The sequence below is a fragment of the Nostoc sp. genome (assembly GCF_036917675.1).
GTDB lineage: Bacteria > Cyanobacteriota > Cyanobacteriia > Cyanobacteriales > Nostocaceae > Nostoc.
On sequence record NZ_JBALCT010000064.1, the window covers coordinates 115,343 to 173,013 of the forward strand.

A 57,671-nucleotide genomic window follows, 5' to 3' on the forward strand; every position below is an offset into this window, starting at 1 on the left:
TTTTTCTTTTTCTTAATAAAATTATCTCTGTCTTGCACTTCTGCAAGAATAGATTTATTACTTAATTGCTTGCCTGCACTACGAATTGTTCTACTTGTAGCTTTTGCTTCCTCCAAGGAGATTTGCTCAGTTTCTAAGTCAATCGCATGAGCTTGAGACAGTAGCACTTCCTTACCTGAATCTTGACGGTATACAAAAACAGTTGATATATCTCTGGGGTCATATCGTAGCAACACACTTTCTCCTGCATAAGCTGCCAGGTAATCTCCCCGATACATAATATTTTCAAAGCTTACATATCCGCCTTTGTAAATACTGCGGCGCGTCTTTTTCATCAAACAGATATCTAATTGCCGCTCCTCAATTAAATTTGGTAGCGCAGGTAATCCTGCTTCCCAGCGTTGAAACCGTGTTTGATCTCCACTGCGAGCATCTATTCGCTGATTGTAGTTATCAACGATGTAACGCACTATTAATAGATGTAATTCCCGCAGAGTAATACAAGCTTCTTCCTCTGCTCCTTCTGGACGCACTTGTACATTTGAACCTAGATAACCGTAAAATCCCGACAAAAAATCTGTGTTGATAGTCCCAAATCCACGTTCTTCAATACCACCTTCCGGTGGACGATCGCGTAAATGGCACTCAAAACCAAGTTGAAAAGCAATTTGCTTCAAATGCTCGGAGCGAAAATCCTTCCCGCCATCAGTAAATAGGTTTTCTGGAACCCCGTAAGTTCCCCACTCGCAATGAAGTTTATATTCCGAACTATATTGCTTGCGTAACATCGCATGACGCATAGCTAAAGCGACTACCAAAGAACTAGGTGCATCAAAACCTAAATGAATGCCCATAATACAGCGCGAATAGCTATCTGTAATTTTTGTGAACCAAGGACGTGCCAAAGTTTTACCGTACTGGTCAACTAGCATCACATCCAATTTTGTATGGTCGCATTGCCAAACATGGTTACTATGATGTACATCGAGCGTCTGGCCATCACGAGTTTGATGGGAAACTCTCGATCCACGCCAACCAATATTTCTTACCTTTTGCTTCTGCTCTTTACGTTCAATAATTGGGTTAAGAACCCGATAAACCGTCATGTGGCAGGGATATTTCTCTAAACCTAGCTGTCCGGCTCTAACCTGAACTCGAATTGCGACTTGAGCCGGTGTAATTTTTCTACCGTCTTTGTTACCTTCTTTATAAGTTTTGACAATAAACTCTTGCCAACCACTATCAATCCGATAGCCACCTTTGTCAGAACGTTCGGCTTCAGTAACGCCTGATAATCCCTGTTCTTGATATTTGTTGACGAGTCGCTGTACTGTCCGAACCGTCTTGCCAAGTTTTTCTGCGGCTTGCTTTAATTTAATCCCGTAGGTTTTGCGATCGCATGGCTCAATTAAACTTTGTAATACCTCCATCTTCAGCTTGGCTTCATCTGAGAGTTGGGTAATAATCGTGTTCGTTGGTTCTGCGTCCTCATCCTCCAAAATTTCGTCAAGCTCATCCGAACTACCAAAAGCTATAGATGTGTTACCGTCATCGGAGTTTAGCGTTTCACCCATAAGACAACTCCATTGCTTGAAATTCTGTAAATATCTAAAGCTGCTTCTAATAAAAAGCTGCATCTCACACCCTCAACTTCGGTATTGGGAATGGCACTTAGCTGCCCCAAAGCTCCTCCGAAAAAACTCGTCTCCAAGTGCTGTTCTTGCAACTATAGAGAATGAGGCTTTAGTAGGAGCATGACATAATTAGTATGTGTGTATTATTGCTCAATAAATATAATACTACTTTGTTCCAAAAAACGACATTTAATTTTTTATTAAGCAATTATTTATAGAAAACGACAATTATTTTGTTATGAATTAATCAAAATTTGGAAATTGCTAATTTTGAAAAAACGACAATTAAAATGTTATGAATATAGACAACGACATTTAATTTGTTAAATGCTTTTCAAAGTTAAATGGAAGTAAAAAAAGCTATAATCATTGTGCAGTAAGGATTATAGCCTTCAGATTTTCGGTGACATTAATTTGTTAAGACGACATTTAATTAGTTAACCGACATTTTCTACGTGGTCAAATAATTTGTTGCTCTATATGTGTAATCTTCTACAGCTTCACGTAGGGGAATTTTCAAATACCGGATGAGAATACAATTATCCATTACCTCGATTATGCAAGGTTTTTGCTGATTTCAACGGTGTTGATTGAATTCATTAGACCTGTTGCCTGTTCCAATTAGTACTTGTGTACCTCAGCCTAAGATTACCCTTGTAATCAGAGCAAGGGGTTTTTGGCGCAATTGGTAGTGAGTAGCGATCGCACCCTTCGCACTCTATTTAACTTTGAGAGTAAGTCCTGAAATATTAAGAATTTTAAATAAACTGCTCAATGTCCGATCAGTGGCAGGTCTGAATCCCCCACTGATAGCGTAAAGGGTCTTTTGCTCTCATAGTTAGCACAGCAAAGGATCTCAACACATGGCTAAAACTTTGATTTTTTGCCAAGTAAAAATATTAAGAATTTTAAATAAACTAATCAATATCCAGCATTTATCTTGACAAAAGTAAGTTTCATGTGGTCGTTATCGGTGCGGAAATAGGTGGACTGACTGCTGGAGCATTATTAACTCATAGAGGTTAAGTAAGTGGGTCAAATTAAATACCCTGCCTCCGGCTTCCCTCTCCTTAGTAAGGAGAGGGATTGAGGGTGAGGTTTGATCTTATATTTAATTACGTCTACCTACTTACAGGTCTTAATTTTGGATCAAGTCATCTCAGTTACAGTTGTAGAGTTCAAACCTTCTAAGACCATACACAAACTAAGTGTTAGTGAGTAATGTTGCAAGGTAGACCGCTCCCGTCACAAGATAGACCGCTACAGTTGCGATATTTATAACTACAGCTTAAGTATGGTGATACCAACTTCAATATTGCTGATGACACCTTAGGCATTCAAAGGTAAAGACACGCAGTGATGCACTTCTACCGCGTATTGCATCCAAAATTTGTTTATTTTCTTCATTTTGCCAATATTACTGAAGCAACCTTCCAAGGCGCTTGTTTAGAGCAGGCAAACTTAACTCTAACTCAAGCTGTTGCTACTAATTTCACTAGCAGCCAAATGACAGGTGCTTGCATTGAGGCATGGAATATTGAAAGTACAACTCAGTTAAATAATGTTGATTGTCGCTTTGTTTATCTTCTAGAACACCCCAAGCCTAAAACCGATGACAGGGAACGCCGTCCCAGTAGTGGTAACTTTCAACCAGGAGAATTTACTAAACTATTTGAAGAGGTTTTAAATACTGTTGATTTTATTTTCCGTAATGGCATTGATTGGAAGGCTTTTGTTAATGCCTTTCAAAATGTGCAAAATCAAAATGAAGACACAGAATTAGCCCTACAGAGTATTGAAAATAAAGGCGATGGCGTTGTTGTCGTTAAGGTCGGTGTACATGATGGTGCTGATAAAGAAAAGATTCATAGCGATTTCACACAAAGTTATCAACTGGCATTGCAAGCTGTAGAAGAAAAATATAAAGCACAATTACAAGCTAAAGATGAGCAAATAGTTATCTATCGCCAACAAAGTGGAGAGATGGCAGAGATTGTAAGATTATTAGCGAATAAACCTATTAATGTTCAAGTTGATAATAAAGTAGAGAATAAAAATATGACTAACAGTAATGATGCCAGCCGTAAATTTGAAAATAGCGGAACTTTAAATAATAGCGGCACAATTAATTTAGGTGAAATCAGTGGTACGGTAACAAATACGATCAACGAGTTACCAGCGTCTTCTGAACCTGAGAAGCCGGGAATTAAGGAATTGTTGACCCAATTGCAAGCAGCGATTGAAGCTGATACAAACTTACCTCAAGAAGATAAAGCTGAGGCATTAGAGCAGGTGAAAGCTTTGGCAGAAACAGCGAAAAGTCCCCAAGATGGGGCGATGCAAAAGGTGGCGAAAACGGCTATAAAGATTTTAAAAGGGACGATCGCTAGTTTACCCAGTGCTACAAAGTTGGTTGAACAGTGCAGCAATCTATTGCCGTTGATTTCAACTTTTTTGGGTTTAGGGTAAGGTAGCGTGTCAACTTAAGAGGTTGTACACATAAGTCAAAAAATCCTCTACCCACATTTTTCTCAGAGTGAAATTGTCACGCAGACAGGCAATCCCGCCCAGAACTGAAGTTCAGGGCTGATAGCTGAAGTCCACTCAAGTGGACTAAATGATCAATTCAGTCCACTTGAGTGGACTTCAGCTATGAGACTCGGAATTCATTCCGAGGCCGGATAAAAACGCAGTGCGAGATTTATTAATAAAGATATGGCTGCGGCAAAAGTTGTGTGTACACCGTAGCTTCAAAAGGGGGATTTAGAGGGATCTAGAACTTTTGATACTAACAAGAGGACTTTTCAAACATCCTCTAAAACCCGGCGAATGGAATAGAGCCTCCGGCACGCTGACGCGAACGCGACTATACAAACAAAGCCCAGCGACCTGGGCTAAGAGAATATTAAGGGTTTTTTTAACCCGCGCAGGCGGGTTTTGCCTGTGTAGAAGCGGTTTCTAACCGCCCTTTTATCTACGATGCCTGGGTTGGGCTATTCGGCGTCGCACCCTTGGCACCCCGTTCAACTCAGAGATTAAGATAAAATTAGAAGTAAAAATATTAAGAATATTAAAGAACCTAATCAATGTCCAGCATTTCTCTTGACAAAAGTAACTCTAATGTTGTCGTTATCGGTGCAGGAATAGGTGGACTGACTGCTGGAGCATTATTAGCTCATAGAGGTTACAGCGTCTTAATTTTAGATCAAGCCCTCGTACCAGGCGGCTGTGCTTCGACGTTTAAACGGCAGGGATTTACCTTTGATGTGGGAGCAACTCAGGTGGCGGGGTTGGAACCAGGGGGAATTCACCACCGCATTTTCTCAGAATTGTCAATAGATTTACCGGAAGCAACGCCTTGTGATCCTGCTTGTGCGGTATATTTACCTGGGGAAAGTACACCGATTAATATATGGCGCGACCAAGAGAAATGGCAAGAGGAACGACAAAAACAGTTTCCTGGTAGCGAACCGTTTTGGCAATTGATGGCAACTTTATTTAATGCCAGTTGGGAATTTCAAGGACGCGATCCGGTGCTACCACCACGTAATTTATGGGATTTGTGGCAGTTAACGCAAGCGGTGCGTCCCAGTACATTAATTACCGTACCCTTCACCTTGTTGACGGTAGGAGATGCTTTACGGTTATGTGGACTGGGAAATGACCAACGACTGAGGACTTTTTTAGATTTGCAACTAAAGCTATACTCCCAGGTGGATGCAGAACAGACAGCATTACTTTATGCCGCAACAGCGTTAAGTGTATCCCAACTGCCCCAAGGATTATTTCACCTCCAGGGAAGTATGCAAGTATTAAGCGATCGCCTGGTACAATCTTTAGAGAGAGATGGCGGCAAATTGTTGATGCGCCACACTGTAGAAGAAATAAAAGTAGAAGATGGTAAAGCTACTGCTGTAGTCATTAGAAATCAGAAAACTGGCGAAGTCTGGACAGAACGAGCCGACCACATAGTTAGCAACGTCACCGTGCAAAACTTAGTGCAGTTATTGGGAGAACAAGCGCCATCTGGTTATAAAAACCGCGTGGAAAAACTGCCCCAAGCATCGGGTGCGTTTGTAGTTTATTTGGGTGTAGATGCCAGCGCGATTCCGCTAGGATGTCCACCCCACTTACAATTTTTGTATGATGCTGATGGCCCCATTGGCGAGAATAATTCCCTATTTGTTTCCGTCAGTCATCCTGGAGACGGCCGCGCACCGGAAGGGAAAGCGACAATTATTGCTTCTTCATTTGTCGATCCTGCACAGTGGTGGCAGACTGAAGATTATCAAGGACTAAAAGAAAAGTTTACCCAAGAAGCGATCGCTCGTCTTGCCCAATACTTCTATCTCAAAGCAGAAACGATTATTCATCAAGAAGCCGCAACACCCCGGACTTTTGCTCATTTCACAGCCCGCGATCGCGGTATAGTTGGTGGCATAGGTCAAAGGATTCCTACCTTTGGCCCCTTTGGGTTCGCCAATCGTACACCAATCCAGCATCTGTGGTTAGTTGGTGACTCCACCCATCCCGGCGAAGGTACTGCTGGAGTGAGTTATTCGGCGCTAACGGTAGTCAGGCAAATTGAGGCGCAAAACTTATAGTATTTCCTAATATCATAGCCCCCTCTCGAAGAGCGGGGAGGGGGGTTGGGGGTGGGGTTCTTGTACTTCAGTCAACCGAGAACCGCTATATCAACTACCAATAATTGAAAACTCTTCCTTGATTGGCTGGCAAGTCATACTAGTAACCGATGGCAAACAGGACGGAAAACTGATGAAATAAGGTTAGTATTGCTAATCTGGAGTAATGACAGACAGCGTTTTAATTCTTGGTGGACGGGGGCGGATTGGTAGCAGTGTTGCTCACGATCTAGCTACGCATACGCAGGCACAAATTACGATTACTGGACGTTCTGCGGAGTTTGGGAAGGCTGTTAGCTTGTCTTCGGGAGGACAAGTGCAGTTTTTGGTATTGGACTTGGCAGAAGTTGACAAGTTGCGAGATGCGATCGCAAACTCTAACTTAGTTATCCACTGTGCTGGACCATTTCACTATCGAGATACTAATGTTCTCGAAACCTGTATTTCTCAAGGCGTTAATTATGTAGATGTTAGCGACCATCGTTCCTATACCAGCAAAGCTCTCAATTATCATCAACAAGCTGCTACTGCTGGTGTGACGGCAATTATTAATACTGGGATTTTTCCTGGTATTTCTAATAGCATGGTACGTCAAGGTGTTGAACAATTTGATCAACCAGAAAAGATCCATTTAAGTTATTTGGTTTCGGGTTCTGGTGGTGCTGGTATTACAGTGATGCGGACAACTTTCCTTGGATTGCAATATCCTTTTGAGACTTGGATAGATGGAAAATGGGAGCTAGTCAAGCCTTATAGTGAAAGAGAAGTAGTTGAATTTCCACCTCCCTATGGACGCAAAGGAGTTTACTGGTTTGATATGCCAGAAACCTTTACATTGCCCAAAGCTTTCCCATCAGTAAAAACTGTAATTACTAAGTTTGGCTCGGTTCCAGATTTTTACAATCACCTAACTTGGATTGCGGCACACGTTTTTCCCAAATGGTTAATGCAGCGTCGTTACATGATTGAATTTCTCTCTCATGTCAGCCATTCAATGACAGATGTCACTAATAATTTTAGTGGAATTGGGGTAGCAGTTCGCTCAGAAGTTACAGGGCAAAAAAATGGTGAAACAGCCGTTTATTGTTCAACTGTAGTACATGAAAATACAGCCGTGGCTTCTGGTTGCGGCACAGGTAGTATTGCCCAATTGTTGCTAGAAGGTAAACTCAAGAAACCAGGTGTTTTTGCTGTGGAAGAAGCACTACCAACAAATTTATTTGAAGAGGTAATGCAAAGCCGAGGAATTAAAATTAATCGCAGTTGGTTATAAGAGGATTTCCAACAAATAAATTATCCAATCTTGTCGGGTGTGCAACATGAGCGCCTTTGCCTATGTGTAAGCACGACAATCTGACTATTACAAAAATGTAGGTAAAACTAAATTCTAAAAGGTTCAGATAGCATTAACTGAACTATAGGTAAAAATTAATATACCCTGCGGTAGAAGGAAGAACTGTACCTAAACACTTAGGATGCCTGTGAGCCTTGAATATTGAATGTATTTATACATGACCAAGGCTCATACCAAAAAACTAGGAGATTTTTTCCATGCAAAAAATTCTATTAACTTTAAAGCAAGCGTTACGTTCAAGCTTTTTGGTTCTTGGCTTGATGATTTCCATCAGCTTGTCAGGCTCCTTCATTTTCGTTCAGCCAGCTAGTTATGCAACTACTCTTGAAGAATTAAAGCTAATACCTCCAGAGTATAAACCAAATTCTGAAGAAAAAGTTAATCGTGCTAACGAATATGACCCAGGTGTTGGCGTTCAAGAAGAAAACCGAGAAGAAGCTTATGAGCAAGCAGTAAAAGATTCAAAAAACCTTAATACTATAGAGAAGACTTACGAAAGGAATTTGAAAGCTGAGAGAGAACAAAATCCCCCAGAAAGTTTTGGTGAAAAAGCGAAAGAAGTTATTGAAAAGGTGACAGGTAAATAGGGAATATAGACCTAACCCCCAACCCCTTTCCTAAAAAGAAAGGGGAATAAGAGTCGAAGCCTCTCTACGGTTTGGAGTGAGGTTCAGAAAACTAAATTGTAGGGTGTGTTATGCCAAAGGCCAACGCATCTTAACTTGTTGATGGTGCATTAGGCTAAAGCGATAACACACCCTACAAAAATTGCTTTTACTCAAATTCATCTATTGTGGCGCGAGGGGTAATCTTTCTTTGATTAGCAAGATTGTGTTCATACCACTTCATTAATGGAGTTGAACTAATGCCATGTATAATCACAGAAGCCACAATAGTAGTGTAAGTTATCCAAGCAATTTGTTCGGCTACTTCACCTTTTAAGCCATGACCAAATGCATAGGCAAGATAATATAGAGAACCAACACCGCGAATACCAAACCATCCAAATAACAACCGAGTTCCTGGGTGCAAGGTTCGGCGATGTGATTCTAGAGGACGTTTACCTATTGTGCTAATCCAAACTCCTACAGGTCTGATTATCAAGAATAACAAAATTATCACTATCAAAGATTGCCCAGCATAATTGAGCATTGGCTTTAATAACAATATTGAACCTAATAGTAAAATTGTCCCAACTTCCAGCAGCTTTTCAATTTGCTCAACAAATTCTAATTGTGCTAGCGGTTTTTTAGGATTTCTGTAACTGCGTTGCATAACTAACCCAGCAACAAATACTGCCAGAAATCCATATCCATTCACCATTTCCGTTAAAGAATAAGTTAGTAGAATTGTGCTGATAGCAATAAAATCTTCCATTAATTTATCGGCAGCACGGCGTTTTTGAATTTTTTGTTCAATCCAAACTATAGATTTGGCAACAACAATTCCCATAACAATGCCAACTGCGATCGCCCAAATTAAATCAACCGTAATCCACTGTTTAAACCAGTTGCCCCAGTTGTCATCTTCTAAGGCATGAATGCCAAAATAAACGAAGGGAAAAGCTAAAGCATCATTTAACCCACCTTCAGAAGTTAAACCAAATCTCAACTCATCTTGGTCATTTGTATCGGTCAGTTGTACTTCTGATGCTAATACTGGATCGGTAGGTGCGAGAATTGCTCCTAATAAAATCGCTTCTCCCCAATTCATCCCTAAAAACAATTTACCCACAGCAGCCAGAGCAAAAATTGAAATTGGCATCAGGAATACAATCAATCGCGCTGTAATATCCCAAACCCCCAACTTTAAAGGACGAACAATTCTTAAGCCGCAGCTAAATACAGAAATAATTACTACAAGTTCTGTTATTTTCTCCAGCAGTTCGGCGTTGAAAACTTCATCTTGACGTAATTGAACAAGTTTTAAGCCGTAAGGGCCTAGAAATATACCAACTAGTAGATAGATAAGGGCAAAAGAAAGAGGTAGGCGAGCAATCCAACCTGACCCTAATGTGACCATCAGCAAAAGTAGACCAATCACAAATAGGTCAATAATATAGGTATCTACCATATAGCGATTTATATAAAAATTAGGCGTTGCTTTGTAAGCTTAGTTGCAATAGCTTTTTATTATAAATAACCTATGGGCAGATTTTTTGGAATTGGGGATTGGAGATTCGCTATCAAATTCGAGAAGAATGGAATAGATAAATTTGGCGTTGGCTTTGTCTGCACTTCGGCATACTTCGACACTTCGACAAGCTCAGTGCATCGCTGCGCTCAGTACAAGAGGCTCTGTTACCACCGTAGGCATCGCCCTTTGATTATTCGCATCTCGATTCAAACATAGCCCCTAAAACAATGAGGTGTCGCACGGGAATATCACTTATGCACGCCTGTATGCTGATACTAATGGTCTATCTTCCCTAATTTCTCACTCAGATATCGCCCAGTTTAGTACAAATATACTATAATCTAGATAGCGTCCACAAAGCCTAGCCAAATGCATAACGGCTGTGTGAAAACCTTCTGGAAGATGGATTCAAGGGTTAGTTCGATGATGAAGCATTACATTCTCAACCTCAATCCGACTGCCAAGCATGAATGGGATCGGTGTATTTTACGTGATCCTCTGACTGCTAAACGCCCAGACATTGCCAAATTAATTGCGGAAGCGGTTGGTGCTGATACAGGCAGTTATTTGGTGAGCGTGAATATCGAAGTTCAAGTTTTGCAGCAAGCCGCAGTACCTCAAGCAGAACAACTCTCGCTTTCATTTCCAGAGGTGAGTGTGCCGTCACAACCACAACTGCGGGAAGTAGCTTGAGCTATAGTGCAGAGTTTAGTAGAGAATAATTAGCCTGTATAAGCAGGCTTACTTCGTGTAGCCGCAGACTTCAGTCTGACGGCTAACGAAATCATGGGTAGATGAAGCTTCAACAATATTATCCTCAATTTCCGAAAAATTAGGGGATGAAAATTGATTTAGTCAATTACTAAAGAAATATCTCTTTACTTCAACCGAATCAGGAAGATTAAGTAATGCCTACGGTATGGTTAATTATGAAAAACTCCACCCACTCTTGGGATGGAGTTTTTGGGCATTCAGAATTTTGAACCTCGCATGACTAAAAGTCACGCGATTCCTGCTTCATAGATCCCTGCCTAAATTGCTCCAGGTTTTATGGGTTCTCCACAGGCGAATTGATGAGTCTCCGACGCACCGGCGGCGACTTATCAAAAAGCGTTACAACTTTGTCCCACACTCAGCGCAGAAGTTGTGAATAGGAGCATTTTTTGCACTACAGTGGCTACAATATACTGCTTCTACTGCGGCTTTTGGCGCTTGCTTCTGCAAACCGACCATTTGAGCGTTGCTCTTGCCAGGGATTACCATTGGATAGCAGTTTTCGTCTCTGGTGACGTGGACATTCACGATTACCGGGCCGTTATGTGACAGCATTTCGGCGATCGCATCTTTCAATTCACTGCGATCGCTGATTACCATACCCTTAATACCATAGGCTTTTGCCAATAACTCTACGTCTGGCATCCCTACTTCCATGTTTGAGCATGAGTAACGCTCACCATAGAAGGCTTGCTGCCACTGGCGCACCATCCCTTGCCAGCCGTTATTAATAATTAGTGTCTTGACATTTATCCCATACTGTGCTAGTGTGCCAAGCTCCTGTAAACACATTTGGAAACTAGCATCACCGCTAATACAGATAACTTCTTCATCAGGAAACGCCACTTTCGCGCCCATTGCCGCAGGTAAGCCAAAACCCATCGTTCCCAAACCTGCACTAGAAATCCAGCGTCTTGGGCCATTCTTCAGGAATTGTGCTGCCCACATTTGATGTTGTCCGACATCTGTGGTGTAGAAAGCGTGGGGTGCTTGGCGACTGACTTCTACAATCACTTCTTGGGGTGAAATGCTGTCGGCATGGTGCGGCACTATTAGAGGATATTCTTCGCGCCAACGGTTAACTAAATTTAACCACTCTTGGTTTTGATTCGGTGTAGCCTTGACTCCTGTTTCTTGGCATCGACGCAACAAGTCTACTAACACGTTCCGCACATCGCCGACGATAGGCACTTCGGGAATGCGGTTTTTGCCGACTTCTGCCGGATCGATGTCGATGTGAATTACTTTGGCGCGGGAGGCGAATTCGTCTAATTTACCTGTAACGCGATCGTCAAATCTCGCACCGACGCAAATCAGCAAGTCACAATCACTAACGGCGAAGTTAGCGTAAGCAGTGCCGTGCATCCCTAACATTCCCAAAGCTAGGGGATGATGTTCGTCAAATGCCCCGATCCCCATTAAGGTTGTGGTGACAGGGATATTGAATAATTCAGCTAATTCTTTTACTTCTTCATGGGCACCAGCTGCGATCGCGCCACCACCGACATACAATAGCGGACGGCGACTTTCAGTAATCAACTGAATCGCGGCATTAATTTGCCGAGGATTTCCCTTGACTGTGGGACGATAACCGCGTAACTTCACTGAACCTGGTTTCACAGGTACATAGTCAAATTCTTCTAAAGCTACATCTTTGGGGACATCAATCAAAACTGGCCCCGGACGCCCAGTGCTAGCGATGTGAAAGGCTTCGGCGACAATTCGCGCCATATCTTTGGGATCACGCACTACATAGGAGTGCTTGACGATTGGTAAGGTAATTCCGTAAATATCAGTTTCCTGAAACGCATCTGTACCAATCGACGGACGTGCTACCTGTCCTGTAACCACAACCATCGGGATCGAGTCCATGTAAGCTGTGGCGATGCCTGTCACCAAGTTAGTTGCTCCTGGGCCAGAAGTGCCAAAGCATACTCCTACTTTCCCTGTGGCACGGGCGTAACCATCAGCAGCGTGGGCTGCACCTTGCTCGTGTCTCACGAGAATGTGCTTCATAGCGCCAGTTGCTTGCACCTTATACAGGTCGTCGTAAATTGGGAGAATTGCCCCACCAGGATAACCGAAAATATAATCAACGCCGTGGCGATGAAGGCTGTCAAGCAGAGCAAAACCTCCAGATGCACGTTTGGGCACGACTGAGGGGCTAGAAGTACGAGACTGTTTGTGATTCTCGATTTGTGGCAGACTAATTTGGGAAGGCGATTCTCCTGCGGAGACACTTTGTGAACGCACGGTCAAACCTCAGACTATAGCTAAAATTAATGCTGAATTCTGTAGTTAATATTTCATTTTAATTGAAAAGCTCAATCAAAATCTGATAATTTTATATATCAAATATAAAGTTAGATTATTAGCCTACATTAATTAAATAACGTCTTGCAAGACATTGCGGGTATTTTTCCAAGCCCAAACCCCGACAACTGCAACCACAAGGCTCATTCCTACAAGTACAAATCGCAAGCCCAGAGCATCAGTTAATGGCCCAGTAATCGCCAGAGGTAAGGCCAGAGCGATGTTGACGGCATGATTTTGAAAGCCAAATACTTTACCGTGCATGGTAGGTGGTGTTTGCTGTTGAATCAAAGTTTGCATGGGCACACCAATTAAAGCAGCACCTACACCCAAAAATGCACATAGTGCTAGCGCCAGCAATAAGTTGTGTGTAAAAGTGAACACCCCTAAAACTAGTGCAATCATCAAAAATCCAACTAAAGGTAGGGGCTTGTGATGAAATTTCTCACCCCAGTGACCTAAAATCGCCGCACCAAATACCATACCCACCCCTGCTGCTGCCAAGAAAAAGCCAAACTGTTTTTCTTTTAGACCAAACTCCTCGGCTAATCGAATCGTCAGCACTGTTAAGGCTGCAAACACACAATATAAAGTTGTCAGTTGCAGCATGGCGTTCAAGATCAAAGGGTTTTTCTTGAGATAGCGTAGGCTCTCGGTGAATTCAGCCCAAGGGTTATTTGATGCCCGATTTTCCTTCGGTTTTTTGGGTTCTTTAAACTTAATCGGCTGGATGATCGCAGCCGATAATATGTATAATCCACCAACCACAAGCTCTTGACCGTATTCTTCTCCCATCAAGCTTTTCGCCAAACTCAAAATCGGCTCTCCGATCGCAAAGCCAACAATTAAAGCTCCCATCATCGTACTGGTAAACAGTGCATTGGCTGCCAACAAATTCTCTCGCTTCACCAATAAGGGAATGGCTGCTTGTTCGGCTGGTGCAAAAAACTGCGTCACCGTGGAAATAGCAAAAGTCAGGATTAACAGAATCACGAACTCTCGTGGTAACAAGGGAAGACACAGCGTCAATATTCCCCGCACGACATCTGAGCCGACCAGAATCAGCTTTTTTGGGAAGCGGTCAACAAAGATCCCGCCAGCAGAGCCGAACAAAATTGCTGGTATTGTAAAGGACAGCATCAAAGTTGAGTACATTGAGTTTTGTGCCAACCCAGGAAGCGGTGGGTAATTCTCCAAGAGAGCAATCAGCAAAACGAAGAAAACCTTATCTGCTAACTGGGACAACAGTTGCCCAATCCACAGGAGCATAAAACCACGGTTTTTTAGCAGTGCGCTAAACCCATTATTAACAGCAGCAGGTTCAGTTGGAAACATTAAATACTTTCTTTGGGTAGATGGGCATTGGGCATGGGGCATTGGGCATTGGGCATTGGGGAGAATAACAGACGCGAGGAACATCGCGTCTCTACTCCTAATTCCTCACTCCTAACTCCTCACTCCTGTTTACTTACTCCATTGTCCGGATTAATTTGCTTCATAGCGCTTTAACAGCATAAGCAAAAACTCATCTGCTGTCAGACGACCTTTGGGTGGAGAAATTCCAATGGATGAATCTACCCAGCAGCCTTGTACAGTTTGGGGGGATTTCCACATTGACAAATGATCAACTGCTGGCTGGGCATAAAAATTATTTTGCCCACTACCTAGCAAACAGGAACTCCAATGGGTGAAATAATCATGGCTCATCCGATGAATCGGAAAATTACCCTGTAGTGGTACTCCCCATCCATCTATAGCAATAAACGCTTTGACATGACCACCTAAGAGCTGCCACAGATATGCTGCTCCTATTGCCCCAACTACTCCAGCACTAAAGCTAATGAATATAAGTGGTGATTTTAGCTGATCTCCCAAGCGATACCTGCGGTGAGCTACGCTAACGCGCAAAAACTCCAAGATGTGAAATGCTGATAAAACCAAAACATCTTTACCCGGATAAATCAGTATATTTGCGGTGGTAGGGGCGATCGCGCTATTAGAAACCATATCTAATAATCTTGATCTAAAGCTTTCAGTTAAATCTGGCTCATGGATTCCAGGGCAAATAATTATACTCATCTGTCTATTCTGAAAATTGGGCATTGGAAGATTTTCTCATAACGCTGTTCCTGACCGCCCAGGTCGCAGTGAAGCTTACGTATTTACTGTAGACCTTTTGAATATATTAATGCTTAATTGAATAGCTCCCGTAGCGTTTTCAATTTATCAGAATTTGGTTAAGGAGAAAATATTCTATGTTTAAACTACTTAGATACATTAGTATTTTTCTCATTACTGCCTGTTTGCTATTTGCTTGTCATGCTTCGGCACCGACTGAATTCAAACGCTCTCCCTTGAAAGTGGCATTTGGATCTTTTGTTGGCGAGTATCCAGGCATCATTGCTCAAGAAAAAGGATTCTTCAAAGCCCAAGGGGTAGATGTGGAACTAATTTCTAAACGATACACCCAATTGGAAAGAGCAAATTTCAGTGCGGGTAAGTATGATGGTATTACATCTTCCTTGGGAAGTTTTATAATCTTGAGTGCCACAAATTCTGATATACAAAGCGTGCTTGTTATAGATGAATCAACAGGAGCAGATGTGGTAGTAGCCCAATCACAAATAAAAACCGTCGCTGACTTGAAAGGGAAAAAACTGGGCGCAAATCTAGGCGGTTTTAGCGAAGTTTTCGTGACTGAGATGTTGAAAACTGCCAACTTAACCAGCGATGATGTGAACTTGGTTAAATTAGAGGCTTTAGAAATTCATCAACGCCTGAAAAATAATGTTATTCAAGCCGGACATACTTGGGAACCCTATCTTTCTGAAGCTATTAAATTAGGGGGACATATTCTATTTACCAGCAAACAAACCCCTGGCTTGATTTTAGATATAATAATCTTTCGCGGTGATACAATCCGCGATCGCCCCGAAGACATTCGTGCATTTGTACGAGGATGGCTGCAAGCCTCGACCTACTGGAAAGCAAATGTTCAGGAAGGAAACGCTATCATCAGCAAAGCGTTAAAAATTCCTAGCAATACACTCTCTCTGGAGGGAGTAAACCTAACTGATTTAGGTGAAAATAAAAAATTATTTCAATCTAGCAACCCTAACTACATCTACAAAACTGCCAAGATATATGCAGACTTTTTTATTCGCTCTGGAAACGTAACGCGCATTCCAGAGCTAGAAAGTTTGTTTAATTCTTCCTTCTTGAACCCTGCCTCCTAGTTTAAAGCCATGCAGCACTCTCTTTTGGGCGGCATCCGTACAAAGTTGATCGCTTGGTTTCTCATTGTTGCTTTAATTCCGTTGCTGTTATTGGCATTTATCAACAAACACACAACTGAAAAAGCACTAACTGACGACGCTCGACAAGCCCTATCTGCGGCGGCTAACGAAACCACTAACAGAATAGATGCTTTTATTGATGGAAATCTCAATTCCGTGCGCGTAGAGGCACTTTTACCAGGTTTGGCACGCTACCTCAGCCTAACTCCAAAACAGCGAGATGACAGCCCCGAAATGCAATTGGCGACAGAAACATTAATCAGTCTCAGTCGCAAAGATATGCTCAATATTCTCTCATACGCTTTGCTCGACTTAAACGGTAAAAATGTATTGGATACACATACACTAGACATTATCAAAGATGAATCAGTTGAAGATTATTTTAAAAACCCACTGAAAACTGGGTCATCCTTCGTTTCTAGCATGAAGCGATCGCCGATAATTCCTGACCTTGTTACCCTCTTTTTTAGCAGTCCGGTTCGCAATGCCAAAGGAGATATATTGGGTGTATTGCGTGTTTCATACGATGCTACTGTTGTTCAGCAGTTAGTAACTCGACAAACTGAACGGGCTGGGGCAAAATCCTTTGCTATTCTTTTAGATGAAAATAATATTTATCTGGCACATAGCACTGCACCAAAACTACTTTTTAAATTAATTGTGCCTCTGCCTTTGGATGTTGTAACTCAACTACAACGAGAAGGGCGTTTGCCTAATTATCCTGTTAAAGAATTGGCAACTAATGAGTCAAAACTTAAGCAAGCATTGGATAATAAACAGTTGTATTTAATTGCATCTTTAGAAGGAACAGGTAATCAGGTTAATCTGATTGTGCTCGCTCGTTTAAAATATAAACCTTGGTCTGTGTTGTTCGCACAGCCCCTTGCTGTTGCCCTAGCACCTGTAGAAAAGCAAATTCGTGACGCAATATTTCTATTTGCAATTATCGCTTCAGTAGTGACAATCATCGCTTTTGCCATTGGGCAACTGCTAACAATGCCAATAATTTACCTTACCAATATAGTTTTCCAGTTTACCGCAGGTAACTTAGATATCCGCGCCAAAATTAGCTCAAAAGACGAAATAGGTCAACTGGCGAAATCGTTTAACAACATGGCATTTCAGTTACAAACATCTTTTGAAACTTTGGAAAAACGGGTACAAGAAAGAACAGCAGAGTTAGTAATTGCTAAAGAAAAAGCAGAAGATGCAAATCAGAAACTAGAACAACTGGTAAATCTAGATGGTTTGACTCAGGTAGCTAACCGTCGCTGCTTCGATGGACGACTGCAAGCAGAATGGAAACGCCTTGCACAAGAACAACAACCCCTGTCACTGATTTTATTCGATGTTGATAAATTCAAATCTTACAACGACTACTATGGTCATGTTGAAGGCGATCATTGTCTAATTAGAATAGCGCAAACAGCGCAACAGATGGTTCGTTATCCTACTGATCTAGTGGCGCGTTACGGAGGAGAAGAATTTTCGGTACTCCTCCCCAATACTGACTTAGTAGGAGCGATCAAAGTAGCACAAAGAATTCAGCAAGCAATTCACGATCAGTCCATTCCCCATACACAGTCTGATATTAGGGATATCGTCACAGTTAGTTTGGGTATTACTTCTGTCATACCCACTTGCGACATCAAGCCAGATACACTCATCATTTCAGCCGACAAAGCCATGTACAATGCCAAACAACAGGGGCGCGATCGCTATTGTACTTATTTAGATATATAACGCCGTGTGCGACTTTCTCTCAAACCTAAGCGATCGCTTGATGCAACAACTCTATTCTTTTTGATGATGAAACCGAATTTCTAAGAAATGTCATAAATAATACCTAATAATCACTTAGATCTTGTATCTCTTTTGATTTCCCACCTATCCTATCCCCCTGGATGGGATAATATGTTACTAGTAGGGAAAATGTGCAAGCTATTCCCTAACTTTATATTTCTCTGCACTCTGGTTATATTGAGGAACTAATTGTGGTTGCCACGCCGGAAAAAGTACAACACACCCACGAGCAATTATCAGGTAAAGACCGTGTAGCCGTACTGCTTATGGGCTACGGCGAAGTCGAAAGCTACGAAGATTTCGCCAACTATAACGAACAGGCTTTAAATCTACTGACAGCAAAATTTGCTCCAGTACCAACCTGGATTTATCCCCCCCTAGCAAAGCTTTTGGCGCTATTTGACCGTCATGAGTGGGGACATACACATCACGATTTTATCTCCCCACACAATGCCATCTTTGAACAGCAGCGTGCTGGGATTGAGAAGCATTTACAAGAAAAATGGGGTGATAATGTTCAAGTTTTCAAGGCTTTCAACTTCTGCGCCCCTTTCCTACCTAATCAAGTCTTGGCAGAAATCAAAAACCAAGGCTTCGATAAGCTGCTAATCTATCCATTGCTGGTTGTTGATTCTATCTTCACCAGTGGGATTGCGATCGAGCAAGTTAACAACGCTCTGGTTGAGTTAACTGATGGTGAAGAACACTGGGTTAAAGGACAGCGCTACATTCCTTCTTTTTTCAACGAACCAGCCTACATCGATTTAATGGCTCATCTGGTTGAGGAGAAAATTGCTGATTTAGCCGCAGCTTATCTACCTTCTCAAATCGGCATTGTGTTAATGAACCACGGTTGTCCCCATAAAGCCAAAGGATTTACTTCTGGGATTGCCGAAAGTGAAGGGATGTATGATTTGGTTCGAGATAAGTTAATTAATCGCTATCCCTTAATCTCGGTGGGTTGGCTAAATCACGATACACCTTTAATTGATTGGACACAGCCAAATGCAGAGCAAGCTGCAAGTAACCTGATTCAATTAGGTGCGAAAGTGGTAATTTTTATGCCAATTGGCTTTGCTACAGAAAACCACGAAACTTTATTGGATGTACACCATATCATGCATGCTTTAGAAAAACAGCATCCTGGTACGAACTACGTGCAAATGGCTTGCGTCAATGACCATCCAGAATTTTTGGCGATGGCGGCCCAATGGGCTGATCCTTATATTGCACAGCTGTTGTCAGACCAAACTTTGGCAGTTAATCCCCAACTAGCTGGGCATCATCATCACCACCATCATTAAGTTTTGTAGGGTAGGCAAAGGCTTTACCCACCCTACATTTATGGTGTACTCAGTTGACACTCCCACGCTTCAAAGCGTGGGATTTTTGATTTAAAACTGGGCTTTCTCTTTGCCTTGCTTAGGTCTTATATCTTCATATCGCACCGTTGCAGACGCCTCCTCAAGCTGAAATTTCCGTCTGCTCCACGGTACTGAGATATAATTATTTTTATTTAATCCTGCTGTAGTAACAATCGTTCATCAGTATCCAACGCTGCTAGGGGATTTTCTGTGTCTATCCATGAAACCTGTTCTTCTAGCTTGTCACAACAAGAGCGCACTAAATGTAAACCAGCATCTAATGGAAGTTGAGCAGTTGTCTGTGTAAACTCTTGCAATATTCCAGCTTCTATCGTCTGATAGCGATCGAGGTGTTTGCTCAGTTTTGCTAGAAAATTTGCTCCTTCGCCACCCTCTGCGCTGGCAAATTGCAAAATTGAATCGACGTAAGCCTTAACTTTGGGATTTTTAACTCCCTCTGTAGCTGAGGTATAGAGCAGTTCACCATTTAGATATTCAAAATCTGGTACATACAGGTTAGAGCCAACTAGTTCAAATATCTGCATTTCTTTAGCTGGTCTAACCGTTAGCTTCTCCCGCCTGACTCGATTAGCCGCCTTCTCAAGCAATGCAATTACAGCTAAAGTTATTGATGGATAGTTACTATCTATACATCTAATTTCAACAGTGCCGAGTTTGTTGAGTCTAACTGGATTCCAAGCTGACTTGAGTAAGCTGACTTCTGCTTCTAATATCAGGTTCGGTTCAATTCCGGCTTTTTCCATCGCTTGCAACCAAGCATAGTAACGAGCAAAGTGCTGTTCAACTAAACCCTCTACACTTAATCCATAAGGCATGAGTCCGCCGACAGGCTGTAAATGAGTGTAAACTCCTTCCCAGCCAAAGGTTTCACTACCTCGATAACGAATTGTGTGCGCGGCTAGCCCGATCGCCTGTCCTTCATAATAGGGACACGCCCGCGTTAGGGAAATGAGTGCTGAGTCGCAAGCTGTAGCTAAATTATAGATATTTAGTAGTTCTTCTCGCTCTGCTGATGTCGAGTTGTAGGAGACTGCAACACTAGGGTCAATTACCCCAGGCGGGACTTCTAAATGCAGGTGTGTACCTGTACATTTGGCGGCGTGCAAGAATTTCTCATAGCCGACAGTCCGCGCTTGGATATGGTAATTAGGGTGATCCCGCATAACTGGTGTAATATGCAAAGGGTAGCTAGACAGAGGGTAAAGGCGTAAACCCATCTGTTGCGCCACACAAAGCGCCAATTTGAGATGTTTGAGATAAACTTTTGCTAGTTCTGTACCAGTGTCGGCAGGAGGTGTGTTAATTTCTACCATGCTTTTGACGAACTCTGGCACAAAGTACTTTGGGTCTAAACCTTGTGTTTGCGCCATTAAGTGGCAATCTTTCAAAAACTCATCGGCGCGATCGCTCAGATAACCAGCCTCATCTACCAGAAAAAATTCTTGCTCAAGACCGATACGACGCTTTACTACATTCATCTAAACCTCCGCAAGGGTAATCCCGCCACCATCCCTACACAAACAACAAATTTAGACTCGCTCACAAACTGAATAGAAACCATCCAGTTACCCAGATATTCGTTGCATACTCGCTCTGTTTGAGCCAAGCAGATTGTATTACCGTGTTAGTGGTGGTGGACACACAATCAAATTGTGTTTTCTGCCGATTTAACCAAGACGAGAAAATCATATCACGTCCGCTCTCTGAAACTTACTCAATTCTACTTTCGTAGTTTTGAAGTTCGGTTTCTAGCTTGGAGCATGGGAGCGGTGAGCCATCGCTAGACTTGCACGATTGAGCTATCCGTGCGTAGTTTAAAATATTAATGCTGGCGTTCAAGTCACGGTCAATAGAAAGATTACAATGTGTGCAATCATAGTGACGCTGACTTAAAGGCATCGATTGTTTAGCGCCACAATCAGAGCAAAGTTGACTTGATGGAAACCATCTATCGACCAAACACAGTTTAGACCCATACCACTGGGTTTTATACTCTAGCTGACGCTTAAACTCGTAGAATCCACAATCACTAATTGCACCAGCTAGTTTGTGGTTTTTGAGCATACCCTGCACATTTAAATCTTCGACCCATACCTCGCTGTGGTTCTTGGCAAGGTAGGTAGTTATTTTATGCAGACTATCTGAACGGATATTGCTAATTCTGTAATGACATCTTGCTAACTTGAGTTTGGTCTGATCACGATTCTTTCCTCCTTTAGTTCGACGACATAATTCTTTCTGGAGTTTTGCTAATTTGCATTTACTTTTTCTATAAGCTTTCGAGTTAGGTGCAACAAAACCATTAGAGCAAGTAGCTAGGATATTAATCCCCAGGTCTACTCCTACAGGTTCGCCCAATAGCTGATTATTGATCGGTGTGGTGTCTAACTTAAAAGCAACAAACCATTTGCCAGCCCGTTTACTGATAGTGACATTTTTAGGGGAAGCTCCTGTTAATCGTTCATGACATTTCACCCACCCTAATCTTGGCAGTTTAATTTTATTCCCACTGATTTTAATACTTCCTTCTAGATAAAAACTATCTCGAATATTCTTTTTTTTGAACTTTGGGAAGCCAGTACCTTTGACTTGATGCATTCTCTTGAACGCCTTAATCAAATTTCTCAACGCTTCCTGGGGAGCGCACTTGGAGACTTCATAGTACCAAGGCAAGGCAACTTTTACCGAAGCTACTAGCAATTTATGTAAGTCGATTGCTGTTGGAAATTTAATTTTATCTGTGGGATTAGCCTTATTGTGGTTGAGGAGTTCTTTAAGTACAGCTAGACCCCAATTATAAGCATGACGGCTTGTACCAGCGTGTCTGGCACATAGGGATGATTGTTTATTATTTAGGTCTAACTCTGTTTTAAAGCTTCTCACTAATCGCTCTTAACTCCTCAACTATCTTCTTGTTCTTATGACTTCTGCTCCCATATAACCTAGCGGCAAACACTGTAATAATTTCTAAAACATCTGATGCTAAATCCTCTTCAAAACTAGCATCCTCTGTGCGGTTAATAATTACTACTTCTGTCCCGAATTGTTCACATAAACCCAACGAATAATTAGCCGTAGGTCATTTAACGGGACTTAAACAAAATATTAAGCCCAAATAAAGCCTAAACTGGCTTTGTAAGCAGCAAATACGTCACGATTGAGGGTTAACCAATCGAAAAATCGCTCTTGTCATAACCGTTCTAAAGGCTTCATTGGATTTTAGAATATCTTGCGTTCAGTCAAATGGGATAGAACATCCTGGTGTAAGTGCCAAACTTGTCGTAACTGTTTGCGGGCTAAAAATTGCAACTGGTCGCTAACATTGGGTGAACCTGGTTGAGTTGCATTACCATAACTGGTAAGCGCCATCGCTTTTACAGGTTGAGAAAATTCAATTGCAGCAACATAAGAATCACCAGAAACAGATTTGAAGCGCCCGTTTGATAGTGGAACAAAATTGAGGACGCGGAAAATACCAAGTCCGCCATCACCACCATTTGCAGGCAAATCGACATTACCAGACTGTAGCCGGAAAACATCTCCCCACGCTACATCTAGCCGTCCATAAGTTTTTTCCACCTTAGCTGCAACAGTTAAGAGTGTTGTGACTGCACTTTGAGGATTAGCCAAGCCATCAGGTGTAGTGCGTGGGGAGTCTTCACTCCAGGGTTTGCTAAATACACTATCGAAGTCTATCGCGTCCACCCAAGCAGCGAATAGTACTGCACCTCGGCTATCTGCATTCGCTTGTCGATCCCAAGCTGACAGTACATCAGCAGCTGGACGAGCTAATTCGCCTCCGTACTTCCGGGCTGCTGGAATCAAGTCATCCAAAAGGCGATCTGCCAGTTCCATACGTGTTGAATGTTTATAGGAAATCATTTCAGCAAAAGAGATTTTGTCATCTTCTGCTAGCATCCGCACAGAACGTTGTGATCGGAACTCCATTGGCCCGCGCGGTGCCATATAAGGCGGATAATTATCTGGATTGAGAACCTCCGGAAATGTTGTTGTCCAAGGTGGGTCATTTGTATTTTGTAACCAGCCGCTTTTTGGATCAATTACGCGCGGTAGATCCTGATATGGATGATTTTTCGTCCACAAGGTTTTAGATGTATCACCAGGAATTAAACCTTGCCAGTATTCAAAATTACCTTGTTGACGAATTGGCACTTGACCGTTAAAAAGGTGCATAATGTGCCCTTCTCGGTCTGCATACATCACCGTGAACATCGGTAGTTGTAACCGTTTTAGTACAGCTTGAAACTGGGTAAGGTTTTGGGAGCGTGCCATATCCCACCACTGCTGTAGTACACCTGGTTGGTCAAGACCTACAACACGCAGTGCTACAGTTTTACCGTCTTTCTGTGATATAACAGGTCCGTGGACAGAACTGCGGATTAAAAGTTTTTTTGATCCCAGGGTACCGTCTTTTTGTTTTACTTTCAAAGATACGGTTTTTGTCCCAAAAGCTTTAACTTTACCATCGAAGCGATAACCATTGTCAGCTAGTTTTAGTTCGTAGGTATCCCAGCCATCAAGGGTGTTTACTGTATGAGTCCAACCCAAATTATCATTAAAGGCGATCGCTAAAACGGGAATTCCTACCAGTGTTGCCCCGTAAGCATTAATTCCTGGTGCAGTAATCTGTGCTTCATACCACAGAAATAAATCTGACCAAGGCAGATGTGGGTTAGCCAGCAGCATAGCATGACCATTTTCAGAATGTGAGGGTGCGATCGCCCAACCATTAGACCCTGCTTGTGACTCCTTTTTCGTTACACCTGCGGCTTCTTCTGGATTGACAATAAAAGTGAAATTCATTACCCGCATCAGGTGAGCCAGCACATCCTCGCCTTTAACTGGTAACACAATCTCAACTTCATCAGCAATCAAATCTTTATGTTTTTGAGCATAAGTGTTAATTCCAGTCGCAAAAGCATCAAGATAGCGGCGAAACTTTGGACTTTGAGCCAAATACCAAGAATGCGATCGTTCTGGTACTCCCATAGTTTGTACCCAACGATCTGATTCTAAGTACTTTTCTCCCCAATATTCGGCAGCACGTCCTCTTGCTTGTCCGTAGAGATGCAAAAGCAGGTTGCCATGACTCTGCATCTGCGCCCAACCGAAAGCTTGGAAGGCACCTTGGTTATTTTTGCCATAAATATGCGGTACACCATAAGTATCCCAGAGTATTTCAGTTGTTTTTGGTGAAGAGCTAAGGCTTTGGTTTCCTACTACCAAAACAAATATGAGCGCGAGTAAAAACGGTAAAACTCTCAAGATATAGTGTTTATTGCCAAAAGGCTTTAAACCTATAAAACGAAACAATTGTATTTTGCTAATAAACATTAGAGTTAATGAATGGGGACTGTTGACTAATCCCCAATAATTTAGACTGTCGATTTGTCTAGATAGGCTAAAAAAGAGGTAGCAATGTCTATGACAGGCTGTTCAGTAATAACTTGTAGCCGCTTCAAACAATGCCTAAGTCTGATGAGCAGATTCTTCCATTTTCTTCTTGAGGCTTAGAGGTCTCATATCTGTCCATACTTCCTTAATATATTCAAGGCATTCTTGCTTGAGACCAGTTTTGCCTGCATCTCTCCAGCCAAGAGGGTTTTCTCGGTCAGCAGGCCAAATGGAATACTGTTCTTCATCATTTACTACAACTTTGTAAACTATGGTGTCTTCTATATTTTCTCTGTTCATTGTTATCTCCCGTCAATTTATTGGTTCTAGTTTGTACAACAATTATTAAGCCAATATTTCAGCTATGTCTCAAAAGAAACTCGCAAACTCATTTATAATTGCTAATTTACATTATTTATTTACGTAGTTATTCTATGCTTTACGAGCAACAAAGTAAACAAAATCATCTGATTCAGTTAATTCTAAAATTCCTTGATGATTATAAACATTAACTTCCGTAAAACCCACATTTTCAAGAATATCTTCAACTTCTGACTGAGAATAGCCTTTCACTGGACAAGTAAGGTCTGAACGTTGCCAACCTGTTTCTAGCAACTGAAATATGGCTATTTTTAACCAGCTGGTGTTATTTTTTTGATTGTGACTTCTAGATATAGCTAAAGCGTATTCATCTTCGATGTAACCTTCAACGAGAGTACCTTTCAGGTCATATAACTGATAACCTTTTTCTAGATTCAAATCGAATATAAACAAGCTATTCTCTAGCAAAGCTGTGTACACATTTTCAAAAACTTTTTTCAGTTCTTCAATATTCATAATATGGTTGAAGCCAGCACTTGTGGAAATAACTGCATCAAAAGTAGGCGGTAATTTAAATGAGCGTGCATCATCTACAATAAAGTTACCACTGGGCGCATTCTTCCGAGCATAATCCACCATCTTCTCAGAGCCATCAATTCCAGTTAATTGATAGCCTTTTCTGATTAGCTGTTGTGCCACTTGTCCTGTACCACAACAGAGATCAAGAATATGCGCTTTATTAGGAAGATGTTGTAGTAGCAGTTTTTCTAAAATCGGTAATCTATGATTGCAATATGTTGTCCCTAATGTTTTGTCATAAACCCAAGCCCAAGCATCAAATTCTGAATATCGATTTAATAAAGACATAAAAGCTTTCTCCTTGCTCTAAATCAAGTTAAACAGCTACCAATGTAAGTAATTAAGATTTTGACATTACTTATCTAACAATCATCTGATATGCATCTAATTTAGATAATCTGACTGCTTTATATAAATTTAGCCTAATTAGCTGAAATTAAATTCACTCTTTCACTTGATAAATTAATAAACTAAGTATTTAAAAACCCACCTTCTCTGAGTTCATGGACACTATCCTTAACAGCCTGAATAATAAAATCAATATCTTCCTCTGTATGGGCTTGGGACAAAAAACCATCACTTTTTGGCATGAGAACTCCTCTATCAATCATGTGATTAAATATGAGTCGCAGACCTATGAAGAATGTAGGCTCTTTTAGAAGAGCAGAAGTTTCTGATAAATTCACATTGAAAAATGAGCCAAAATTTGACAATTGCATAGGTAGTTTTTCAACTTCAAAGTAAGCATTCATTCTTACTATAAAATCCGAGGTACGTTGGTTCAACTGTTCCTGTAGGGTTGCTCCTTGCATTTTTAAATACTGTAATAAAGCACGCGCAGCAGCCAAAGAGAGAGAATGTCTACAATAGCTAGTTCCTGACCAAGTAATTGGGACATCAGGAGAAGACATATCACCGTAATTCCACATCCCGCCATCAATTCTATCCATATAAATAGCTTTACCAGCTACAGCTGCTAAGGGCATACCACCACCAACTATTTTTCCGTATGTTGCTATATCGGCTTCAACTCCAAACCATGCTTGCGCCCCACCTGGATGAATTCTAAAGCCAGTATTCATTTCATCAAAGATTAATGGTATCCCTAATGCTTTGGTTAATTGCCGTAGTTGCTGAATAAATGCTTTGGGTTGAAAGCCAAGTCGGTGTTGCTGTACAGGTTCAACGAGAACAGCAGCTAATTCTTGCTCATGGACTTTAATTATCTCTAACGACTGAGGACTACCGTACTCTAGAACCAAAACATCTTCAGCAACATTTTGTGTTACTCCCGGATACTCTGGAACTCCTCTAGGATTACCATCTGTGCCCTCTGCTTTCACCAAAGTTCCATCAAAAATACCATGATAAGAACCCGAAAATAGCACAATTTTGCTACGATTTGTTGCTGCTCGTGCTACTCGCAGTGCTAGCATCATTGCTTCCGTGCCTACACTACAAAAAGTTACCCGTTCCATCCCTGTCAGTTCAGAAATTAACTCAGCAACTTCACCAGCCAGCGCTGCTTGTGGGCCGGTTTGTATGCCATACTCAAGTTGCTCAGAAATAGCTTTTTTGATAAACGGCGGATTGTAACCACATAAATGTATTCCATATCCACCAGTGAGGTCGATATATTCGTTACCATCAACATCCCACATTCTAGAGCCTAGAGAACGTTCGGTAAGAATGGGATAGAACATTTCTTTAAAAAGTAAATTGAACCCCACAGAACCCCTGTTATTTGCAAAAACAGGACGATATTTCTGAGCAAGTTGTTTTGATGTTTTTGTTCGTTCAGTGTAACGTGCTATTAAAGTCTCTAAATGCTTCTGTTGACGAGGATTGAATTGTATTTGTACAACATCATCGTGTATTTTTTCTGAAATTGTATTAGTTTGAAATTCAAGTTGTTGCATATTAGATTTGCTGGTATTCATCAAAGTTTAATTTTGGTGGTAGCGTCAGTTCTGGTAGTGTTACTTAACTTATATCTTGCACTTACCAATCTCCCGCCAAAAAATAAATTTCTTGGCTAATAGCTGAAGTCCAGCTTTTGTGGACTAAAACTCTTGATCAGTCGTCTAAAGACGATTTTAGATATGAGTCGAGGAATAAATTATTAGGCAGATTTTGCAACTGGTGCAAGATATCAATTAACAAGTAGTCTATGCTCTGACTGATTTAGGTATGTATTTAACTGCTTTGCTAAGACTTGGACGTCAGGCTTGGCAAGCATCGTGTAATGATTACCTGGAATTGTATAGATTTCCAGTGGTTCAGAAGATAGCTTGCTCCAGCCCCAGCTAGGGTCATTGGGATAATTAAAACCTTCATTGCTATCGCTGGCTCGCAAGAGAATCATTTGGTTGGAATATACTTGTGCTACATAGTTCCAACTTGCTTGGAGGTTGCTTTGATAAACTTTCAGAAAGAGGCAAAAGTTATGAAAACTAAAATTAGCTGGTATTAAGTTAGCGATTCGCAACTGCTCGAAAACATAATTCAATTGCTCGTCATACTGCATTTGTTGGAAATACTCATACGATACCGAGATAGTTTTCCCCGCCGAACTGGCAAGATCATATGCGAAACTAGCTAAAATTCGAGATTCATCATTCTGTTGAGCAATTATAGGTTGATTGTGAGAATTGGGTGCAACATTATCTAATAAGATTAGTAGAGGCACCTGATCATCTTGCTTTTGCAATTGTTGAGCCATCTCAAAAGCTACAAAGGTTCCCAGTGACCACCCTCCTAAATAGTATGGGCCTTTCGGTTGTACAGTACGCATTGCTGCAATATAGTGAGTAGCCATATCTTCAATACATGTATATGGTTCACATTCTCCAAAAAGACTCGGTGCTTGCAGTCCATAAAAGGGTTGCTCTGAATCTAAACAACGCGCTAATTCTTTGTAGCAAAAAATATTGCCTCCGATAGGATGAATGAAGAATAAAGGTCTTTTAGAGCCTTGGGGTTGAATTGTGACAAGAGACGCTTCAAGTTGTTTTTGGCTCAAATTATTTGTTGAAAAACCGGAAGTAGTGTAACTATTGTTTGTAGAAGTAGGCGCAGGTTGTAAAAGTTCACCTGCTTGCATTTCTACTACACTTTCTTTGACTGCCTGGAGGATATATTCTATATCTTCCTCAGTATGTGCTGTAGATAAATAAAAATTGCGCCCTTCCCAGGCATAAACTCCTTTTTCCAGCAAGTAGTAATAGAATAAATTGCCTATAACAGAATTGTTAGGGAAAGTAAAACGGAAAAGTGAGCCAAAATTAACAACTCGAATCGATACTTGTTCTTGGGAAAAGTAACTATTAAGAGCCTCTACTAAGTTTGCTGTTTTTTGAGTTAGTTCTTCCTGAAGTTTAGACCCATAATTCTTAATGTGATTCAGTGCAGCCCAAGCAGCAGCCATTGCCAGAGGATGTTTAAAAAAAGTACCTGCAAAAAAGGTGCTTTTTGCTTGAGGATAAGACTCATCACCATAGTTCCACATACCACCATCTAATGCATCCATGAAAGCAGCTTTGCCAGCTATCACCCCAATCGGCATACCAGCAGCAACCGCCTTGCCGTAGGTAGTGATATCTGCTTGAATGTCCCACAATCCTTGAATACCAGCTGAGTGCATCCGAAAGCCGGTAATCACTTCATCAAAAATTAATACAATTCCTGTCTCTTGGGTTAGTTGCCTTAACTGACATAGAAACTCTTGAGGTTGCAAATCTGGACGACTGCTTTGTATTGGTTCAACTAGAACCGCTGCTAATTCGTGGGCATGAGCTTGGATAATATCTAATGATTCGGGAGTGTCATAGTTGAGAATGATGACATTTTCAGCCATATACTGTGGAATTCCTGAAGCTTTTGGCACAGAACAGAGCTTTCCATCAGCAGTCATCACTCCCTTGATTAAAACCTCGTCCAAGTTGCCATGATAAGAACCAGCAAATAAAGCGATTTTAGAGCGTCCTGTAGCAGTGCGTGCTAGGCGTATCGCTCCCATTACTGCCTCTGTGCCCGTGTTACATAAAGCCGCTCGTTCTGCACCTGTCAATTCACAGATTAATTTTGCTACTTCACCAGCAAGACGCGATTGTGGGCCATGCAGTATGCCATGTTGAATCTGTTGCTGTAGTGCTTCGATAATAAAAGATGGCGAATGACCAAATAAAAGCGTGCCAAATCCCATAGAGATATCTACATATTCATTGCCATCAACATCCCAAAGTCTGGCTCCCTTTCCACGCTGTCCGTGGATTGGATATATCATCTCTTTAATACCAGGAAAAAACCCTGTAACGGCTCTGCTATTGGCATGATAGGAACGATAATCTTGTGAAAGCCGTTTGGATTCTTGGGTTTTGGTAACAAAACGTGTAATTAATGCATCTAAATGTTTCTGTTGATGGGGAGTCAACAGAGCCATTGACTCTTTTTGAGTAGCTGAGAAAGTGGGAGTAATTTTCTGATTTTTATGCTGATGATCAGGCTCTACTTTAGTTGATGTAGATGTTAAGTCTGTATTCTGGCTACTTGAAATTTGAGCAACTTGATCATTCGGATGAACAGAAGAAGGTAAAGTTTTATTTGATGAACCTTTCTGAGGTAATAAGTCTACCAATTTAGACATTACCTGAAGATGCTGTACAATAATCTGCTCAATATTACTATTTCCAGGTTGTTCCTCTTTCTGATCAACTGCTTGCATAAAAGGATTTGTAACTGATAATGGTGTTACTGTGGGTATTGATTCTTCAGGTAAAACTACCGTTAGTTCTTCTTGAGGTTCATCTTTAGCTATGTAATTTGCTAGGGAATCAATTGTCAGTGAATCTTCAAGAAATATGTGAAAAGGAATTTGCACATCTAACTGTTCTTGAATAGCGCGATTAATTTGTAGTAATAAAAGAGAGTCTACACCTATTTCGGCAAAAGGAGTGTAAATATTAATTTCAGATGATTCTATTCCAATAGAATGACTTAAAATTTCTTTCAGTATTGACAGAATTTTCTTAGATTGAGAAGGTTTATTTATAAATGTTGTTTGTGACACGATAATTTCTTTTTCAGAAGATGAATTATATTCATTATTGATCAAAGGTTCAACCCAGTATCTTTTTCGCTCAAAAGGATATGTGGGCAAGGCAATACGATAAGGTTGTTCATGGGCATAAAATTCTGACCAATCTACCTGAATGCCCTCTAACCAGAGTTGCGAGAGTGTATTGAGCAAGAAGGCTACATCTGATTCTTGATTCTGTGGATGTCTGAGTGAAGAAAGAACTATTTGATCCCCTACCTTTTGCTTATTAACTAAGGTAGTTAATGTTCGTCCTGGGCCTACTTCTAAAATAATTTGCTCTGGCTGTTGCAGGATTTTAGCAATTCCCTCGCTAAAATGCACTGTTTGACGGAGATGTTTTACCCAATATTTCGAGTCTGTTGCTTGTGCTGCGGTTATCCAAGTACCTATGACATTTGAGACAAAAGGAATTTTGGGAGAATTCAGTCTGATTTTGTTGACCTGTTCCTGGAATGGCTCTAGAATCGAGTCCATCATGTGGGAATGAAAAGCATGAGAAGTATGCAGGCGGCGACAATCTACACCTTGCTTGGTAAATCGGTTTTGTAATTCTTCAACCGCTGCTTCTGTTCCAGAAACCACACACAAATTTGGACTATTGATTACAGCTAGGGAAAGTTTTTCATTCAATAGGGGTTTAATTTTTTGTTCTGACATTGGTACAGCTAACATTGTCCCTGACGGAAGTTGCTGTATCAATTTGCCGCGAATCGCTACTAACATTAGTGCGTCTTCTAAGGAGAACACACCAGCAACAGTTGCAGCTACATACTCTCCAATACTGTGACCAATCATCGCGCTAGGATGTATACCCCAAGCCATCCATAACTGAGCTAAAGCATACTCAATTACAAATAGTGCTGGCTGGGTTATATAGGTTTGCTGTAACTGTACAGCAGCAGTTTCTTGTTGTTCTACGTGCGGGTACAGAATGCTAAGTAAATCTATTTCTAAAAGAGGTTTGAGTAATTCACAACAGTAGTCTACTTGTTCTCGGAAGATAGGCTCTGTTTGGTACAACTCTCTACCCATGTCCACATACTGAGTACCTTGTCCGGGAAACATGAATGTTACTTGTCGCGTAGACAGTTCGGTGTAGCGAGTCAAAATTCGTTGCGAATCTTTTGCTTGTAAAACTTTCACTCCATCGTCAAGGTTGTGGCAAACTACTATTCGGCGATGCTCAAAAGCTCTACGACCCATACAGAGCGTGTAAGCAACATCAGCCAAATTTAAGTCTGGATGCTGCTGCAAGTGTTGGACTAAGTTTGCTGTGGCAGTTTCTAAGGCTGTACTGGTTTTAGCAGAGACTACCAACAACTGATAATCTCTCCGCTGTTGTAGAGTTCCCCTGTTCAATAACTCTACAACAGGGGCTTCTTCAAGAATGACATGGGCATTGGTACCACCAATACCAAAAGAACTAACTCCCGCATAGCGGGGAGTACAATCTGACTTCCATTGTGAAAGCGTGGTATTAACGTAGAAGGGGCTGTTCGCAAAGTCAATTTTGGGATTAGGCTGCTGGAAATGGAGACTAGGAGGTATTTGTTGATGTTTAAGCGCTAAAACTGTCTTGATTAAACCTGTGACACCAGCGGCAGTATCTAGATGTCCGACATTAGTTTTCACCGAACCAATTGCACAGGAAGCTTTTTTATCAGTACGAGTGCCAAAAGCTTGTGTCAGTGCGGCAATTTCGATCGGATCTCCTAGAACTGTTCCCGTACCATGAGCTTCTATATAGCTAATCTTTTCTGGCGAGATTCTAGCTACAGCAAGTGCTTCGGCTATGACTTTGGCTTGACCTTCAATACTGGGAGCGGTATAGCCAACTTTTGAAGAACCATCATTATTAATAGCAGAGGCTTTGACAATAGCATGAATGGTATCTCGATCTGCGATCGCATCTTCTAACCGCTTTAGAACTACAATACCCACACCGTTACCACTCACTGTTCCTTGTGCCAAGGCATCAAAAGCACGGCAGTGTCCATCAGGAGACAAAATACTCCCTTCCTGATAAGGATAGCCAGTTTTGTGCGGTACTGTGATGGAAACCCCACCAGCCAAAGCCATATCACTTTCGCCGTTGAGTAAGCTTTGACAAGCGAGATGAACCGCAACTAATGAAGTAGAACAAGAGGTTTGAACATTAATACTCGGCCCCTTCAAATTCAATTTATAAGATATCTGCGTGGGCAAGAAATCTTGACTATTTGCGATCGCAATTTGCTTGCCACCCACTGATTCTATAATCTTGCGATTTGAATAAAGATTTGACAAAAAGTAACTGCTCATGCTCGCACCAGCATAAACACCAATACGACCTAAATACGTTTCACAGTCATAGCCAGCATTTTCCAGAGCATTCCACGCACACTCAAGCAAGAAACGGTGTTGAGGGTCAGTAATTTCCGCTTCTCTGGGCTTAAAATTAAAGAATGAAGCGTCAAACAAATCTATATCATCTAATATACCTCCTGCTTTCACATAATTAGGTTGATTCAACAAACGAGGTTTTACTCCGGAATTTATCAACTCTTCATCAGAAAAAAAAGAAATTGACTCTACACCATCTCGCAGATTTTGCCAAAATTCATCAATATTCTTAGCTCCCGGAAAACAACCTGCTATTCCAACTATGGCTATTTTATCGAGACAATCATATGTATTTGAGTTATTCATTTGGAAACTCCTACTACTTACTTTGTTGCTCGATGTTCTTGTCTAAGTTGCCTGCGTTGTTTTCTAGATTCTCTATGGTGATCACCTAGTTCATAGTTTGGCAAATCAGGCTGTTTGTCTTGTTCTTGACTTAAATATTTAGCAAATTTACTAATAGTTGGAAACTCAAACATATTAAGCATTGATATATCTCTATTTAATACTTTTTGGAGTTTGCTATGAACCTGAACCATTAGTAATGAGTGACCGCCGATATCAAAGAAATTATGATGAATACCTACCTTTTCTACATGCAATAATTCTTGCCATATATTTGTAATAATTTGCTCGATCTCAGATTGAGGAGCCATGTAGGTTTCTTCTAAATCAAGTTGTGCGTGCTCAGGTAAAGCTCTATAGTCCACTTTGCCATTGGGCGTAAGTGGCAAAGCATCTAACTTGATAAAAGCCGCAGGCACCATATACCCAGGCAGTTTTTCTAATAAATAACGGCGTAGTTCACTAATGGAAGGGCTTGGTTGTTGGTTAACGACGAGATAAGCAACTAAACGCTTTTCATTATCTACATCCTCGCGGACTATAACTACAACTTCGTCTACTTCGGGATGTTGATCTAGTACTGCTTCAATTTCTCCTAATTCAATCCGAAAGCCCCTAATTTTAACTTGATTGTCGATACGTCCGAGAAACTCAAGAGTTCCGTCTGGACGGTAGCGAGCTAAGTCGCCCGTTTTGTAAAGGCGTTCTCCTGGTCGATTACTCAATGGGTTGGGGATAAATTTCTGTGCAGTCAATTCCGGTCGATTCAGGTAGCCGCGAGCGAGTCCTAAACCAGCTATATACAATTCACCAACTACACCAATAGGCACTGGTTGCCAGTGTTTATCTAATACATAAAGTTGGGTGTTGGCGATTGGTTTACCGATAGGAATTGACCCTGAATCACGCTGATTATTTGGTACTTGATAAACACAACAACCAACTACGGTTTCTGTGGGGCCATATTCATTAATCAGCATCGTGTCGGGGGCAAAATCTTGCCAAAACACCAACTTTTCAGCTAACAAGTTTTCGCCACCGATAATAAAGGCTCGTGTGCAATTTGCTACTTCTTCAGGTGATAACTGTCCTTTGAGCAACTCCAAGTGAGAGGGTGTAATCTTGACTAGGCTTAAGTTACTACTATGGCGTAAAGCATAAGAAAGTGCTTCAATTCCTTGATTTTCTGGCAAAAGTTCTACTTGACGACCTACGAGTAAGGGTGAAAACAGACTTGTAACTGTCAAGTCAAACCCAAGGGGAGAGTGAACTAATGTTCCTGAGCCTTGCTCAACAGTATACGCCTGGGTACACCAACTCAGGTAATTAACTAGTCCTTGATGAGTAATTAAGGTTCCTTTGGGTTTACCAGTTGAGCCGGAGGTATAAATAACGTAAGCTAGGTTTTCATAAGTTGTCTGAGTGACTAAATTTTCTGTTTTTTCTTCAGCAATAACTGACCAGTCGCTATCAATGCAAAGCAGTTGCACTTTATCTGTAGCTAAACCAGCCGCTAGATGCTGCTGCGTCAGTACTAAAGGTGTATGAGTATCAGCAATGATATAAGCTTGACGTTCTGCCGGATAAGAAGGGTCTAAAGGTACGTAAGCTGCGCCAGCTTTAAGGATACCAAATAAGGCGATGACCATCCACAGCGATCGCTCTAGATAAATTCCCACTAAAACATCTGGCTCTACACCCAATTTTTGCAGATAATGAGCCAATTGATTAGCACGGATATTTAATTCTTGATAAGTAAGTTGCTGGTCTTCAAATACAACAGCAATATTGTCTGGTGTGGAATTGCACTGTTCTTCAAACCAGTGGTGAATGCACTCGTATTGTAGTTCTGTTGTCTGAGTGTTGTTGAAATCGATTAAAATTTGCTGGCGTTCGTGGTCGCTGAGAATATTTAATTGTGATATTGTCGCAGAAGGGTTTTCAATGGCACTGATTAACAATGTTTGCCATTGACTCGCTAGACGTTGAATATCTGCTTGAGAAAAAAGATTGGTATCATAGTGGAATTCTACGTTAACGGTTTGATCAGGGGTGCGATCGCAAGCAAGTTTAACTTTAAATCGGTCAATGCAAGCATATTTTTTATAAATAGTAAATAATATGTCACCAGCATTATACTGGCTTGCAGCTTCTTCAAAGTCAAAACAGAATGGGAAAAATGGCTGTTCTGTATTATCTTGGTTGGTTTCAGCAATTTGTTCCCAGGCGAAACTCTCCTGCCATTCTGTTAATTCATCTGTAGAAGTGCTAAGTTTATTTAAGATATCACTGAAGCGATCGCTTTCTGTTAGTTCGCAGCTAAGAGGTAAATATTTGGACAATAGACCTATTGCTGCTTTTAGTTCTTCATAATTACGACCATTGCAACCTAGACCAATTGTTGGCTTTGATTCGTCGGTAAGCCGCCAAAGTAAAATCAACCAACAAGCTAGAAAGAATACACTTGTTGAAGATTGATTACTTTGAACAATACCTTCTATTTTATTTATTAGCTCACTGGGAATCGACAATTTTAAAAATTGAGGTTTAAATTCTTGCTCTTGAGAAAACTGATCTTCAAAAGATAATTTAAAAGTATCAAAAGTAGAAATCTCTAGTTGTTGCCAATACTTTTTTCTTGCAAGTGTCTCTTCTGCTTCAATTAGTTCATTTTGCCATGCAGAAATATCGGCGTATTGCAACTGTTCATCAGTCAAATCATCACCAAGTAGGGAAGCACTATAGCAATAGCTAATTTCAGCTAGTAAATTATTTAATGATGCTAGATCAGCGCACATTGTAGGTAAATTTACCAGTAAAATATGCTTGTGAGGTGACAGCTTTATCAATGTCGTATGTAATAAAGAGCTTTTTTGCCAGTCAATATTTTGCTGGCTGAACTCTTGCAAAAGATTATCAATATCTGCTTCTGAAAAAGTGATTTCATTCCAAGATAAACAAACATGATTTTCTACAACTTGAATGGGAATTTTTATACTCCTTGTTTTATGGAAACTAGTACGGAGTATTTCATTTCTATCAATAACTTTTTGTACAGATGCTTTTAAAAAATTAACTTTTAAGTTGCCCTCAATGAGAATAGCACAATTAGTCAAGTAAACTGAGCTATTTTGTTGTAATAACCAAAGACGTTTTTGTAGTGGAGAAAGTTGAAATCCCTGTATTTGCTGAGGCATTTTGATTTACTACCTTTAATTATTAATATCTGCAAAGCTTGTCATGTCGCCCATAGCTACTAATAACTGTCTTTCTCCAATAAAGGGATTGCGTGCATGAGCAGTCAACAAGTTATCTAGTAGTAATATATCTCCTTGTTGCCAGGGGAAGGTTACTTCTAACTCTTGATAAATTTCACAAATTTCTGCCATTACTGAATCTTCTATTGTAGTGCCGTCACCATAATAGCAATTCCGTGGCAAATTTTCTTGTGAAAATGATGATAAAAATGACTCTCTTGTTTGAGAATCCAAGCAAGCCGGATGCCAATGTTGAGCCTGATTAAACCAGGATATTTCACCTGTCTGAGGGTGTTTAGCTACTGCCGGACGAACAGAAATAGTTCTTAAACTTCCGTCATATTTCCATTCAAAATTCACAAAGTTTTGTTTACAAATAGCTTCAAATTCTTCCCTATTTTTAGTTTGAAAAACTGTTTCCCAATTTAGCCCTAATCTCTTACCATAATTACGGACATACATAACTTTTTTTTCAATAAATTTTTCCCTAATTTTAGAGTTTATGCGCTGAAAAACTTGGCGACTGTCAACGATTGGAGTTTCTCCTCCCTGCTGTGCTGGTTGACGACAACCAAATAAAATCTTTTTTGGCCACCGATAATTAAAGGAATTTTCGTTGTGCCATAACAACTTTCTATCAGCAGGGTAGAAAACTGGAGTATAAACATTCCCACTCACACTATTACGGGAATGTTCGCCATTTTCATTAAAAAGTTCTGAGCAAATTGCTAAACCAAAACGTTCAAATTCTGATGCCGTAGTAATATTAAAACCTCTCAATAATATAGCACCATTTTGAAAGAGCTTTTCTTCAATCAAATCTCGATTACCTTCAGCCCAATATGCAATATCAATACCATTTACAAGAGGTTTTATTACAATAGGTAGTTTCTGATCATTTACTAAATTACCTATCTCTATTAATTCATTTTCTAGTACATTAACTGCTTTGGCTTTGATAGTTTTTCCCAGTTTTTTCATTTTCCCTCTTCCATTTCAGTGGCGGTATTAATAACTTGGCGTTTAATTATTTTTAATTTACGTTTATATTCTTCTTTTGTATTTTTATTTATAAAAAATTCTTCTTGCTTATCTGCTGCTGTTAGCAATCCAATTAATTCGTTTAATTTAGCTGTTGGCTTGGTTACAACTTGATTTAAAAGTGTTTCAAAATGTTTTAGCATTCGAGCTATGGTAGTGGTGTCAAATAAATCTGTGTTATACTCCAATGCTGCGACTATACCCTGTTCTGTTTCTGCTATTTCCCAAAGTAAATCAAGCTGGGTTGTCTTTTTTTCAACATTTAAGGATTTGATAGTCAGATTTGAAAGGTCGAAAGAGGGAATTTGAGTATTTTCTAAAATTAGCTTTACCTGAAATAGGGGTGAACGAGCCATATGCCGTACTGGATTTAGAGCATCTACGAGTTTATCAAAGGGTAAATCTTGGTGAGCATAGGCATTTAAAGTTACTTCACGGACTCGTTCAAGTAACTCATGAAACGAGGGATTTCCTGACAAATTAGTGCGTAAAACAAGTTGGTTGACAAAAAACCCAATTAATTCTCTAATTTCAGACTGGTTGCGGTTGGCAATATCAGTACCTATAACTATGTCTTCTTGGCCTGTGTACCAGTAAAGTAGTATCTTAAATGCTGCAAGTAGGATCATGAATAGCGTAATACCTTCCCGTTGATACAAAGCTTTCAACTGTTTCGAGAAAGTTTTAGGCAAAACAATACATTGCCTAGCACCGTTAAAAGTTTGTACTGTCGGCCGTGCCATATCTGTAGGCAATTCAAGTACAGGGAGTTGACCGCCTAATTGTTGCTTCCAGTAAGCAAGTTGAGCCTCAAGTTGCTCTCCCTGCAACCATTGGCGCTGCCAAACTGCAAAGTCTGCATACTGAATTGGTAGTTCAGGAAGTGGTGAGGGATAACCGCGAGAAAAGTTTTCATAAAGCGTTGTAATCTCGCGGATTAACACACCTATAGACCAAGCATCAGCAGCAATATGATGCATTGATAACAATAAAATATGCTCTATTTCGCTCAGTTGCAGTAAAGTAACTCGCAGTAAGCAATCTTTAGTTAAATTGAAGGATCTTTGAGTTTCCTGATTAGCCAAATGTAGAACTTCGGACTCTCTTTTGTCTAGAGGTAATTCTTGTAAATTTACTACTTGTAACTTAAATACAGAAGCAGGATAAATGACCTGAAGCGGTTGTCCATCAACTAGAGTAAATGTAGTGCGTAAAGCTCCGTGACGCTTTACAACTTCTTGGAAGCTTTGTTCCAGTGCTGCCACGTTTAGCCAACCAGTTAAGCGCATAAACTGAAAGATGTTAAATGCTGGATTGCCAGGCCCCATCTGGTCGAGAAACCATAACCGCTGCTGGGCAAAAGATAAGGGGAATAAGTTGGACTCTCGACTTTGAGCAACTATTTGCGGTTGTGAAAATACGCTTTCTTTTTTCTTCTGGAGGTGTTGTGCAAGAAGCTTAAGTTTTTGTGAGGAAAGACTGGCAATCCGTTGCGAAAGGTCACTCATATTCGCTAAACCTAAATATACAAGAAAATAAATGTAATTTTGGCGTTAATTAGCCCTCTAATTCCATACCGTTTAAAGTACTTAGTTATCCAACGCTTTTTGTTGAGACTTTGGCTCTTGTATTTTATTTGATTCATATTCTTCAGATGTATGATTTAAATTTTTTAGTACAAACTGCAATAAAGTCTTTTCAATTTTTGTCAGTTCAGGATGATATAAATCAAATGATAAAACTACTCGCTCCGTTTGACTTTTATTCCATGCTTCGTGTTCAAAACTATCGTCAAAAAATAAAGTTTTTCCCTTAATCCAACCTCGCGCTTTGTTACCGACATTAATACCACAATTTTCTGGAACTATAATTCCTAAATGACATGTTAAGGAAGTATTGATATTATCCGTATGTGGCGGTAATACAACTCCAGGTTTCATTACATAAAACTCTACATATCCGAAAGAATATAAAAAAGGTTCTAATTTAGATAAGATATTAACTGTTTTGGGAAAACAAGAAAGACCTACCTGTGTAAAATTACCTTTTTCCCATAATAAATATGCTTTCCAGTCATCCTCTTTGAGAGATGTAAAGAGATTGCTAGCATTAAACCTAGTAACAATATTATATCCCGATGAAACATAAGCTAACCATTCATTTTCTATATCATTGAATCCTTGTTGAAGTTTATTACTGACCACATTTAAAATATCATGATCCTGTGGCTCATACCAGGGTTTATAAGTAATGTCAGGATATAAAAATGCACTCATTTTTTGAGCCGGGTTATAGGTTGATTCCTCTGATAAAGTTATATAAGATTTGAGCGCTTTGATAACCCGCTCAATATTTCCTTTCGGAAAAAACAACTTTAATAACTTCAGAAACAAAATAAAAAAACTTATCTCTAAAGACTGCTTAACCATAATATATTCCTCAAGTCTAACCAAGGTAATTATTGATGTTTACTTCTTTGTCTTATTTCACAAAATTTATGAATAACTCCCACTCCCATTTAAAAAGATATAAAATCAATTTTGTTATTGCTTTTCAGCCTTTAATCACGTTAGTGATGATCATAGGTTTAGCAATATTGCTAAACTATAAGATAGTTTGTAAACTCTTAGATAATACCAAGAGCAAATAAAGCTTTACCTAGCCAGGGAAATTCTAAAACCAATGGAAACAAATGACCTTTAATTGGACTTCTTTCAAAAACTGATTGGAAAACTATTTCTGAGTTCCACTCATTTAGTAAGTAGCTTCCAATAGCAATGCTGACTTCGATATTCTTTACATGATGCCACCAACCAGATGGAATGTATAGAATTTCTCCTGTTTCTAGTATGACTTCTACGGGATTTGTTTTAGCATAAAGTGGAAATTTTTCTAAATCTGGTTTTAAAACATCAATCTTACCATCGTACAAAAACTCTTTTTGATCTGGTGTAAATAAGACTATTTGTTTTCTTCCTTTAATCATTCCTAACCATGCAGAACCATAATAATGGTCTTGGTGAAGACCTATTGATGTACCTTTATGACCAATAAATATATCAGGATAGTCAAAGTCATATTTTCGTAAAAGCTTTTTTGGCAGCCGTTGTAACCAATTTGGGAAGTAAATCGGGTCATTGTAATCCTTCAAAAGCTCAGGATAATCAGAAACAATGCCAAAGTTAGCCATATACAAACGTCTGTTGCTATTACCAGCAGTTATGTAATCAATATAATCAGCAATAGACATTACTCCCTCATTTTTAGTGTTATCTTCTTTCACAGCGTACTCAATTGAGCCAAATTCCGACCGGAAGAAATCTAAAGTCCACTTTTTCATGGCTTTCCAGTCTTTTATCACATCAGTAATAATGACGGGTTTACCAACAGATGCATACTCTCGGACAAACTCATCATATGAAAGGTTGCTACGACGCTCAACCACAGAAATTGGCATCCATGCTAATTTACATTGAGTCTTGCGCCACGTTTTTTTTAGCAAATAGATCAATAATCGTGTAACAACAATTAATATAATTGTTACAACAATCAATTTAATACCATAGAAAGAAATGGGTAATTGCATAATGAGTAATTATTGATGTAGTTTTTTAGCCTTAGTTTTGGCAGTTTAAATCACGCCAATAGCAAATAAAGCCTTGCCTAGCCACGGAAATTCTAAAACCAATGGTAAAAGATGACCTTTAACTAGATTCTGTTCACAAATTGATTGAAAAAACAATTCTGAGTTCCACTCGTTTAGTAAAAGACTTCCGACTGCAATGGTATTTTCAAGATTCTTCACATGATGCCACCAATTTGGTGGAATGTATAAAATCTCTCCAGCTTCTAGTATGACCTCTATTGAATTTGTCTTAGCATATAGTGGAAAGTTTTTTAGATTAGGATTGAAAACATCAACTTTTCCAGAGTACAAAAGTTGTTCTTGATCTGGTGTAAACAAAACTATTTGTTTTCTCCCACTAATCATTCCTAACCATGCAGAACCATTACTTGGATCTTTGTGAAGACCTATCGATGTATCTTTATGACCTATAAATAGTTCAGGGTTATCTAATCCATATTTTTTTAGCAGCTTTCTTGGCAGCCTTTGTAACCAATTTGGAAAATAAATTGGTTCCTTATAGTCCTCTAAAAGCTGAGGATGATTAGAAATAAACCAGTTAGCTAAATAGAAACGTCTGTCGCTATTACCAATATTAATGTAATCAATGTAATCAGCAATAGTCATCAACCCCTCAATTTCATCTTTATCCTCTTTTACAAAACACTCGATTGACCCACACTCCGATTTGAAGAAATCTAAAGTCCATTTGGTTGTGGCTTGCCAATCTTTTATCACATCAGTAATAATAACAGGCTTGCCTACAGATGCATACTCTTTGACAAACTCATCATATAAGAGGTTACTACGACGCTCAACAACATCAATGGGTGTCCATACTAATTTACATTTTTGCTTTTGCCACGTTCTTTTTAGGAGATAAATAATTAAGCGTGTAAAAACAGTTAAGGCAATTGTCAAAAAAATAAACTCACTAGTTTTGTAAAAAGAAAGTGTTAGTGGCATAGTCATCTCATGTGTAATTACTTAGTTTTGCGAAGCAAATATTGCCTGCACCTCGTCCTCTGACAATTTTTCAATATCTGCTAAAGCTTGAGCTAATTCTTCTAAATTTGTCTGTTCAGCTAGTTTTTGGACAATAACTTCAGCTAACTCAGCTATAGTCGGCCCGTTAAAGAAGCCTTTGTAAGAAAGTTCTATTTGGAAAGTTTTGCACAGTTCAGAAACTAATTGAGTAGCAAATAAAGAGTCTCCTCCTAACTCAAAGAAGTTGTCATAAATACCCACTTGATCAATACCCAGAAGTTGTTGCCAAACGTCAGCAAGGGTTCGCTCAATTTCATTACTAGGAGCAATATAAGCATTTCCTAAAATCGGGCGGGGGTGAGTTGGTTTGGATTGACTAAGTTGGGCTAATTTTTCTTCCAAGGACTTAGGAGATTCCTTTGGCTTAATCAGGCTGGGAAAATCTTGTGTTGATACAATTACTTGAGAAACTGTGCTACTACCCAGAATACGTTTAAAAGCCTCTATGCCCTCAAAATCGGCCATTCCTGCTGCCAACTTTTCTCCTGTGATTTCCTGGTGGCGTGCTTCAACAGCAGCGGCCATTCCTACACTGTTCCATCTATCCCAGTTAATAGACTTAATAAATTTCCATGTTCCATATTTAGAAGCACTGTAGTCAGCAAAGGAGTCAAGGAAGGCATTTGCAGCTGTATAATCTGCCATTCCAGATGTGCCAATAAATGAACTTAGTGATGAACAGAGTACAAAGAAATCCAGACTATTTTCATTAAATAGAGTTTCAAGTACTCGTGTTCCTTGCACTTTTGGGGCTAAAGCATTGGCTACAGTTTCTTTTGTTGTGAGTTGCATCATCCCTCCGCCGTAAACTGCGGCTGCATGAATTACTCCATGAATCTCACCAAATCGCTGATTAGCTTTTTGAAGCACTGCTGACATCTGTTCCAGGTTGGTAACATCGGCGCTGGCTACCATTACCTCTGCACCTAATGCCTTCATCGCCTGCAATTTTTGGATCTTTTGGCTGACACTATCCTCCTCATCATGAGTCGATAACCATTCAAACCACTCATCTTGGTCGGGAAAAGCTGAACGCCCCAGTAATATAAGTTTTGCTTGCACGGTCTGCGCTAGATATTCTGCTAGCAGCAGACCAACACCTCCTAACCCACCAGTGATGAGATATACTCCCTGTTTTCTGAGGCTGAGATTTTCGGTAACGGTTTCATGTAATTGAACAGGTTCAAAATCTTGTACCCAGCGATTTCGCCCACGGTAAGCAATAATTTGATCAGATTTAGAGGTCGTAAGTTCCGCTATTAGCGTTTGGATAAGTTCTTCTTGACCACTTTCTACAGGAACTACAACATCAATACTGCGACAGGTTATATTTGAATGCTCTAGCGGCATAACTTTGCAAGTTCCAAGAACCAGTGCCTTTTCTGGACACAGTATTTCTGAACCTGTTACTTCCTGCAAATTGTTGGAGACAATACTAATTTCTAAAGCATCTGTTTGATTATTTTCTGCGATCGCCTGTGCTAAAAACAATAGGCTCGACCAGCCTAAAGCTTCAATTGCTGAGTTGGTATAACTGTTTAGTGTCACACTCCACAGATGAACAATCCTTTTTGGAATCTTACCCAAAGTCCGAAGTTCTTTGAGTAGGGTGTTGTAGTCATTCTCTTTTTCAGGATTAATCGTATATGTGCGCTGAGGATATTCGCTATTTTGCTGAAATTGCTCTCCAACTCTGACGGTAATCACATCTTCATTCTCAAGTAATAGTCGTTTTACTAGTTTTTCACCCAAGCCGCACTCATCCACAAACACTAACCAGCATCCTGGTTTTCCCTCAAGTCCAGGTTGAAAAGGTTGTGGTGGCATGGTACGTTTCCAAGAAGGAATGTAAAACCAGTCAGCAATATCTGACTTTTTAGCCAATAAGTCTTGGTTCTGCTGGCTAGGAGCTTTTTGCTTTGTGACGGTAAATGCTGTCGGTGCTGAGTCAGTTACCGATGCAGCAGCCTGAGCCACCAAAACCTGTTCGCCAAAAGCTTCAGTTTCAGAGACAGCCGCTACCTCAACGAACCCATGAGAACGTAGTGCTTCCTGCCATTGCTTTTGTGATAAAAATGGATTACCACGGCTGCGTCCTTCATCCTCTAAAGGATTCATTAGCAGACCATCGGTGATATCAAAGTCTAATTGTGGTTGAGTTATCTCCCATAATAGCAGAAATCCTCCAGGAGCTAATAGCGATCGCACATGCTCCAGAGTTTTTGTTATATTCCGGGTTACATGCAACACATTGACGGCTACCACCACATCAAAACTGTGACTGTTGAACCCTTGTTCAACTGGCGATTTTTCGATATCTAGAAAACGATATTCAACAAATGGATAAGTGCTAAACTCCTGTCTGGCTTTATTCAAAAACAAACCACCTACATCTGTAAAAGTGTAGTTGGTGCGTTCCGATGGCAACACAGGCAGCAATTCTGTTGTGGCAATACCCCCTCCACCACCAATTTCTAGAATTCTCAGATTTACATCTAGTGGTAATGAGTTGACTACCTGTTCCATGCTGGTTCGCATGATCCCTTTTAAATGGGTATCCAGAGGCAATTCTGAATTAGCAATTTCTGATTTGTTGTCTTTTACCGCATAGTACAACTCTAACGGTTCTTTTTCACCAATTAGTACATCCGGCAGATTCTCGCCACATTCCCGGACGATATTTAGAACATGGGGTGTATCTATGCATTTGATTTTAACTTCTTCTATGAGAGCATGAATCAAGTCTGTAGAACAGGGAACAAGGTTTGTAAATAAATCTTTTTCTTGTTGCAATTGACCTTGTTCTACGAGTACATCTAAAAAGCGATACAACAATTGCCGATAACGAGGAATAATTTTAAATTGCTCACACAGCGCCTCAAAAGAATACTTTTCATTAACATTGCTAAAAGCACCTAAACGCTGGAGGGTGAGGTTTATGTAAGCAGTACACAAACGATCCAAACACTGTTTGTTTAGCAAATAAGTTTGCTCATCCAGTACGGTGATGCTCGCACGAGCCTGTATTTTACAAGCCTCTACGAGAGATTTAGCCAAATCAACTGCCGTTTGTCTTGGCTGTTTTTGTGGTTCAATCCAGTAACGCTGGCGCTCAAATGGATAGGTCGGTAAGGGAATATGATAGCGTTGCTCGTTAGCATAAAAAGTAGACCAGTCTACTTTGACACCAAAAAGCCAGAGCCGCCCCAAGGAGTTGAGTAAAAATGCTACATCCGACTGTTGCTCTTGTGGATGGCGGATTGAAGTTAGTACTAACAGTTTATCCTGGTGATGTTGCTTGACAAAAGTACTTAAAGTCCTTCCTGGCCCAACCTCTAAAAAGATCCGCTCCTGTGTTTTGATTAACTCAGTTATCCCTTCGCTAAAACGCACTGTTTGCCGTAAGTGCTTTACCCAATATTTGGGGTCTGTTGCTTCTGCTACAGTGATCCAAGTGCCACTGACGTTAGACATAAACTCAATCTTCGGGGGATGAAGTTGGAGTTTTTGTAAATGCTCTGTAAATGGCTGGAGAATTGGCTCCATCATGGGAGAATGAAAGGCATGGGAAGTATGCAGCCTCCGACAGGCTACACCTTTGGCTTCTAACTGTTGTTGCAATTGTGCGATCGCTTCAGTGACACCAGAAACTACACAGTAGGAAGGCCCATTGCTTGCGGCTAAAGACAGTTCCCTATTTAGTAATGGTTGTATCTCTTGTTCGGGAAGTTGGATAGAGAGCATTTCCCCACTAGGAAGTTGCTGCATCAGTCGTCCTCGAATTGCGACTAGCATCAGGGCATCTTCCAGCGAGAAAACTCCAGCTAAAGTGGCAGCTACATACTCCCCGATACTGTGACCAATCATTGCCTCTGGGTGTACACCCCATCCCATCCACAATTGAGCTAAGGCGTACTCAATGACAAACAATGCTGGCTGAGCGACAGATGTCTGCTTGAGTTGCTCTGTTACCTTTGCTGCCTCATTTGGATACAGTATATGGCGTAAATCAAGACCTAGATGCGGTTTCAGCAGTTCACAGCAGCGATCAACTGCAAGTGTAAAATTTGGCTCACTCTCGTAGAGTTCTCTACCCATATTCACGGACTGCGTTCCTTGCCCAGAAAACATAAACACTACAGGACGATTGGCAGGCTGTTGATATTGAGTGAAAAATCGTTGTGAATCTAAATTAGAAAGCACCTTTACCGCATCATTAATATCTTGACATACCACCATCCGGCGATGCTCGAAAGCTCGACGACCTACACCAAGGGTATGAGCCACATCAGCTAAGTTGAGATGGGAATGCTGTTTGAGATGATTAGCCAGATTCGCCGTAGCTGTTTTTAGTGCCGATTCCGTTTTTGCAGAAAGAACTAACAGATGATATTTCCTCCCCTGCTCCCCCTGCTCCTGCACAGGGGCTTCTTCTAAAATTACATGGGCATTAGTCCCACCAATCCCAAAAGAACTAACTCCGGCACGGCGAGGAATGCCGTTTGTTGTCCATTTGGCAAGTTTGGTGTTTACATAAAAAGGACTGTTGGCAAAATCAATCTGCGGATTAGGTTCTTGAAAGTGCAAACTAGGTGGTATTTGTTGATGCTTCAGAGCTAGGACGGTTTTGATCAAACCTGTTACTCCAGCAGCAGCATCTAAATGTCCAATGTTAGTTTTCACAGAGCCAATGGCGCAGAAGCCTTTTTTCTCAGTGCTGGCTCGAAAAGCTTGCGTTAACGCCGCGATTTCAATGGGATCTCCTAGTGATGTTCCTGTCCCATGAGCTTCAATATAGGTAATCGTTTCAGGTTCAACCTCGGCAACAACTTGAGCAGTTTGAATCACCTTGGCTTGACCATCTATTCGTGGTGCTGTGTAGCTAACTTTGAAAGAACCATCGTTATTGATAGCGGAACCTTTGATGACAGCATGGATAGTATCTCCATCTGCTAGAGCATCCTCTAATCTTTTCAAAACCACGATGCCTACACCTTCGCCACCGACAGTTCCCTGTGCTTGAGCATCAAAAGCGCGGCAGTGTCCGTCAGGCGAACCAATTCCTCCTTCTTTATAAAGATAGCCAGTTTTTCTAGAAGAACTTATGGAAACCCCACCTGCCAAAGCCATATCACATTCCCCATTTAGTAAGCTTTGAGTGGCTAAATGAACAGCGACTAATGAAGTAGAGCAGGCGGTTTGAACAGTGAAACTTGGACCTTCTAGATTCAGTTTGTAAGAAACACGGGTAGTTAAGTAATCTTTGTCACCTGCGATCGCAAGTTGGTTATTATCTATAGATTTAATAATATCTGCGTTTGAATAAACATTGAGTAAGTATCCACTGAAGCTAGCTCCGGCGTAAACTCCTATAGAACCTTGATAAATTTCTGAGTCATAGCCAGCATCTTCAAGGGCAATATATGCACATTCTAAAAATAAACGGTGTTGCGGATCGGTTATGTCAGCTTCTTTAGGATTAAAGCCAAAAAATGAAGCATCAAAAAGTTCTACATCTTCTAATACAGATCGTGCTTTGACAAACTTCGGGTTATTGAGTGTGGCTGCATCTACCCCAGAAGCTAACAGTTCTTCATCAGTAAAAACAGATACTGACTCTGTACCATTTTGGAGATTTTGCCAAAATTCATCAACATTTTTAGCCCCAGGAAACCTTCCTGCCATACCAATAATCGCTATTTCTGAACCATTCTGATGAGCAGATACTGTCGGAGCATTCATGATTCTTTAAATCCTTTACTATTTCCGATTTATTTCATTACAGGAATGTTGTAATCCTGATAAAGCTTATGATTAGAGGAAATTCTCAAGCTTCGTAGTGCTATTGAAAAACTAGTATTTAGAGCAATTATTAAGAGATTATTCATTAATTCCTAAACTTTTGCTAATTGACTTCATTTTTTGCAGACGTTTTTTTTGATGAGCTTTACCATCTTTCAGCTTCTCAACTTCAATATCAGTTTGATGAAAGGATGTTGTTTGATTTTTGATTGTGTTCAAAGATTCTGCTAAAGAGCTTATGGTTGGATATCTGAACATATCGAGCATTGATAAATCGGTTTGAAATATTTCACGTAATTGGCTATTCACTTTAACTAGAAGTAATGAATGACCGCCGAGTTCAAAGAAGTTATCGTGAATGCCGATCTTCTCAATATTGACAGCCTTTTGCCAAATTGTAGCGATCGCTTGTTCTATCTCAGTTTGTGGCATCACATAAGTAGCTTCTAACTCTGGGCGGAGAGTTTCAGGTGCAGGTAGCGATCGCAAATCAACTTTACCGTTGGGCAACAGAGGTAAGGTTGGCAAGATTACAAAAGTTGAGGGCATCATATATTGCGGTAGCTTTTCCTGTAGAAAGCCACGCAGTTCAGTGATTGTCAGGGTGTGTTCTGGTTGAGGGCTGACATAAGCCACTAGGTGTTTATCACTATGCTCATCTTCCTTAGCTATTACCACCGCTTCGCGTACTTTATTGTGTTGCTGCAATTTCGCTGATATCTCGCCAAGTTCGATGCGGAAGCCCCGAATTTTCACTTGCTGATCGATGCGTCCCAGGAGTTCGATATTCCCGTTGGGTAAGTAGCGAGCTAAGTCGCCGGTGCGATACAGACGCATCCCCGATTTTTCACCAAAAGGGTTGGGAATAAATTTTTCGGCAGTCAGTTCGGGGTGATTGAGATAGCCCCTAGCGATCGCAATACCACCGATATACAACTCACCTGGTACGCCTACAGGTGTAGGGTGCAAATGTTTGTCTAGTAAATATACCTGAGTGTTGGCAATAGGACGACCAATAGGTACACAATAATCGGGTTGGTTCCCTAGATAGGTAACTGGTTCAACTGGTTCAACTGGTTCATAAATTGTGACACCAATAGTTGCCTCAGTTGGGCCATAAGCATTCAGCCAACGGATACGGGGATTCTCGGAGCGATCGCTTACCAATTTCTGCCAAAGTGCGAGTTTCTCTGGTAAAGTTTGCTCAGTCCCGACAATTACCAAGCGCAGCGTCGGCGATAATGCTGCTTTTGTTTGAGCCAAGTCGGACACCCACTCATGCCAGTAGGTTGTTGGTAAATTGAGGACAGTTAGTTTTTCTTGTAGCAAGAATTGCTCAAAGTGGGTAAACAATAGTAATCGGTTGGGTCGGATGACTACAGTTGAACCACTTAACCATGATGGAAACAGTTCTTCAGCTGCCACATCAAAGCTCACAGAAGCGAATTGGAGAACGCGATCTTCTGGTTGTAGTTGATAGATTTTTGCAGCAGCAATACTGTGGTTCACTAAAGCTTGATGCGAAATCAGAACGCCTTTAGGTGTTCCTGTAGAGCCGGAAGTGTAAATCACATAAGCCAAGTTTTCGGCTGTTATACTGCGACTAGGATTTTCCTGACTTTCCTGGGTGTACAGATCCCATTTGTCTAGACACACGACCTTAGCCGCAGATGTCGGGAGTTCCGCAACCAGGTGCTTTTGGGTAAGCAAGACTAAAGGTTTGACATCATTTAATATTAAAGCTAGTCGTTCCTGCGGGTAGGATGGATCTAACGGCACGTATGTGCCACCAGCTTTGAGAATGCCCAGAATTCCAACTACCATTTCTATGGAACGCTCTACGCAGATTCCCACCAAGACCTCTGGTTTTACCCCAAGGGATTGTAAATAATGCCCCAATTGATTTGCGCGGTGGTTTAGCTCTCGATAGGTCAACTGCTCATCTTCAAAGACTATAGCAATGGCGTTGGGCGATCGCTCCACTTGAGCCTCAAATAACTCATGGATGCAATACTCACCAAGATAGTCAACTTCAGTATTATTCCATTCCACCAACAACTGATGCTGTTGAGTTTGTGTCAATATAGGCAATTCTGTAAGGGGTTGCTCTGGGTTAGCGACAACGCTTTCTAGCAAGGTTACATAATATCCGAGCCAACGCTGAATTGTTTGGGTATCAAATAAATGTGTATTATATTCTAGTTCTAGCAGTAGTTCACTGTCTGTCTGAAGAATATTTAAATTAATATCCAGCTTAGTAGCACTGGTAGAATTTTTAGCTACCTCAAACTCTTGTTTTAATGACTTTGACTCCAATGGAGCTTTGTCCAGATTAAACCCTGTGGTAAAAAGAGGGGTGCGGCTAGGATCTCGTGGTAACTTTAAATTTTCAATTAGTTTAATAAAAGGATAAATTTGATACTCGTAAGCATCTAACAATATCTGCTGGATTGAACTCAAATAGTCTGTGAATCCTGGGTTGCCTATAACTTGACTGCGTATGGGCAATAGATTAACACAGTGACCAACAAGATATTCATCTGCGATCGCAGATTGTCCGGCTGAAGCAATCCCAACAACTATATCTTGTTGATTCGCCAATCGTTGTAATAAGGCTATAAATGCTGCTAAAAGAATCGTAAATAAAGTATAACCACGTTTGACACTTAAGTTTTTTAAAGCATTATACAAGGTGGAATCAAGAATTATATTTTCTCGCGCCCCAGTGTACGTAAATATTGGAGGTCTAGGACGGTCGGTTGGTAATTCCAATATAGGCACTGAACTGGCAAATTGACTCAGCCAATAGGCTTCAGCTTTCGCCATCTCTGGACTCTGCTGCATTTGTACTTGCCACAGAGCATACTCACTCCATTTCATGGGTTGTGGAAGTTGGCTAGCAATTCCCTGGCACTCTGCTGAATAAATTGCTGCTAGTTCTCGTAACAAAATACTAATTGACCAACCATCAGCAACAATGTGATGATTCGTCAAAACCACAAGATGATGATCTTCTTCCAACTTTACTATGTGGCAACTCAGTAATGGTCCTTTTTCTAAATGAAAAATTTGTTGAGCTTCTCGTATTAATAACTCCGATAGCTGTGTTTCTCGTTGACTTTTATCCAAAATTGAAAAATCACTCAGAGGAATGTCTATAGTCAAAGTGGAATGAATCAATTGATTATCCCCCTCTGGGCTAAAAGTAGTTCGTAGCGCTTCGTGACGATTGATAATTTCCTGAACAGCCTTACCTACTGCCAATAAATTGCCAGCCCCTCGCAGGTGGATAGACAGAGATTCGTTATAGGCGCGAGAAACCTCATCTCCCATCTGTGCTAAAAACCACAATTCCTTTTGTGCTGCCGTCAGGGGAATTTTGAGCGTTGTTGAAATCGGGGCAGGTGGTAATAATTCCCCTTGTTGCATTTCTACTACGCTTTCCTTGACTGCACTAATTACGTGTTCAATATCTGCATCAGTATGCGCCGTAGATAGGTAAAAAGTACGCCCTTCCCAGACATAAACACCTTTTTCCAGTAAATGATAAAAAATTAACTGACCAAATTTAAGCGGAGATGAACCTATGAAACGAAACAGCGAACCAAAATGGACTACTTGAATTGGAACTTGCTTTTCTTCAAAGAAACTATTAAGAGTCTGGGCTAATTTAGTTGTTTTTTCAGATAACTCCTGCTGTAATTTCGGTCCACTGTTTTTAATATGATTGAGTGCAGCCCAAGCCACAGCCATCACCAAAGGATGTTTGAAGAAAGTACCTGCAAACACTGTGGTTTCCGCTTGAGGATAAGATTCATCTCCATAGTTCCACATCCCACCGTCAAGGATATCCATCAAAGCTGCCTTACCAGCTATAACCCCAATTGGCATCCCAGCAGCAACAGCTTTACCATAAGTAGTCAAATCTGCTTGAATATTCCACAATCCCTGAATTCCACCTGGGTGCATCCGAAAACCGGTAATCACTTCGTCGAAAATTAATACGGTTCCTGTTGCTTGAGTTAATTGTCTAAGTTGGAGGAGAAACTCTTGAGGTTGCAAATCTGGGCGGCTGCTTTGTATCGGTTCCACCAGAACTGCTGCTAGTTCGTGAGCATGAGTTTTCAGAATCTCTAGGGATTCAGGTTTGCCATAGTCGAGTACGATCGCATCATCAGCAATATATGATGGAATACCTATAGCTTTGGGGATAGAACGCCGCGTTTCTTCGCTGGTTGTTACTCCTCTTACCAAAACCCCATCATAAGTACCGTGATAAGAACCAGCAAATAAAGCAATCTTAGAGCGTCCTGTGCTAGCCCGTGCTAGGCGTATTGCTCCCATCACAGCTTCTGTCCCATCGTTACAAAAAGCTGCCCGTTCCGCGCCTGTCAACTCACAAATTAACTCCGCAACCTGACCGGCAAGACGCGATTGTGGCCCGTGCAATATACCTTGCTTTATTTGTTCTTGAATAGCTTTGATGACAAACGAAGGTGAATGACCAAATAAAAGCGCACCAAACCCCATAGAAATGTCTACATACTCTCTACCATCAACATCCCAAAGCCTAGCTCCCTCTCCACGCTGTCCGTGAATGGGATACAACATCTCTTTAATCGAGGGCAGGAACCCTGTTATCGCCCTGCTATTGGCATGATAGGAACGATAAGTTTGAGTAAGTCTTTTAGATTCTGGAGTCAGTTGAACAAAACGTGCAATTAAGGCATCTAGATGTTTTTGTTGACAAGGAGTTAACAGAGTCTTCGATTGTTGCTCAAATTGTTGAGTATTTGCCAAAAGTCGCGGCTGACTTGTTAGGTTTATGGGTTGTTGATTAGACTCAGCCTGAATCGATGATGGACTTGATTGAAAACTAGAATTACTGTCCTGATGCTGAGTTGGGGTAGATGGGATTGCTTTTTGCAAAGGTAATATCTTCTTAGATGAACCTGCTTTTTGCAAAATATCTAGCTGTTTGGACATCAATTGAAGCTGCTGTTCTATTACCTGTTCGAGTACTGTATTTGTTACAGATTTTTCATCTTCTTGCTCTAATTTTTGTGTATCTGAAGTCTTTATGGCAAGTGTTGGCTCCTGGAAAGAAGGCTCTAAAATAAGATATTGTGGAGGTAGCTCTTGAGCTATATGAGTTACCAAGGCATGAATTGTCGATAAATTTTCAAGCAATAAGCGAAAAGGAATATTAATACCTAATTCTTTTTGAATAGCACGGTTTATTTGCGACAAAATTAGAGAGTCAATACCCATTTCTAGAAAAGGAGTATGAATATCTATTGCAGATGATTTTACTCCCAATGACTCACTAACAATGTACTTTAGTGTTGATACTATTTTTTTATATTGAGAGTCTTCATTCATAATATTTTACATTTATTGAGATTGGTACTACCTAAAAAAGGGGAATTAGTGTTATCTAAAACTACATATCTTTTTCTAATAATTCTAATTGCTGAAACATAATAGAAATTTGACTATTTATTATTTTTTTAATAGGATGATCACATTTTTCACTTTTGCTACTCAGGTGAAGGATATTGTTTTGCGGGGATTCAACAAGCAAATTTTGTAATTTATCTCCCAGATGATTTGGCTGACTACTAATTTGTTCATTTTGCAACTTTTGGTTATTATGAGTATCTTTCCCATTCAATCGATTTAACTCATTCGCTTTAGTAGACTCAACCCAGTATTTTTTTCGTTCAAAAGGGTAAGTTGGTAAAGGAAGGCGATGACGTTTTTGATTGGCATAAAATCCTGACCAATCTACTTGTATTCCATACAGCCAGAAATGTCCCAGAGTATTTAATAAGAATGCAACATCAGATTGTTGATCGTGAGGATGACCTGTGGAGCAAAGCACCAACTGTCCCTGGACTTGTTGCCTAGTTAAAGTACTTAAAGTGCGACCGGAACCAACTTCTAAAAAAATCCGATTTGGCTGTTTACACAATTCAGTAATACCATCGGCAAAGCGCACTGATGACCGTAAATGTTTAGCCCAATAACTGTTATCTGTTGCCTCCTCATGAGTAATCCAAGTGCTAGTTACGTTAGATAAAAAAGGAATTTTTGGAGGATTAAGATTGACTTTTGCTAAGAATTTGCTAAATGGCTCAATAATAGAGTCCATCATTTGAGAATGAAAAGCGTGGGAAGTATGCAGAGAACGACAGTCAATCCCTTGCTCGGTTAAGCGCTTTTGCAAATCTTCAATATCTGCACTTGGTCCGGAAACTACACAACGCTCTGGTGCGTTGATTGCCGCTAAGGAAAGTTTGTTACCTAGCATCTGTGTAACTTTTTTCTCTGGTAGCGCTACAGCCAGCATTCTGCCTGAAGGTTGTTGTTGCATCAGTTGTCCACGAGTAGCAACTAGCATTAATGCATCTTCTAGAGAAAATACCCCAGCCAAGCAAGCGGCGACATATTCGCCTATACTGTGACCAATCATTGCACTAGGATGCACTCCCGTAGCTATCCACAATTGTGCTAGAGCATATTCAATCACGAACAGCGCAGGCTGAGTAATATGAGTTTGTGTCAACTGCTGTGTCGCCCATTGAGTCTGTTCTTCGCTGGGATAGAGAATAGCGCGTAAGTCTAACCCTAAAATAGGTTTGAGTTGTTCACAGCAATAATCAACCTGTTCCCGGAAAATTGGCTCAGTTTGGTATAATTCTCGACCCATGCCTACATACTGGGATCCCTGACCGGGAAACATAAAAACAACCTCTGACTCACCTGTTTCTTGATAGTGCGTGAGAACTCGTTGCGGGTCTTTTGTCTCTAAAACTTTGATTGCATCATCAATATCTTGACAAACTACCATCCGACGATAGTCAAAAGCTCGACGACCTACTTTAAGAGTGTAAGCAACATCAGCTAAGTTTAAATCGGGATGTTGTTTGAGGTGATTAGCCAGATTTCCTGTAGCTGCCTCTAATGCTGATTCCGTTTTCGCAGAAAGAACTAACAGATGATATTTCCTCCCCTGCTCCCCCTTCCACTGCCTCTCTACGGGAGCTTCCTCCAGAATTACATGAGCGTTCGTGCCACCAATACCGAAGGAACTAACCCCTGCGCGTCTAGGGTGTCCGTTTGATTTCCATTCTGAAAGCTTGTCGTTAACGTAAAAGGGACTGTTAGCAAAATCAATCTGGGGATTAGGTTCTTGAAAATGCAAGCTGGGGGGGATTTGCTTGTGTTTGAGTGCGAGAACAGTCTTGATTAAACCAGCAACACCAGCTGCTGCATCCAAGTGTCCAATATTTGTTTTGACTGAACCAATGGCGCAGAAATTCTTTTTCTGAGTGCTGGCACGGAAACATTTGGTTAATGCAGCAATTTCAATCGGATCTCCAAGAACTGTTCCGGTGCCATGAGTTTCTATATAACCTAGTGTCTCTGGAGCAACCCCCGATATGGCAAGAGCTTCAGCAATGACTTTTGCTTGCCCATCTACACTGGGCGCGGTATAACCTACTTTTAGAGAGCCATCATTATTAATAGCTGAACTTTTAATAACAGCATGGATATAATCGCCATCAGCGATCGCATCTGCTAATCGTTTTAATACTACAATGCCTACACCGTTGCCAGTAAGAGTTCCTTCTGCTGTGGCATCAAAAGCGCGGCAGTGTCCATCGGGGGAAAGAATACTCCCCTCCTGATAAAGATAACCAGCTTTGTGTGGCATAGTTATCAAAACCCCACCAGCCATAGTAATATCGCTTTCGCCATTGAGTAAGCTTTGGCAGGCAAAATGAACTGCCACTAATGAGGTAGAACAGGCAGTTTGCACATTAACACTTGGCCCCTTCAAATTTAATCTGTAAGAGACAAGTGTGGGCAAAAAGTCTCCTCGATTACCAATTAATGTTCGGAATTTACCTACTGATTCTTCTAGTAGTTCGCGGTTGGGATAAAGGTTAAACAAAAAGTAAGTGTCCATACCCACACCCGCAAAAACCCCAATTTGACCTGGGTATGTTTTCGAGTCGTAGCCAGCATTTTCCAGGGCAGTCCACGCATGTTCGAGGAAGAGGCGGTGTTGCGGGTCTGTGATTTCCGCTTCCTTTGGAGAAAAGTCAAAAAATGAAGCGTCAAACAAATCTATGTCTTCTAATATGCCTTTTGCTTTGACATAATGGGGTTGATTCAACTCATTTATATCTATTCCTGAAGACACTAATTCTTCTTCTGTAAAAAAATAAATTGACTCTACACCATCTCGCAGATTTTGCCAAAAATCATCAATATTTTTGGCTCCAGGAAAACAACCTGACATGCCAATAATGGCTATTTCATCGAGGCAATTAAATGTATCAGAGTTATTCATAGTTATCTCTATATTACTGTATTATTACTCGATGTTTTTGCCTGAGTTGCCTTTGTTGCTGATTCGACTCTCTGCGGGCTTCAACTGAATCAGGGTTTGATTCAAAAGCAGGCTGTTCGTCTTGTTTTTGGCTTAAATGTTTAGCTAAAATACTTATCGTTGGACATTCAAACAGTTCAACCATTGATATATCTCGGTTTAAAGCTTCACGCAGTTTAGTATGAACTTGTACCATCAGCAATGAATGACCACCGATATCGAAGAAATTGTGATGAATACCTACTTTTTGAACTTGCAACACCTGTTGCCAGATATTGGTAATCATTTGCTCAAGTTCGGACTGAGGAGCCACAAAAGTTTCTTCTAGTTGAACTTGAACCTGTTTAGGTAGAGCTTTATAGTCTACTTTGCCATTAGGTAACATAGGCAAGGCTTTCAACACCAAAAAAGCGGAAGGCACCATATATTCAGGTAGCTTTTTCATTAAAAAGCTGCGGAATTCACTGCTAGAAAGAGATGGTTGTTGATTAGCAACTATGTAGGCGATGAGGCGGCGATCGCTTAATATATTCTTTGAGGTTAGGGTAGTTGATAATTGCTTCCTGAGTCGAATAGCAATAAGTTGACGCTTTTTTGAAGAAAAATTTTCAAGACGCTGCTGAATATCAATCATTTGATTCCTCTATATAATTCAGATATGGCATCGTTGCTATTTAATAGCCTTGACCGCAACCATTGAATCTGCCCACCACAAATCTTTTGTATCTTCTGGTAGAGATAACTGCTTAACTACACTAAGAGTCAGGGAAGTAAAATATTTGAATATTAGCCTTTGATGTCTACGACTAAAAGAATCAATTTCATTTGATAAATAAGTAAAAACGCCACCTATTTTCAAATGTTCTATTGCAGTTGGGAAAAAATGCTCTGCATAGGTAATACTTTTAACAATATGCTCCACAAACTCTTCTTCATTGAGGATATTTGTATGAAAAAAAATACCATCATAGATATCTAATTGATCTCCAACCTCTTGCCATTTACCCTTAATTAAGCGAA

General features: G+C 40.6%; 29 protein-coding genes and 3 pseudogenes (2 of these 32 running past the window's edge). 8 read left to right on the forward strand and 24 right to left on the reverse strand.

Going from position 1 to position 57,671, the window contains the following annotated elements:
• Positions 1–1,574, reverse strand: partial view of a Mu transposase C-terminal domain-containing protein gene (locus V7K31_RS24380; RefSeq protein WP_335097436.1) — the 5' portion only. The gene continues 163 nt to the left of window position 1, outside the view; only the first 1,574 of its 1,737 coding nucleotides appear in the window; it begins with the start codon at positions 1,572–1,574; its stop codon lies beyond the left edge, outside the window.
• 1,470 nt (positions 1,575–3,044) lie between these two features.
• Between V7K31_RS24380 and V7K31_RS24385 the strand changes: the two are divergent.
• From V7K31_RS24385 to V7K31_RS24400, 4 genes and pseudogenes are all read left to right on the forward strand, one after another.
• Positions 3,045–4,103, forward strand: a pseudogene (locus tag V7K31_RS24385) (pentapeptide repeat-containing protein); the annotation flags it as partial.
• Between the two features lie 617 nt (positions 4,104–4,720).
• A complete protein-coding gene (gene crtD, locus V7K31_RS24390) occupies positions 4,721–6,238 on the forward strand; it encodes a C-3',4' desaturase CrtD (protein ID WP_335097437.1) in 1,518 nt (505 codons plus the stop codon).
• A 205-nt stretch (positions 6,239–6,443) separates the two neighbouring features.
• Complete coding sequence (locus V7K31_RS24395; RefSeq protein WP_335097438.1) at positions 6,444–7,550, forward strand: saccharopine dehydrogenase family protein; 1,107 nt, start codon at positions 6,444–6,446, stop codon at positions 7,548–7,550.
• A 278-nt stretch (positions 7,551–7,828) separates the two neighbouring features.
• Positions 7,829–8,218, forward strand: coding sequence for a hypothetical protein (locus V7K31_RS24400; RefSeq protein ID WP_335097440.1), 390 nt, complete (start codon positions 7,829–7,831; stop codon positions 8,216–8,218).
• A gap of 187 nt (positions 8,219–8,405) precedes the next feature.
• Here the strand turns inward: V7K31_RS24400 and V7K31_RS24405 are convergent, their stop codons facing one another.
• Complete coding sequence (locus V7K31_RS24405; protein ID WP_335097442.1) at positions 8,406–9,704, reverse strand: cation:proton antiporter; 1,299 nt, start codon at positions 9,702–9,704, stop codon at positions 8,406–8,408.
• Positions 9,705–10,190: 486 nt separating this feature from the next.
• Here V7K31_RS24405 and V7K31_RS24410 point away from each other — a divergent pair, with 486 nt between their 5' ends.
• Positions 10,191–10,460: a hypothetical protein gene (locus tag V7K31_RS24410; protein ID WP_292720957.1), complete on the forward strand. Its 270-nt coding sequence runs from the start codon at positions 10,191–10,193 to the stop codon at positions 10,458–10,460.
• Positions 10,461–10,880: 420 nt separating this feature from the next.
• Here V7K31_RS24410 and ilvB read toward each other — a convergent pair whose 3' ends face one another.
• From ilvB to V7K31_RS24425, 3 genes are all read right to left on the reverse strand, one after another.
• On the reverse strand, positions 10,881–12,794 hold the full coding sequence (gene ilvB, locus V7K31_RS24415; protein ID WP_335097443.1) for a biosynthetic-type acetolactate synthase large subunit: 1,914 nt from the start codon (positions 12,792–12,794) through the stop codon (positions 10,881–10,883).
• Between the two features lie 132 nt (positions 12,795–12,926).
• On the reverse strand, positions 12,927–14,189 hold the full coding sequence (locus tag V7K31_RS24420) for an MFS transporter (RefSeq protein WP_335097771.1): 1,263 nt from the start codon (positions 14,187–14,189) through the stop codon (positions 12,927–12,929).
• Between the two features lie 150 nt (positions 14,190–14,339).
• Complete coding sequence (locus V7K31_RS24425; protein WP_335097444.1) at positions 14,340–14,933, reverse strand: hypothetical protein; 594 nt, start codon at positions 14,931–14,933, stop codon at positions 14,340–14,342.
• A 176-nt stretch (positions 14,934–15,109) separates the two neighbouring features.
• Between V7K31_RS24425 and V7K31_RS24430 the strand changes: the two genes are divergently transcribed.
• The 3 genes from V7K31_RS24430 (at position 15,110) to V7K31_RS24440 (ending at position 19,257) form a co-directional block, all read left to right on the forward strand.
• Positions 15,110–16,090 (forward strand): ABC transporter substrate-binding protein, encoded by a 981-nt coding sequence (locus V7K31_RS24430; protein ID WP_335097446.1) that lies wholly within the window; start codon positions 15,110–15,112, stop codon positions 16,088–16,090.
• Positions 16,091–16,099: 9 nt separating this feature from the next.
• On the forward strand, positions 16,100–17,893 hold the full coding sequence (locus V7K31_RS24435) for a diguanylate cyclase domain-containing protein (RefSeq protein ID WP_335097447.1): 1,794 nt from the start codon (positions 16,100–16,102) through the stop codon (positions 17,891–17,893).
• A 251-nt stretch (positions 17,894–18,144) separates the two neighbouring features.
• Positions 18,145–19,257 carry a ferrochelatase gene (locus V7K31_RS24440; RefSeq protein ID WP_335097450.1) on the forward strand — a complete coding sequence of 371 codons (1,113 nt, stop codon included), beginning with the start codon at positions 18,145–18,147 and terminating at the stop codon, positions 19,255–19,257.
• A 212-nt stretch (positions 19,258–19,469) separates the two neighbouring features.
• Here V7K31_RS24440 and V7K31_RS24445 read toward each other — a convergent pair whose 3' ends face one another.
• The 19 genes and pseudogenes from V7K31_RS24445 to V7K31_RS24535 form a co-directional block, all read right to left on the reverse strand.
• Positions 19,470–20,816, reverse strand: a complete 1,347-nt coding sequence (locus V7K31_RS24445) for a glutamate-cysteine ligase family protein (protein ID WP_335097453.1) — start codon at positions 20,814–20,816, stop codon at positions 19,470–19,472.
• 232 nt (positions 20,817–21,048) lie between these two features.
• Positions 21,049–22,221 carry an RNA-guided endonuclease InsQ/TnpB family protein gene (locus V7K31_RS24450; RefSeq protein ID WP_335097456.1) on the reverse strand — a complete coding sequence of 391 codons (1,173 nt, stop codon included), beginning with the start codon at positions 22,219–22,221 and terminating at the stop codon, positions 21,049–21,051.
• Positions 22,208–22,393: pseudogene (locus V7K31_RS24455) on the reverse strand (IS607 family transposase); the annotation flags it as partial. The pseudogene V7K31_RS24455 and the gene V7K31_RS24450, both read right to left, overlap by 14 nt.
• A 164-nt stretch (positions 22,394–22,557) precedes the next feature.
• Positions 22,558–24,693 (reverse strand): acylase, encoded by a 2,136-nt coding sequence (locus V7K31_RS24460; RefSeq protein WP_335097458.1) that lies wholly within the window; start codon positions 24,691–24,693, stop codon positions 22,558–22,560.
• 135 nt (positions 24,694–24,828) lie between these two features.
• The gene (locus V7K31_RS24465; RefSeq protein ID WP_335097460.1) at positions 24,829–25,053 is read right to left on the reverse strand and encodes an MbtH family protein; all 225 of its coding nucleotides are present in this window, start codon (positions 25,051–25,053) and stop codon (positions 24,829–24,831) included.
• A 132-nt stretch (positions 25,054–25,185) separates the two neighbouring features.
• Complete coding sequence (locus V7K31_RS24470) at positions 25,186–25,941, reverse strand: class I SAM-dependent DNA methyltransferase (RefSeq protein WP_335097463.1); 756 nt, start codon at positions 25,939–25,941, stop codon at positions 25,186–25,188.
• Between the two features lie 182 nt (positions 25,942–26,123).
• Positions 26,124–27,572 (reverse strand): aspartate aminotransferase family protein, encoded by a 1,449-nt coding sequence (locus V7K31_RS24475; protein WP_335097465.1) that lies wholly within the window; start codon positions 27,570–27,572, stop codon positions 26,124–26,126.
• Positions 27,573–27,805: 233 nt separating this feature from the next.
• The gene (locus V7K31_RS24480) at positions 27,806–33,439 is read right to left on the reverse strand and encodes an aminotransferase class III-fold pyridoxal phosphate-dependent enzyme (RefSeq protein ID WP_335097468.1); all 5,634 of its coding nucleotides are present in this window, start codon (positions 33,437–33,439) and stop codon (positions 27,806–27,808) included.
• Between the two features lie 17 nt (positions 33,440–33,456).
• Complete coding sequence (locus V7K31_RS24485; RefSeq protein ID WP_335097470.1) at positions 33,457–36,675, reverse strand: non-ribosomal peptide synthetase; 3,219 nt, start codon at positions 36,673–36,675, stop codon at positions 33,457–33,459.
• A gap of 15 nt (positions 36,676–36,690) precedes the next feature.
• Complete coding sequence (locus V7K31_RS24490) at positions 36,691–37,716, reverse strand: TauD/TfdA family dioxygenase (protein WP_335097473.1); 1,026 nt, start codon at positions 37,714–37,716, stop codon at positions 36,691–36,693.
• Positions 37,713–39,284, reverse strand: coding sequence for a condensation domain-containing protein (locus V7K31_RS24495; RefSeq protein WP_335097476.1), 1,572 nt, complete (start codon positions 39,282–39,284; stop codon positions 37,713–37,715). Before V7K31_RS24495 ends, V7K31_RS24490 begins: the two co-directional genes overlap by 4 nt.
• A gap of 81 nt (positions 39,285–39,365) precedes the next feature.
• The gene (locus V7K31_RS24500; RefSeq protein ID WP_335097478.1) at positions 39,366–40,205 is read right to left on the reverse strand and encodes an aspartyl/asparaginyl beta-hydroxylase domain-containing protein; all 840 of its coding nucleotides are present in this window, start codon (positions 40,203–40,205) and stop codon (positions 39,366–39,368) included.
• Positions 40,206–40,402: 197 nt separating this feature from the next.
• A complete protein-coding gene (locus tag V7K31_RS24505; protein ID WP_335097481.1) occupies positions 40,403–41,362 on the reverse strand; it encodes a cupin-like domain-containing protein in 960 nt (319 codons plus the stop codon).
• Positions 41,363–41,407: 45 nt separating this feature from the next.
• Positions 41,408–42,367: a cupin-like domain-containing protein gene (locus V7K31_RS24510; RefSeq protein ID WP_335097484.1), complete on the reverse strand. Its 960-nt coding sequence runs from the start codon at positions 42,365–42,367 to the stop codon at positions 41,408–41,410.
• 21 nt (positions 42,368–42,388) lie between these two features.
• On the reverse strand, positions 42,389–48,190 hold the full coding sequence (locus tag V7K31_RS24515) for an SDR family oxidoreductase (protein WP_335097486.1): 5,802 nt from the start codon (positions 48,188–48,190) through the stop codon (positions 42,389–42,391).
• A gap of 138 nt (positions 48,191–48,328) precedes the next feature.
• Positions 48,329–53,632: an amino acid adenylation domain-containing protein gene (locus V7K31_RS24520; RefSeq protein ID WP_335097488.1), complete on the reverse strand. Its 5,304-nt coding sequence runs from the start codon at positions 53,630–53,632 to the stop codon at positions 48,329–48,331.
• A 310-nt stretch (positions 53,633–53,942) separates the two neighbouring features.
• Positions 53,943–56,612, reverse strand: a pseudogene (locus V7K31_RS24525) (type I polyketide synthase); the annotation flags it as partial.
• 13 nt (positions 56,613–56,625) lie between these two features.
• On the reverse strand, positions 56,626–57,285 hold the full coding sequence (locus V7K31_RS24530) for a phosphopantetheine-binding protein (protein WP_335097490.1): 660 nt from the start codon (positions 57,283–57,285) through the stop codon (positions 56,626–56,628).
• Between the two features lie 36 nt (positions 57,286–57,321).
• Positions 57,322–57,671: the 3' portion of an amino acid adenylation domain-containing protein gene (locus V7K31_RS24535; RefSeq protein ID WP_442941373.1), read on the reverse strand. 3,328 nt of this gene lie beyond the right edge of the window; the window shows 350 of its 3,678 coding nt (coding positions 3,329–3,678); its start codon lies off the right edge, out of view; its stop codon occupies positions 57,322–57,324.

What these genes read in the sequence shown, in the direction of transcription:
- crtD (WP_335097437.1), top strand. Translation starts at nt 4,721, where the DNA reads ATGTCCAGCATTTCTCTTGACAAAAGTAACTCTAATGTTGTCGTTATC.
- V7K31_RS24395 (WP_335097438.1), top strand. Translation starts at nt 6,444, where the DNA reads ATGACAGACAGCGTTTTAATTCTTGGTGGACGGGGGCGGATTGGTAGC.
- V7K31_RS24400 (WP_335097440.1), top strand. Translation starts at nt 7,829, where the DNA reads ATGCAAAAAATTCTATTAACTTTAAAGCAAGCGTTACGTTCAAGCTTT.
- V7K31_RS24405 (WP_335097442.1), bottom strand. Translation starts at nt 9,704, where the DNA reads ATGGTAGATACCTATATTATTGACCTATTTGTGATTGGTCTACTTTTG.
- V7K31_RS24410 (WP_292720957.1), top strand. Translation starts at nt 10,191, where the DNA reads ATGATGAAGCATTACATTCTCAACCTCAATCCGACTGCCAAGCATGAA.
- V7K31_RS24420 (WP_335097771.1), bottom strand. Translation starts at nt 14,189, where the DNA reads ATGTTTCCAACTGAACCTGCTGCTGTTAATAATGGGTTTAGCGCACTG.
- V7K31_RS24425 (WP_335097444.1), bottom strand. Translation starts at nt 14,933, where the DNA reads ATGAGTATAATTATTTGCCCTGGAATCCATGAGCCAGATTTAACTGAA.
- V7K31_RS24430 (WP_335097446.1), top strand. Translation starts at nt 15,110, where the DNA reads ATGTTTAAACTACTTAGATACATTAGTATTTTTCTCATTACTGCCTGT.
- V7K31_RS24435 (WP_335097447.1), top strand. Translation starts at nt 16,100, where the DNA reads ATGCAGCACTCTCTTTTGGGCGGCATCCGTACAAAGTTGATCGCTTGG.
- V7K31_RS24445 (WP_335097453.1), bottom strand. Translation starts at nt 20,816, where the DNA reads ATGAATGTAGTAAAGCGTCGTATCGGTCTTGAGCAAGAATTTTTTCTG.
- V7K31_RS24460 (WP_335097458.1), bottom strand. Translation starts at nt 24,693, where the DNA reads ATGTTTATTAGCAAAATACAATTGTTTCGTTTTATAGGTTTAAAGCCT.
- V7K31_RS24465 (WP_335097460.1), bottom strand. Translation starts at nt 25,053, where the DNA reads ATGAACAGAGAAAATATAGAAGACACCATAGTTTACAAAGTTGTAGTA.
- V7K31_RS24470 (WP_335097463.1), bottom strand. Translation starts at nt 25,941, where the DNA reads ATGTCTTTATTAAATCGATATTCAGAATTTGATGCTTGGGCTTGGGTT.
- V7K31_RS24475 (WP_335097465.1), bottom strand. Translation starts at nt 27,572, where the DNA reads ATGCAACAACTTGAATTTCAAACTAATACAATTTCAGAAAAAATACAC.
- V7K31_RS24480 (WP_335097468.1), bottom strand. Translation starts at nt 33,439, where the DNA reads ATGAATAACTCAAATACATATGATTGTCTCGATAAAATAGCCATAGTT.
- V7K31_RS24485 (WP_335097470.1), bottom strand. Translation starts at nt 36,675, where the DNA reads ATGCCTCAGCAAATACAGGGATTTCAACTTTCTCCACTACAAAAACGT.
- V7K31_RS24490 (WP_335097473.1), bottom strand. Translation starts at nt 37,716, where the DNA reads ATGAAAAAACTGGGAAAAACTATCAAAGCCAAAGCAGTTAATGTACTA.
- V7K31_RS24495 (WP_335097476.1), bottom strand. Translation starts at nt 39,284, where the DNA reads ATGAGTGACCTTTCGCAACGGATTGCCAGTCTTTCCTCACAAAAACTT.
- V7K31_RS24500 (WP_335097478.1), bottom strand. Translation starts at nt 40,205, where the DNA reads ATGGTTAAGCAGTCTTTAGAGATAAGTTTTTTTATTTTGTTTCTGAAG.
- V7K31_RS24505 (WP_335097481.1), bottom strand. Translation starts at nt 41,362, where the DNA reads ATGCAATTACCCATTTCTTTCTATGGTATTAAATTGATTGTTGTAACA.
- V7K31_RS24510 (WP_335097484.1), bottom strand. Translation starts at nt 42,367, where the DNA reads ATGCCACTAACACTTTCTTTTTACAAAACTAGTGAGTTTATTTTTTTG.
- V7K31_RS24515 (WP_335097486.1), bottom strand. Translation starts at nt 48,190, where the DNA reads ATGAATGCTCCGACAGTATCTGCTCATCAGAATGGTTCAGAAATAGCG.
- V7K31_RS24520 (WP_335097488.1), bottom strand. Translation starts at nt 53,632, where the DNA reads ATGAATGAAGACTCTCAATATAAAAAAATAGTATCAACACTAAAGTAC.
- V7K31_RS24530 (WP_335097490.1), bottom strand. Translation starts at nt 57,285, where the DNA reads ATGATTGATATTCAGCAGCGTCTTGAAAATTTTTCTTCAAAAAAGCGT.